Below are 41,383 nucleotides of genomic sequence, written 5' to 3' on the forward strand. Positions count from 1 at the left end.
AATGTTCAGTTAGATCATGTTCATCTGCTAGTAAAAATCCCCCCGAAATTATCGATATCACACGTAATAGGTCATTTGAAAGGAAAGACAGCGCTGAGATTGTTCAGCAAATTTCCGTACCTGAGGAAGAGCAAATTGTGGGGAAATCATTTCTGGGCGCGAGGGTATCGTGTGGATACCGTAGGTATCAATGAAGAGATGATAAGAAGGTATGTGAAATATCAGGAAAAACACGAACAAGAAGAGAGCCAGCTTCAGCTAAAAGAGATGTGAAGCGAAGGCTCTCAGAGTCAGAGCTAAGTACGCCCCTCTGGGGCGCAATCAATGCCACCTGCTATGCAGGTGGTTTTTTACTTCCACGGCAGCTTATTCACGCCACAGAATATGACAAAGTTTATGATCTTTCTCGCGGCACAGCAAAACGCGCGCGAAGATGTCATTGAGTTCGCCGCCGTCGGTGTCAGCCAGCCCGATTACTACTTCAGCGAAGAAGTCCGGGTTTAAATCGTAATCGACATGTTCCGCCCAATCCTCGCCTGGATCAAACAGCTCTGCGCCGCCACGCTCTTCAAATTGCAGGTTGAAAAGAATGATGTCCGCCGGGTCAAGATTGTCCGCCGCCAGTTCGAGAAAGATGTCATAAGCCTGTTCGAGCGTTTCGTCTTCGGTCAGGCGGTTGTTTAGATCCATTTCCATGATTTACCTCTTCATGTCTGTTGGGCACGTTTTACAGCAACGGGCTAAAGAAGTAAAACAGTCGTTCAGCGATGCGGTGCCAGAATGGTCGTTTCACCCACAAGCGCGCATCAAGCAATCGGGAACGAGAGATGTAATCGTCCTGAACCGCTGCCAGATCGCCGCCAAAACCGGCATCATCAATAACCAGTGTGATCTCAAAATTCAGCCACAAACTCCGCATATCGAGATTCACGGTGCCGATAAGGCTCAATTCGCCATCAACCAGCACGCTTTTGGTATGCAACAGACCACCTTCAAACTGATAAATCTTCACCCCGGCCGCCAGCAACTCAGTGAAGAAGGCGCGGCTGGCCCAACCGACCAGCACCGAGTCGTTTTTGCGTGGCAGAATAATACTCACATCGACGCCGCGCTGCGCTGCTGTGCAAATGGCGTGCAGCAAGTCGTCACTGGGTACGAAATAGGGCGTGGTCATGATCAGATATTCACGCGAGGCGTAGACGGCGGTTAACAATGCCTGGTGAATTAAATCCTCAGGAAAACCTGGTCCGGAGGCAATTGTGTGAATTGTATGCCCGCTGGCTTCTTCAAACGGCATGATATTGGTATCCGGCGGCGGTGGCAGAATGCGCTTGCCGGTTTCAATCTCCCAGTCGCAGGAGTAGACGATGCCCATTGCCGTGGCTACAGGGCCTTCCATACGCGCCATCAAATCGACCCACTGGCCGACACCTGCATCCTGTTTGAAGAAGCGCGGGTCGACCATATTCATACTGCCGGTGTAGGCAATATAGTTATCAATTAACACAATCTTGCGGTGCTGGCGTAAATCCATGCGACGTAAAAAAACGCGCATCAGATTCACTTTTAGCGCCTCGACTACTTCAATGCCCGCATTGCGCATCATAGCGGCCCAGGGGCTACGGAAGAATGCCACGCTACCCGCAGAGTCGAGTAACAGACGGCAATGCACGCCGCGTCGCGCCGAGGCCATCAGCGATTCCGCCACCTCATCGGCCATTCCGCCGGGTTGCCAAATGTAGAACACCATCTCAATATTGTGTCTGGCGAGCTGAATATCGCGGATCAGCGCCTGCATCACATCATCGCTGGAAGTCAGCAGTTGTAACTGGTTGCCCTTTACACCAGCGATGCCCTGGCGTCGTTCGCACAATTTAAATAATGATGAAGCAACGCTGCTGTTTTCCTGTGCGAAGATGCGTTTAAAGTTTTTTAAATCGTTGAGCCACTTGGCGGTAGAAGGCCACATGGCGCGCGCGCGTTCGGCGCGGCGTTTGCCAAGATGTAATTCGCCCAGCGAGAGATAGGCGATAATCCCTACCAGTGGCAGAATATAAATAATTAGCAGCCAGGCCATCGCCGATGTCACCGCCCGCCGTTTCATTAAAATACGTAGGGTTACACCAGCAATCAGTAGCCAGTAACCAAAGACGATCAGCCAACTCATTAGGGTGTAAAAAGCGGACATAGATAAAATTCCTTTTAAAAACCACATCTCATGAGTTTACGCATCCGCATTCATCTGGCAAATAAAAACGCGGAAAAGCACTGGTCTGGGAAAAACGACGGATTATAATAGCCTCTCTGTTTTGTTCAGAGTTGTAAAAATGAAGCGTAGTCGAACGGAAGTGGGACGCTGGCGTATGCTTCGGCAGATGAGCCGCCGTAAAGCCCGCTGGCTGGAAGCGCAATCACGCCGCAATATGCGCATCCATGCCATCAGAAAATGCGGCGTAAATCGTCATCGTAATGTGCTGTTGTTCGCCATTTACGATCTTTGATACCCGGGCACCGATAAGGTGCCCGCGGTCGTTTTAAGGCATTCTTTATCTACAGGAGAGGCAGCATGTCGGTTATTGATAGTCTTCTTGCATTTACTTTTGCGGCCACTCTTCTGACATTAACGCCCGGGCTTGATACCGCACTCATACTGCGTACGGCGGCGGTGGAAGGGCATAAGCAGGCATTCAAAGCCGCACTTGGTATCAATACCGGATGCCTGATTTGGGGCGTAATGGTCGCCTTCGGTCTTGGCGCGCTGATTGCGGTTTCCGAACTCGCTTATAACATCCTGAAATATTGTGGCGCCGCTTACCTTTGCTGGCTGGGGCTGAATATGCTTCTACACCCACGCGGTTCACTGGCTACAGACAATAAGATGCAAACCAAAGCGCAAAACTGGTTTATAAAAGGTATGCTGGGTAATGTGCTGAATCCTAAAGTCGGTATCTTTTATGTCTCTTTTTTGCCGCAATTTATTCCGCACGGACAGCCGCTGATTGCCTGGACATTCGGCCTGGTCATGATTCATGTTGTACTGGGTTCCTGCTGGTCAACGGTATTAATTTCGGCGACCCGCCCGCTGTCGTCATTCTTACGTAAAGAGAGGGTGATACGCTTGATGGATCGTAGTACCGGCATGGTGTTTCTGCTGTTTGCCACCCGTCTGGCTATTAGCAAACGTTAACGGAGATAAGTTGGACAAAATGAATAAAGAAGCGCTCATTTTTCTTGGAATCGCCATTGTTTTTGAAGTCATTGCCACCACAGCACTGAAATCGTCAGACAGCTTTGCCCGCCTGCTGCCCACCATCATTAGCATTGTGGGTTATTGCATCGCATTCTGGTGCCTGACGATTCCGATGCGCACCATCCCGACTGGCGTTATTTACGCCATCTGGTCTGGTGCCGGGATTGTATTGATTGGGATTGTTGGCTGGTTGGTTCACGGTCAGAAATTGGATCTTCCGGCAATATTGGGTATGGGGATGATTATCGCCGGCGTGATTATCATTAACCTTTTTTCCAGAAGTGTAGCCCATTAATTATCGCAGCCAGCGTGAATAAATAATTCACGCTGGTATTTTATATTCTCCGTAACCGGGTACATGCGGCATGTTTTCTGGTTCTGGGCGATTAAGATAATTCACCGCGATCTGCATAACGACATCACCAACGAACCTGACGAGGAAGTTACGCCAGGAACGACAGCGCGGTAGCTATTGACCGAAAAGCAAAAGATCTGCCATCTTTGACGAGTTTTAAAAAACCTTCTTGAACGGCTTAATAATAACGTTCTGGTACACGCCAGCGGCAACATAGGGATCGGCGTCCGCCCAGGCTTTTGCCGCTTCCAGCGATTCAAACTCTGCAATCACCGTTGAACCGGTAAAACCGGCGACACCAGGGTCGTTGCTGTCCACCGCGGGCATCGGGCCCGCCGTCAGTAAACGACCTTCGTCATGTAGTAATTGCAGTCGCGCCAGGTGGGCAGGGCGTACAGATAAACGTTTCTCAAGCGAGTCAGCAACATCTTCAGCAAAAATAACATAAAGCACGGGAAGAGCTCCTTACTTATTGGAAAGGCATACCGTATGTGAAAGGGAATGCGACTGCAATGTAAAGATGCTCTGACATTAATATCCGGGTAAAAATGCAACTTTTTTACCCGGTAATGAGAGAAAATAGACGGTGAATGCGATGGCTTGTTGAATATGATTGTCATTTGCATTTAAAATTAGCCCCTGGTTTTTTAACTGACACGATTATGACTTCAATGACCTTTGATTTACCTCGTCGCTTTCCCTGGCCGATGCTGTTGTCTGTTGGTATTCACGGCGCCGTCGTGGCGGGTCTGCTCTATACATCGGTACATCAGGTTGTTGAATTGCCCGCACCCGCACAGCCTATCACTGTGACGATGGTGACGTCGGCAGAACTCGAACCGCCGCAAGTAATGCAACCGCCACAACCTGTCGTCGAACCGGAGCCAGAGCCCGAACCGCAACCTGTGGTGGAGCCGCCAAAAGAAGCCCCGGTGGTAATTGAAAAGCCAAAGCTGAAACCTAAACCGAAGCCAAAACCGAAACCAGAGAAAAAGGTCGAGCAGCACAAGCCGGAGGAAAAACCAGCACAACCGCGTCCGGCATCACCATTTGACAACAACGCGCCAGCACGCCCGGTGACTAATCCAACACCGCCAGCGTCCTCCACGCCAGCGCCGTCCGTGCCGGCCGGTCCGCGTGCGTTGAGCCGCAACCAGCCGCAATATCCGGCGCGTGCGCAGGCGCTGCGTATTGAAGGTCGTGTGCGAGTGAAATTTGACGTTACGGCTGATGGTCGCGTCGAGAATGTTGAAGTTTTGTCTGCGCAGCCAGCAAATATGTTCGAGCGTGAGGTGAAAGCGGCCATGAGGAAATGGCGCTACGAAGCCGGTAAGCCCGGTTCAGGACTGATAGTTAATATTGTGTTCCGCCTGAATGGCGGGGCGTCGATGGAATAAGAAAAGCCTCCTGGCGGAGGCTGAGGCTTTTCTTATGACTGTGGCGGTAACGAGCGGGGTTTCCCTTCTTTATCAACTGCGACATAAATAAACAACGCTTCGGTGGCTTTGTAACGCTGGCCAATGGGCTCAGAAGAGACTTTTTTCACCCACACTTCTATATTGATGCTGACAGAAGTATTCCCGCGTTTCACACAGCGCGCATAGCAACACACCACGTCGCCGACGGCAACCGGTCGCAGGAAGGTCATGCCATCCACCCGCACAGTTACCACGCGCCCGTGCGCAATCTCTTTTGCCAGGATTGCGCCCCCCATATCCATTTGTGACATCAACCAGCCGCCGAAAATATCTCCGTTAGCATTGGTATCCGCTGGCATTGCTAATGTGCGTAAAACAAGCTCTCCCTGAGGAGTCTCCTGAATGGTGTTCATTATTATCTCTTCTGTTATGGGGGATTTCTGGCGGGATGCTACTACGAATATGGGGCGTTCGGGAAGAAAAAAGCCAGGCGCTGGCCTGGCTTCAGTTTTCAGGAGTTATCATCCTGTTGTGGCATATGGCGGTAGATGTAAATACCGCTGAGCACGGTATACACCAGCGTCAGAATCGTCAGGCCAAACACTTTGAAATTGACCCAAACATCAAACGGCAGCCAGAAAGCAATATAGATATTCGCCAGCCCACAAACGATAAAGAACAGCGCCCAGGCGATATTCAGCCGTGACCAGACGGCTGCAGGCAGCGTCAATTCTTTCCCGAGCATGCTCTGGATCAGGGTTTTCTTCATTATCCACTGGCTGAACAGCAGCGCACCGGCAAAAAGACCATAAATCACCGTTACTTTCCACTTAATAAACTCAACGTCGTGGAATTTGATGGTCAATCCGCCAAATACGGCGACCAGCACAAACGTGATTAACGCCACTTTTTCCACTTTGCGGTAACGGATCCAGCAATAAATCAGCACGATGGCCGAGGCGATAATCAATACTTTGGTCGCGGCGAAAATATCGTACAGCTTGTAAACTGCGAAAAAGAGCGCCAGCGGAAGAAAATCAAGAAACTGCTTCATTCTACGATTCCATAAACAGGGGCAACCCTGACAGGGCTGCCGAAACAATCATTAGTGCATCAGCATATAGAGGCGGAACAGATAAATAAGCAGCGCCGCCGAGATCAAATTGCTGATTGTATTCGCGATAACTGCGCCTACTTCCGGGGTGAAAACCGCGAAATTGTGCGCGAACATTAACAACACTGTTTTCGCCAGCAGCCAGCTTATGACCGCCGGGGCCACCAGCCGCATATTGCGCCAGCTCAGACGCATACTGCTGCGCATGGCGGCGAAAATCCCTGCTTTATCCTGTACCAGCATTACGGGGGCAAAAGCGAGAAGAATTGCCAGAATCACGCCCGGAACAATGATAAACATGATGCCAATCTGCACCATAAAGGTGGTCAACAGGATCAATAAAAACAGCTTTGGCAGCACCGGTGCGCTGGCACCAATCGCACGCAGCGCACTGACGCGTTGACCGGCTGAAACCATCTGGATCAGCAGCAAGACGCCGCCAGCCAGAATCGCGTTGCCAATCAGCCCGGAAAACGTCGATGCTGCCGAGGCGCGCAGCAGCACCTGCTGTTGCTCTGGCGTCATGCTTTGTACCAGCTCAAACAAGCCAACGCTGCCCGCCAGGTTATCCCCTTGCGTTAAAATGGAGAGTTGTTCGTCAGTGGGCGAAAACGCGTGCCCAATAACCGCGGTGATAAATGCGCACAGCAGTGCAATCAGCAAAATGGTAATCAACTGATTACGAAAAAAATTCCCCGTGTCACGGTAAACGGACTTCGCCGTGATAGACATGCACTCTCCTTGAGTATTGCGGTATTAAATTGTTGGCGATTGTACCCCGAATAGCGGTTCAGTGGCAGCATCATGGCTTGTATGGAAAAGCATATCTTTGTAAAGAGGCGCTAATCCGTAACGCGCGCGGGCGCGATCGCAGGCTTCATTCACTTCACCATTCTCGCCAGACATCGCAAATTCCCGGCAGGGTGACGGCCTTCCTTCATAGATGCTGCAACGGACCGATTCGCCGGGGGTACCTTCCAGCGCCACGCAGCGGCTCTGTTTCTGATTGGTGCCGCTCATACAGCGTAAAAAGGGGGTCAGTGGCTCAGTAAGTTGAGCCGGGACAGGGCCGCCAGCATCATCCGCTTCAGCCCAGTAAAAAGAGACACGAAAATACGCACAACATGCTCCGCACGACATGCACGGATTGAGATCACTCATAGCACACCTGTACTTCACTACGTATCAAGACGAATTGTCAGGCCACTAAATTATCTCTGCGTTTGCTGACGTACAAGATGGTTGAGGTGGAAAATTTTTCATGTCTGAAAAAGTGAAATTTGATTTAGATACAAAAATTAAGGGAATGGCGTGATGGTGAAAATTATCTCAGATCAACGAATGTTAAATTATGGGATTAAGTGTGACCTGGGTTGGATCACTTTATACTTAATTGTGGGTATATTCACGCCGCGATAAAAACCTTAATCATGGAGTGGATATGAAAAAATTAGCTGTGGCAGCATTAGTCCTGAGTTCGCTTTCCGGTGGTGCATATGCGCATGATGCGGGCGAATTCTTTATTCGTGCCGGTTCCGCTACTGTCCGTCCAACGGCAGGTTCGGATAATGTGCTGGGTAGTCTTGGCAGTTTTAATGTCGACAATAACACCCAGTTGGGTGTGACGATGACGTGGATGGCAACGGACAATGTGGGGATTGAACTCCTGGCTGCGACGCCGTTCCGCCACCGCGTAGGCACCGGCCCTACGGGCGATATCGCGACCGTGCATCATTTGCCGCCTACATTGATGGCGCAGTGGTACTTTGGTGATCCGAAAAGTAAATTCCGCCCGTATATCGGCGCGGGCATCAACTATACGACCTTCTTTGATGAAAAATTTAACGATACCGGTAAAGCCGCAGGCCTTTCCGATTTGAGCCTGAAAGACTCGTGGGGCGCGGCAGGGCAAGTAGGGCTGGACTATCTGATCAACCGCAACTGGTTAATCAATATGTCGGTCTGGTATATGGATATCGATACGGATGTCCGTTTCAAAGCCAATGGTGTTCAGCAGAGCGTCAGTACTCGCCTGGATCCGTGGGTATTTATGTTCTCTGCGGGGTATCGTTTCTGAGTGCGGTTGGAAACTGGCCCGTTTGCGGCCAGTTTCCCCGTTTATCTCTGCGTCAGTGACGCTTATGCGGCCAAATCCATTGGCGATAGCAGTTAGTCACCCTACTGGCAAACCGGGAGTCTGGATCTCTCTATGTAGCGGCACGTCATATACGCGCCAGCCACGCACAGGGTGAGAGGGACAAAAAAGCTGAAGTCCATGCCAGTGAACTCCATCAGCAGGACAATGGCAGTCAGCGGCATCTGCATGGATGACGCCAGAAACGCGGCGCCGCCAGTGAGAGCAAATTCCGCCATACTGCCGCCAGGGAAGAAGGGACCGACAAGCAGAAATATCAGCGCGCCCAGCAGTGCGCCAATCGCCAGGCCTGGCGTCAGCAGGCCGCCCTCTGCTCCGCTGCGTAACACCATCCAGATACTCACTACTTTCAGGACAATCAGCATGGCTGCCAGCGGCAGAGTGACGCCGCCGCCAAAACTGAGCTGCACTGGCCCGCGACCATTACCTGGCAGTTGCGGAAACCAGATGGAGAACAAGCCCAGGCAGGCAAAGGCGAGTAAACAGAGCAGCGGCATCTGCCAGTTGCTTTTCGTCTGGCCCCGCGCTTGCCGCGTCATGCGGCGGAACTGGCTGGCGGCATAGCCGAACAGCGGACCGGAGAGCGCGGCCCAAACGATTAAAGACACAGGTGCAGTAGATGCAATAAATTGATACTGACGTTCGTTGCCGAGCACCAGCGAGGTGATAAACGCCGCCAGCGCGGAGGTGATCGTTGCGGCGATCACCGCATCCCAGGCGATGGTCATCAGCAACACTTCCAGCGTGAAAATCGCACCTGCCAGCGGAACATTATAAACCGCAGCCAGCCCGGCTCCGGCGCCACAGGCGATCACCAACCGGGTTTCCTGCTCATTGAGGCCGCTACGCCTGGCAATGTTGCCGCCAAACAGTGCACCCACTTCTCGCGGCGCGCTTTCACGTCCCAGTGGCGAGCCCATCGCTACCGTCACTACCTGTAACAGAGCATGGCAGATTGTGGTGTTCGCAGGCATCTGACGACCATTTTCGCTGAGCGCCGCCGTAACGCTTACCCGGGGCTTGCCATATCGCGCCAGCAACCACCAGCCGCAGCCAGCAATTACACCGGCACCAGTCAGTGCGGCAAAACGGCGCAGGTTACTGGCATCGGTAACGCCTTGCAGAAACGGCGCGCCGCCAATCAGTGATTGTTGGCTGTAACCAAACGCCAGATGCTGGATTCCATGCAGCAGTAGCACAACCAGCATGCCTGACGCGCCGGAAAGCAGGCCAGTCAGCAGCAGCGCAATCCAGCGCCGCTGCCAGGAGGAAGGAGTGTCACTCATCGATTCAGTCTCTGTGTAACTAACGTCGCGATCATTATTCCACAGAAAATATGAAGCTTTTAACAATAGGTTACCATTAACTGATGACAAATACGGTTCTTTTCCGGCTGTTATCACGCAGCCAGGCAGTTTCAACGTAGTCCAGAGGCGCTGGCGGGGTGGCAATACACAGTTGCGCCGGTACCGCCACGCGAACATCTCAGCGGTGGTTTCCTGCAACACGGCAGAGATCGATGAGCGCGACATTCGACGGCTGGGAACCTGATGACGTTCAGGCACTGTTCCGGCGGGTCGGAAATATGCACAGACACTACTGAAGCATGAAGAGGCCGCCTGAGCGAACAGGCGGCAACAGGATTAACGCGGCAGCGTAGCGGCTTTCAGGCTCTGAACAAAAGCTTTCAGCTCAGCCAACATCGCCGTGGGGTTTTGCAGATTTTTTTCAATGATTTTGACAATCGCCGAGCCGGAAATCGCGCCTGCAGCGCCGGCATTCACGGCAGCGGCAACCTGATCCGGCGCGGAGATACCAAAGCCCTGTAACGGCGGCGCAGCGTGGTATTCCTTCAGTTTTTCCACCAGATGATGCAACGGCAGCGCCGCACGGTTTTCCGCACCGGTCACGCCAGCCCGCGACAGCAGATAGGTATAACCGCGACCATAAGAGGCAATCTGACGCAGCAGTTCATCATCGGCATTCGGCGGACAGATGAAAATAGGCGCAACATTGTGGCGCATAGCCGCTTGACGGAAAGGTGCAGACTCCTCAATAGGCACATCGGCCACCAGAACTGAATCGACACCGACTTTTTCGCATTTGGCATAAAACTCATCAATGCCACCGCTGAACACCAGGTTGGCGTACATCAGCAAGCCAATTGGAATGGTCGGATGCTTCTGGCGAATGGTTGCCAGTATTTCAAAGCACTGGGTCGGCGTAACGCCTGCGGCGAAAGCACGCAGCGTCGCACTCTGGATCGTCGGGCCATCGGCCAGTGGATCGGAGAATGGGATCCCCAGCTCCAGCGCGTCCGCCCCGGCTTCGATCAGCGTATCGATAATTTTCAGCGACTGTTCCGGAGACGGATCACCCAGCGTAACAAAGGGAACAAAAGCGCCTTCTTTCCGGTCGGCGAGCCGTTTAAACAGGTTGTCGTAGCGTTCCATCAGATTTCCCCTCGCGCTTTCAGGATGTCATGTACGGTGAAGATGTCTTTATCGCCGCGGCCGGAGAGGTTAACCACCAGCAACTGCTCTTTATCCGGGTTTTCGCGCATCATTTTCAGCGCGTGGGCGAGGGCGTGCGAAGATTCCAGCGCCGGAATAATCCCTTCATGGCGGCTCAGCATCTGGAAAGCGTCAAGCGCTTCGTCGTCGGTAATCGACACATAATCAGCGCGACCAATGCTGTTGAGATGCGCATGCTGCGGCCCGACAGACGGGAAATCCAGCCCGGCGGAGATGGAGTAAGACTCTTCAATTTGTCCTTCATCGGTCTGCATCATCGGCGATTTCATACCGAAATAGATACCCACGCGACCGTGCTTCAGCGGTGCGCCGTGTTCGCCGGTTTCAATACCGTGACCGGCCGGTTCAACGCCGATCAGGCTAACGCCGGTTTCATCGATAAAATCAGCAAACATGCCAATAGCATTAGAGCCGCCGCCGACGCAGGCAATCACGGCATCCGGCAGGCGTCCCTCTCTTTCGAGGATCTGCGCTTTGGTCTCTTCGCCGATCATGCGCTGGAATTCTCGCACTATGGTCGGGAACGGGTGTGGGCCAGCCGCAGTGCCAAGCATATAGTGCGCGGTTTCGTAGCTGCCGGACCAGTCGCGCAACGCTTCGTTACAAGCGTCTTTCAGCGTGGCGGAGCCGCTGTGTACCGGAATCACTTCTGCGCCCATCAGGCGCATACGGAAGACGTTTGGTGACTGGCGCTCAACATCTTTTGCGCCCATATAGATGCGGCACTTCAGGCCGAGCAGAGCGCTGGCAAGCGCTGATGCCACGCCATGTTGCCCCGCACCGGTTTCTGCGATGATTTCGGTTTTACCCATCCGTTTTGCCAGCAGCGCCTGACCGAGAACCTGGTTGGTTTTGTGCGCACCGCCGTGCAGCAGATCTTCACGTTTCAGGTACAATGTGGTGCGGGTACCGGCAGTCAGGTTCTGGCATTTTGTCAGCGCAGTCGGACGCCCGGCGTAGTTTTTTAGTAGATCGTTAAACTGACGCTGAAAATCTGCATCGCTCTGGGCGCTGACAAATGCTTCTTCCAGTTGACGCAGCGCAGGCATCAGGATCTGTGGAACAAACATGCCGCCAAACTCGCCAAACCATGGGTTCAATAGTGTCGTCATTCTCTTCTTTCCTTAATAAGCACGCAGCGTACGGAAAACCGAAGCCAGTTTGCTGGCATCTTTAATACCCGGTTCCGACTCCACGCCTGAATTAAAATCGAGTCCGGCACAGCCGGTTTTCGCCGCCTGCACACAATTATCTGCGCTCAGGCCGCCAGCCAGCAGCACATTATCGAGCGGTTCACCGGCCAGTAGTGACCAGTCGAAGCTTTGGCCGCTGCCGCCCTGGCCATTGTCGAAGACATATTTATCAACCTGCTGTAAGTGACGTGACGGCAAGGTGTCGCTGACACTCAGCGCTTTCCAGATTTGCGTTCGGGCAGGCAATACCGCACGCAAAGCGTCAATATAGGCTTGATCTTCGTCGCCGTGTAACTGCACCGCAGAGAGTGCCAGCATTTTCGCTTTCGCCACCACATCTTCAACCGGGGTATTACGGAACACGCCAACATAATGCAGCGGTGCGCCCTGCATTACCGCCTGCGCCTGTTCATCGGAGACAGCGCGTGGCGAGGAGGCGACAAAAATCAATCCACCATAAATTGCGCCTGCTTCATGGGCGGCGCGCGCATCTTCGGCGCGAGTCAATCCGCATACCTTGTTCTCGCCGAGTAGCACACGTTTCACGGCGGCATCAAGATCATCATGAGACATCAGTGCTGAACCAATCAGGAAGCCATTGGCAAAGTGGCTTAGTTCACGAACCTGGGCATAGGTATTAATGCCGGACTCGCTGATCACCGTGACGCCATTACCCAGACGCGGCGCAAGCTGGCGGGTACGGTTGAGATCAATCGAGAGGTCGCGCAGATTGCGGTTATTAATGCCGACCACTTTCGCTTTCAGCGCAATAGCGCGTTGCAGTTCTTCTTCGTTGCTCACTTCAGTCAGCACACCCATCTTCAGGCTATGCGCCACGGCGGCAAGCTGGCGGTACTGCTCGTCATCCAGCACTGACAGCATCAACAGGCAAGCATCGGCCTGGTAGTAACGAGCCAGATAGATCTGATACGGATCGATAATAAAATCTTTGCACAGAATCGGCTGTGGCGCGATGGCGCTGACGATGGGCAGAAAATCGAAACTGCCCTGGAAATATTTCTCATCGGTCAGTACGGAAATCGCTGAAGCGTGATGTTTATAAATGTCGGCGATGCGCGCCGGATCGAAATCGTCACGGATAACACCTTTAGAGGGCGATGCTTTTTTGCATTCCAGAATAAAGGCGGTACGTGTTCCTTGCAGAGCATTGTAGAAGCTGCGTGTACTCGGCACGACATCGTTCTGGAAACTGGCCAGCGGTTGCTGCTCCTTGCGCGCCGCAACCCATATGGCTTTGTCGGCGACGATTTTCGCTAAAACGGTTTGCATCTTTTATCCTCTTGCCGCAAGTGCGGTGACTTTGTCGTAGGCTGCTCCGCTGTGCAGCACATCCAGTACTTTCTGCGTGTTGGCCCGTAAATCTTCGTTGCCGTGCAGACGCATCAGCATCGCGACGTTGGCGGCCACCGCAGCTTCATGAGCAGTTTCGCCTTTACCTTGTAATAAGCGCGTCAGAATGTCACGGTTTTCTTCCGGCGTGCCGCCCGCAAGCTGCTCCTGATGATAAGGCGTCAGGCCGAAGTCTTCGGCAGTCAACTGGTAACTTTTAATTTCGCCGTTGTTTAGCTCCGCAACCAGCGTCGGCGCATGTAATGACACTTCATCCATACCGCCGCTATGCACTACGGCTGCTCGTTGATAACCGAGAACGCGCAGGGTTTCCGCAATAGGCAACACCAGCTCCGGGCTGTAAACGCCAATCAACGCCAGCGGCGGATGTGCCGGGTTGATGAGCGGCCCCAGCACGTTAAACAGGGTGCGGGTTTTTAGCTGCTGACGTACCGGCATCGCGTGGCGGAAGCCCGTGTGATATTTCGGTGCAAACAGGAAGCAGACACCAAGTTCATCCAGCGCACTGCGCGATTTGTCGGCATTCATGTCCAGATTAATACCAAATGCGGCCAGTAGGTCGGATGAACCTGAGCGGCTGGAAACGCTGCGGTTACCGTGTTTAGCGACCTTCAGCCCGCACGCAGCAGCGACAAACGCGCTGGCGGTGGAAATATTGATACTGTTGCTGCCATCGCCGCCAGTGCCGACGATATCCGCAAACGGATAATCCGGTCGCGGGAAGGGCGCGGCATTTTCCAGCAACGCCGTAGCAGCACCGGCAATCTCATTCGGATGCTCGCCGCGGATCTTCATGCTGACCAGTGCTGCGGCCAGTTGTTCCGGCTTCAGCTCACCACGAACCACCGACGAGAAAAGCTGGTGGCTCTCTTGCTGGCTGAGGGTTTGCGCCTGGTAAAGTTTCTCCAGAATTGGTTGCAGTGTGTTGCTTTGCTCCAGCTTCTGCAACGCCCAGGCCAGCGTCTGATCCAGCAGACGTGCGCCCTGCGTGGTGAGGATCGATTCCGGGTGGAACTGGAAGCCACAGACACGATCCGCATCATGACGTACCGCCATCACCATGCCGTTGAAATGCGCATTGATAGTCAACCCGGCGGGGATATTGCTGCCAACCAGCGAATGGTAACGCGCCACCGGCAGCGGATTGCTTAAACCGGCAAACATTGCCTGGCCATCATGTTCAATACTGGAAGCTTTGCCGTGCAGAATTTCACCGGCCTGGCCGACGTAACCGCCGTAGGCTTCGACAATCGCCTGATGCCCAAGACAGATACCAATAATCGGCAACTTACCGCGCAGACGCGTTAACAGTTCCGGCATGCAGCCAGCCTCCGACGGTGCGCCAGGACCAGGTGACAGCATCAGTACCGGGTTTTGCATCGTAGCCAGGCGGTCAATTAAGGTTTGTGCGGGTACATGGTTACGATAAATCACCACATTATGTCCGCTTGCACGCAGCTGATCCGCCAGGTTGTAAGTAAAAGAGTCGATATTATCGAGCAGCAGAATGTCAGCCATCAGAACGTCTCCTGTGCGTGGTGTGCGGTGGCAATGGCGCGCAGAACCGCGCGAGCTTTATTACGGGTTTCATCGGCTTCAGACTGCGGTACAGAATCCAGTACCACTCCGGCTCCGGCCTGAACGGTGGCAATACCGTCTTCAACCCACGCGGAACGAATGACAATACAGGTATCCAGATCGCCGTGAGCGGTGAAGTAACCGACAGCGCCGCCATAGCTGCCGCGTCGCGCGCCTTCGGCATGGGCAATCAGTTGCATGGCGCGGACTTTCGGCGCGCCACTAAGCGTTCCCATATTCATGCAGGCGCGGTAAGCGTGCAGCACATCCAGATCCTGACGCAGTTCGCCAACCACGCGGGAAACCAGGTGCATAACGTAGGAGTAACGATCCACTTTTGTCAGGTCGGCAACATAACGACTGCCCGGCGTACAGATGCGTGCCAGATCGTTACGCGCCAGATCGACCAGCATCAGGTGCTCAGAAAGTTCTTTGTGGTCGGTACGCATGTCAAGTTCGATACGGCTGTCGAGATCGCGATCCAGCGAACCGTCCGGGCGACGACCGCGCGGGCGTGTTCCGGCGATGGGGTAGATCTCAATCTGACGGTTGCTGGCGTCATACTTCAGTGAGCTTTCCGGTGATGCGCCGAACAGGGCGAAATCATCGTCCTGCATGAAAAACATATACGGGCTGGGGTTGCTCTTTTTCAGCACTTCATAAGCGGCCAGCGGCGAGGGGCAGGGCAGCGTAAAGCGGCGCGACGGGACAACCTGGAAAATTTCACCGCTGCGAATCGCTTTCTGCATCTCCCGTACAACGGTGCCGTACTCTTCATCGCTCTGGTTGGTTTCGCAACGCATATGCGCAACGGTTTGTACCGGCAGCGGCTCTGCGGGGAGATCCAGTTGCTGGCGCAGGACATTAATACGCTCAAGCAGGCGTGCTTTTTCGTCGGCATCCTGGCTGAACACGCTCGCCTGGATACGCGTCTGCTGTTTCTGGTGGTCGATCACCAGTAATGTTTCCGCCAGGTAGAAGCAGTAATCCGGGCAGCGACGGTCGTGGGCAAGCTGCGGTAAATCTTCAAAACCAGCGACCAGGTCATAGGCAAACAATCCGCCAAAAAACATCGCTTCGCGTTCGTCAGCCGGGACATCGACCAGTGTTTGCAGCAGGCGGAAAGCGTCAAACACCGAGAGCGAACACAGGCGGGCGTCTTCATCCAGCAGCGTGCTGACCGACGGAAAACGCAATTCGCGGCCATCCATCAGCACGGTGTTTTCAACCCCGGCAGGCAGCGCCGCATCAAGCAGGTTCAACAGGGAAGCGCCATTGGCCGTTAGTGCCTTAATAGTGACAGTGTCACCCAGCGCAGTAATGCGCAGCGCGCTATCAACCAGTAGCAGGCTTTTTAGATCATTCTTACTGTCAATATCGGCGGATTCCAGCAGCAGTGTGGCCGGCCGATCGCCGCATAATTGGTGGAACAGCGCAGTCGGATTGTCACGGTATGCGGCGTTGCTGGTCAGAAGTTCGAGTGCTGGTTTTTGCGTTTGCATAGTCGCTCTCATAAATTTGTTCAAAAAAAAGCCCGCTGAGTGAGCGGGCCGGGTATCGGTATGCTGAATGCGCACGTGATCTCACAGCCCTGTTCAGGGAGTGCGCCACCAGCGAGTAACAGAGAAATGTGCATTCATTGTTGCGATACCTTGTCGTGTGAACTTGCGTACTAGTTAACTGGTTCATGAAAAGAAAGTCAACCCTGATTTCAGAAAAAGTTGGCTAACCGTTATGATAGGGCGCAAACAGATGTCCTGATAAATCTACGGAGCCGCTTTGAGCGACACGAATTACGCCATTATTTATGACCTGCATAGCCACACCATCGCCTCTGACGGCCGGCTTTCCCCGGAACAACTGGTACATCGCGCGGTAGAAATGCGAGTGGGCACGTTGGCTATTACCGATCACGATACCACAGCTGCTATCCCTGCGGCACGTGCTGAAATTGCCAGTGCCGGGCTGGCGCTGGAATTAATTAGCGGTGTGGAAATCTCCACCGTCTGGGAAAATCATGAAATCCATATTGTGGGTCTGAATATTGATATCGACCACCCGGCGATGTGCGAATTTTTGCAACAGCAGTCCACGCGTCGTGCCCTGCGTGCGCAACTTATTGCCGAGCGTCTGGAAAAAGCGCATATCCCCGGCGCGTGGGAGGGCGCACAGCAACTGGCTCAGGGCGCAAGCGTGACGCGTGGTCATTTTGCCCGCTTTCTGGTTGAACAGGGAAAGGCCAGTAACATCGGCGATGTTTTTAAAAAATATCTTGCGCGCGGGAAAACCGGATATGTTCCGCCGCAGTGGTGTACAATAGAACAAGCTATTGAAGTGATTCATCATTCTGGCGGAACGGCGGTGCTGGCCCATCCTGGTCGTTATAACCTTTCCGCTAAATGGCTGAAAAGACTGCTGGCGCATTTTGCTGACAGCGGCGGAGAGGCGATGGAAGTCGCCCAATGCCAGCAGGCTCCCAATGAACGAGCGCAGCTCGCCGTGTATGCCCGCCAGTATGGTTTGCTGGCGTCGCAAGGATCGGATTTCCATCAGCCCTGCCCGTGGATTGAACTGGGGCGCAAACTCTGGCTACCGGCCGGTGTTGAAGGCGTCTGGCTGAAATGGGAGCAGCCGCAGTAAAACGTAAGAGAGGGAAGTATGAGTCAGTTTTTTTATATTCATCCGGAAAACCCACAACCACGATTAATTAATCAGGCGGTGGAGATCGTGCGTAAGGGCGGTGTGATTGTTTATCCCACCGACTCCGGGTATGCGCTGGGGTGTAAAATCGAAGATAAAGGCGCGATGGAACGGATTTGCCGCATCCGTCATCTGCCGGATGGTCACAACTTCACACTGATGTGCCGCGATCTGTCAGAGCTGTCGACTTATTCATTCGTTGATAACGTGGCGTTTCGTCTGATTAAAAATAACACGCCCGGTAATTACACTTTTATCCTGAAAGGGACAAAAGAGGTACCGCGTCGTTTATTGCAGGAAAAACGCAAAACCATCGGGCTACGCGTACCGTCGAATCCGATTGCGCTGGCGCTACTGGAAACGCTCAATGAGCCGATGCTCTCAACGTCATTAATGCTGCCGGGCAGCGATTTTACCGAATCTGACCCTGATGAAATCAAAGATCGCCTGGAAAAAGTCGTTGACCTGATCATCCACGGCGGCTATCTCGGGCAGCAACCAACGACCGTGATAGACTTAACCAATGATACTCCGGTGGTGCTCCGCGAAGGCGTCGGCGACGTTAAGCCTTTCTTATAGTGAACAAGCCGCTATACTACGCGCCCATTTCAGCAGCGGCTTCGCCGGACTGGTGACCCTATTCGACGCCTGTGAAGGCGCACAAGATAAATATTAAATCATTTATAATCAATGATTTAACGTTTTTCGGTTAATGGTTGTTACTAACTTGTGTGACAGCCATTAGCCACATCGCGACTCTCATCATGTATGTACACCTTTCCCTGCTGTTAATGTCTTCCTTGGTGTAGTCCCATATTCGGTATTACCACCAACGGGCTTATTGGCTACTATTCCCTTAATTTAGGTATGGTATCATGTAGAGAAAATCTTAAAAGAAGGGTAGTTTATGGGCTGGTCTTCGTTGGTTAGGATAACCATTGGTGCATTTCTATTGGCTGGGTTGTCATTCTCTGCACACGCTAAGAACTGCAAGAAAGGTATTCCATGCGGTAATTCGTGCATTGCGGTTGGAAAAACGTGCCGGATTGGATCAGGCACATCATCTACGTATAAAAATTATTCATACTCTTACCCGTCATCTTCTCTTCATAGTTCAATCCCTAAATCCTCTCCCCCTTCCTCATCAGCTAAGGTTGACGGAAAAAATACGTCTTCAACTGCTAAAACGTATCTCTGTCAGTATGCTATTGCAGCGATACAGAATGGAAGAATCGGTGCTTTACGTGTGTTGGGTAGTGCCGAGGTAACATTGTATGTCGATAGCTTCAAAGCTAACCGTTTAAACGGTACATACCTGCTCTCGCCAAAGCTGAAAACTAACGGTAAGTTGATGATGGCAGATGATAAAAGCAAAGTGTACGCCTATGATCCGTCGCTGGGAAACTTTGCAATTAGTGACCGCATCGCAAGAAGCACTGAGCAATGGGATCATTGTAAACTGGTTCACAATTAATAAACTCAATTCGTGGGGATGTAATGAAAAAATTACTAATGGCTTTCGTGATTCTAACTTTACCTCTGCTCTCATTCGCCAAGGGCACAGGGTATGGAAATACTACATGGGGCATGAATCCGTCAGAAGTTGTTGCTGCTCAGGGCAATGGTGCACATCTCATCTCACCAGAAAAGTATAAGGATAACTTTGGAAAAGTGCGGATTGATAATGTATCGATTGGTAGCGGTCTGTATACAGTGACATTTTTGTTCGACGGCGCTGATCGGCTTGTTCAAACGAACGTAGCCAGCAATGAAAAGAAAAATGAAGGCATCGCTGCACATCAATTTGGCACATTAAATCAATTACTAACTCAGAAGTATGGAAAGCCTGAGTTTTCTGATCCAAGTAAAGTAACCTGGAAACTTCCTGACACAACGGTTGAGTTAAGTCAGATGGTCATTTCTGGGGTTATGGCACAGACAATCGTTCGGTACATTCCAAACAGTAGGGTGGCAAGCGATACTTCAAACCTTTAGCCAAAGATTCTTTTTTAGCGGATGTGAGATTGTTTCCATATAACCAGCCCAGCCAATACGAGAGCGCTGATAGTTAACTACCCTTGTCCAGGAACAATCTGACCGCTAAGATGGCTTGAAAAACAAACTATTGTCGGTGGATCATGTGTATTAAGGGATTATCTCTGTTCTTCTGTGCCGTTTGCGTTGGTTGTAGTGGATACTCGCAGCGGCAAGTGCACTTAGATGTGCCTACCTACTCGGAGAGCTACGATCAAGCCCTTGGGTGGTTAGTGACTGCTCGTTACCGGGATTCAGAAAATGCAGAAATCGTTATGTCACTGGTTGGAGACTTTTGCAGGAGCAAAGGGAAGGAGGCGACTCTCTATAAGACGACTGCTGGCAACACATCCACTATTCAAGAAGTTTGGGCTTGTCAGACTCCCCCAATGCTAAATGATACTGACATACTTAGCGCGGTTTATTGCCATTTTATTGCTAACGCGCCTCGCTACTCTGTGGATTTTTCAAACCGTCAGAAGGAAGTAGCTGAGCAAAAATTTGTAACGGCTTTCTTGAATAAAAGGATCGAATACCCTGTCGGCGGTTTTTACGATAAGTACCAGAGTAACTTTGCTTCTTGGGCTGTGGCCAGACATGATGAAAGCATCAGCACTGATAAAGTCCGCCAGTGGTTTGACAAGCATTGCCAGTAGGCAAAACGCTGATGCTGTTGCACCACCCATTGTCATATCATCAATGGGCAATAAGGCTTTATTGTCCAAAATCTGTTAGTTGCGCATTTTCTGCACCCTGAATACTCTGCGATTAATCCTAATAACTCAAGGGTGAGTATGGCTATCGGGAACAGACAGATTCAAAATGAATCACCTGAGGAAGAGTTAGAGCGCTTGCTGGAAGAACTTGCACTGACGCATGAGCAACGAGAGTTTATTGAGTCCATGCTACAAGAGGACGGGGATAGTACCAATGGGGAGTAACGCTTGCACCGTCACTGTATTTGATGAATGGCTAATGTTCGTGTATAGACTATTTCGACTTATGATTTTACGATTTAGATAAATCATACAAGGAGGACGGTTTATGAGCGCACAGGCAGAAGAAGGAACATTACGCCGGATGACTTTAGGCGAGATAGCAATGGCTCGTAGGGTGTTCGGTGATTCGATAGTGTATAGCCGTGTCTGGATTCATTGCGACAGCTATTTACCATTCGGACTACAAAAACAGAACTACGCGATGACTCCAAACGGGGAGTTATGGTACAGAAAGTCGATGTACAGGGAAGATTTTTCCGCAAACTCGGTTTTCATCGAAGATAAATATGTTTTCATCCATGAGCTGGGGCATGTCTGGCAACACCAACACGGGCAATGGGTGAGAATGCGGGGAGCTTTTAGCTGGGCTGCTGAATATACCTACAGGCTGGATAAAGAAAAGCTCACTGATTACTCTCTTGAACAGCAAGCCTCTATTTTAGCTGATTACTGGTTACTGCTGGTTTATGGGATCAGTAAGTGGTCATACTATCAGAGACCAGGGCGCATGGGGATGTACAGAGGCGTAGATTTGTTGCAGGATGTCCCTTCGCTTTACCAGAAAATCGTAACAGGGAAGGGGCGTTAAACATGAAAAACAAAATGTTGCTGGGTGTTGTATTCCTCTTAACGGGATGCCCTGGGCCAGGTGATCGAATGGTAGATCGTGAATCTACAACGGCATTGATCAAAGATAATCAAGTTTGTGTGTTGTCACCACTGGAGCCGCAGGAACGGATCACTGCTATTCAAATCAAAAGCGATAATAGCGACTCTCTTCACAAGATTTTCGATGACAAGCCTGTTTATGTACCGAAGGGGGAGTGTCTTCCTGTATTTGGATTTAAGTTTACGTCTGGGGAGCGGTATAACTTCGCGTATGACGTCCAATCTGATAAGTCAGAATCACATTTAGTCACCGCTGAACTTTCTTACCCTTAAGAATAGGGGGCAAACTGCCCCTTTATATTCATTTCAACGCACGTACGTGATCAAGTAAGCGTTAATGCGCGTATATATCTCTTAATGCATATAGTCTATCACGCTTGCTGAAGCCGCTTAACAACCTGATCGAAGGCTCCCGCTTGTAACTGGCAGAATCCTCAAATATCAGTAAGATGGGTCAGAAGGTCTTTAGTCGGTAGAAGGTGGCTTTGCTGATAGCCAGCCTATCTTGAACCATTGCAGGAGAGCAACCTTGAACTAATAACTCTCTCACCTGTTCAGCGGTTGCTTTAATCGGTCTGCCGCAATGTTTTCCTTCAGACTGAGCACGCTTGATACCTGCCGTTCTGCGCTCTGCTATCAGGTCTTTTTCCAGGCTGGCAAGTCCTGCCATCATGGTAAGCATTGCTTTGCCAACTGGTGTTGATAGGTCAAATCCTTCTCGCAAGCTGACAATCTTCACGCCCTTCGTTTGCAACATTTCAACTGTGGAAAGTACATCAATGGTGTTACGTCCCAGGCGGTCTATAGCAATCACAATCAGCGTATCGCCTTCTCGTACATAGCTGAGTAACTCACCGAACCCTGGACGATCTGATGCCTTTACTGCACCACTCACAGCTTCATCACTGAACCAGCGGTTAACACTATATCCAGCTTCGGTTATCTGCTGCTTCTGGTTTTCAACGTTCTGGTCGCTGGTGGAAACTCGCACATATCCGATCACAGTTGTCATGATGTTCTCGAAATCTCAAAAGATAGTATCAAAATGATAGCTGTCTCAAAATAAAAGATCAACCTTTTGAGACAAGGCGAAGCCGCATTCTGTCATTGCGTCGGTGTGGTCTTAAAAGGAGATGGTTATGAGAATGGATAATAGAGGTTTAGGACTCGGGACTGAGAGCAAATGTAAGTGGAAATGATAATCGCGAAGGTGGTGATTGGCTCAAATGCTCGTTGCGGTTTGATTGTTGGGGTCGAGCAAATATATAGGGCGTGATTACTCACGCCTTTGTTTACATCTCAGAGCACAGGCTGAGCGTGTAGACAGCAGTCTGTCCATCATTGTTTGTGGGGCGCATAACGAAAATAGGCTCACTCCCATTGTCGATGTATGTGACGGCAATCCCTCCGTCTGGCGTGGCGTACATCTTCGCAATACTTTTCTCACCCAAGAAACCGAGCCGCCAGGTTTTACCACCCATGCTCACCTTCATACTTTTGTCCTGCACATCAAGGCGAGTTTCGACAGAAGATTTTTGGCTACCAGAATCGATCTGCCCTTCCTGGATCGCCTTACAGCTGAATGTGGTTGCACTTGAGGCGAAGGGGAGAACGATCAGTGACGCGACAATCAATCTTTTCATGGTCTTCCTTTTCTTGTTTGATTTGGTGGCAAGGCGCTGTTAGCGCATTACCTTATCTTACCACTTTCATTAATTAAATCGATCTTATAGATCAGTAAAATCGATCGATATGGGTGATACAATGCTATTGTACAAATACTGAGCACTGTGACATTCGGCGATAACAGTCAACTGGAGTGAGGCTTATGAAGAAATCAATATTGGTGATATCGGGACTACTGATTTCACAGTTGGTGATGGCAGGGCAAATCACAATGACAGATCCGCAGCAGGAAAAAACGGAGAATGGTAAGACGCTTTGCACCTACGAGAACAGCCAGTATGTTTTTACCTACGTCACTAAAGGGCAGTGCCCGTATGCAAAGACTTTCGACACCCAGGATTCAGAATAGAGGCCGTATAAAATAGGAAGTGTTGTTTAAAATCACGTAAAGACAGGTGTGCTTAACACCAGCCTACAACGGTTTGATTATTATTTCTGCTGATAACGGCACAGCGCAAGGCTTTATGCTAAGAGAGTGATAGTTACTATCTCGATGACTATGGCAACTTTCCCCCTGTAACAACGGCATTCATTACCTGCTAATTACCAGCGGATTACGCGCCAGTTTGATGGGAATTAACTCAGGGTTATTGCATGGGGTAGTGTGGAGTGAGCAGGGTGACAGGCTACCGTTGGGTGAAGGGCTGATAGGTAATCGACGCGAAGCGCCGGAACCATACTGTTATGCGCTGGCCTTGGTGCCAGGCTCACGCCGCGCATGAAAGATAGCCATTACAGGAGAGATCATTTTTGACAAGTTACCTTCATCAAAGGTGCTTCTCCTGTATAAATGCTTGTTATGCTCGCTATGCTCCCAAACACAAATCCATTAAACCCAACTAACTTAAGGTTAGTTAATTGGTTTTCTCTCTCTTGGGCTACTACCGCCCAAACTTTGCTTAATGCCATACAGCGACTACCCCGCCATTAACAACACTCCACAATGATCCAATGGCATTCCTGCTTAATGTCATCCACCGATCTTGATTAGCCACCAACCAAACAACCACCCTAAATCCTTTAGGCTGTCTGTTTATCTGGTGCAAGGTAGCTATGACATTACCATACGTGCAAACATCCCAATCCAATCATCACTGATTGTCTCGTGCTGATGCACTTCAGTGCAGAGAGAGAATCTCTCTATTATTATAGCGGATTTGGTAGGTGTCTGTATTTAAAGGGAAAAGTAGAGTGAAAGTCGCCATTTTTCACTTTTTTCCTCAAGAAATGGCGAGATGGTGTTTGTGAATGGGAGGCATGGCTATCTTCTCAGGTGGCAAGCTCTACCACAGATTTTGATTGACAGCAACCATCCATTCCTGGCATAAAGAGCACCAATCGCAAAGCAAAGATGCAACGCGTTGAAAATAATCAAAAATATTTCACGAAATCACCGTTTGGGTATTGACAAACGTTAGTGAGCTATGGTATTCTCAATACTATGAAGGGGAGAAACCTTCTGAAACTTTTCAGCCCTGGGCGGGGTAACTGCCTGGGGCTTTTTGCATCCAAAATCCGAAGGAGGCCATTATTGAAGTATTACAGCAGTGACCAGGTGTTTAATGACCTGGTGAGCGGCGAGGTGAAACGCCATGTTATTTACGCATCAATGCAAGCAGCAAAATCGAGAGGGTATACAGACCGAATGGAAATGTTTCAATCTGCACTTATCCGTTATGACCAATACCGAAAGGAGAACACCAACTAAGGAGGAACATTGATTCAAGCATACGAAGACGGTTATTTTTTCAGAGATACCCCGCAACACGATCACCCGCTTTCAGCATTTTCCAGACCAACCCAACAACTCGTTTCTTTAGATAATGTTCTGTACGTTGTCGAAGTGGAAAGTGGTGAAATTCTTCACTACGACTCGACAGAGTATTTGCTTGATGGTGGCATCGTTCAGGATCTGCATTTGAGCTATTCGACAGCAGACACCGCCAAATCAAAACAGGCTCACCGTGAATACGCTAATAAGTTGGGCGACCTTCCAGGGAATGCAACCTATAACGGGATTAAGGAATACGCAGACGTATTAACCAAGCCAGATTTCACGAAAGTATTTGCATTGTGTAACGAAGTTGACAGGAGAAACTTAGCATTTATAACACGTGCGGATCTGTGCGCAATACTGAACACCACGCCGGATCATCTCAACCGTGTTTTATCGGGTCTTGAGCGTAAAAAGTACATCAAGGTTGATAAAGCTGAACACCAGAAAGGCGTATTAAAGGTATGGGTTAATCCTTCGTTTGTCTGGAAAGGCGATTTAGCAAACCGCTACTTATCTGGTCATATGCAGGGATTTCCGATTCTGGAGCGTAAACGCCCCGTAGAACGCTCTGACGTGCTCGATACGCTCACGGCGGCTGCAATGGTTGCTTATGATGCCTGGTACATTGAACACGGTTATAAGGCCAACCAGCCTCATTCTAATGAATGGTATGCAGAGATCACGCTTTACGACAACGCCCACGGCGAAGGGGTGAGGCTTGCAGCAGAAAATCCGACATTAAGCAGATTGTTGAATCCGGCAAAGTCTGAGAGTGATTTCATTCGTGAGCTATTCACTCCGGCTCAATACCAAGCCTTACTAAGAGAAACCACGAAGAAAACGAGGAGAGTCCATTGATCCAATACGTAGTGAAATACGGCATTGACCATATTCAGATTGCTGACTGCTGGAAGTGGGAAAGAAATGCTCTTGGCAGCGCTTGAACATCCAGCGCACGGGCTAACTCAGAAAAAGGCTGCGGAAGAAATGGCGGTATCTCTGAGGACGGTAGCAACCTACTGGAACCAGGAGCCTCGCGTATGATCACCGCACTTTACTGGTATCTGCTGTTCCTGTTTATCTGGGATGTAATCCGCACTTTTGAAAAACGTAGAAAAACAGAACGCAAAACTGAATCTCAGGATGTTTGAGGTGGTGATTGATAAAGAAAAGGGGCTAATGCCCCTTTTCTCGTTTCTTACTTTGTCGATTGAGCTAATACCGTTGCTGCAAGCTGTTTGGTTTTTTCGTTTGAGTGTGGATTGTCGAGCGCTTTAGCCACAACTGTCTCCATTCTTTTTCGATGGTATAACGGAAAGTATCATGTCGTGTAAGCGGCGAAGGTGTAGTTTTGATGAGTTTTAAAGTTTGTCCGGCAGCAGAAGCGAATCTACTGGGCATTTACCATCGCCACATACCTATCTAACTCTTCCATACTTCCAGACGGCATGCTTACCACTGTTTTTTGGCTGCTTTCTATACAGCTGATGATGTCTTCGCGTGGGCCGCTGCGCCAGTCAGTGCTTGCATAAAAAGCATCAAGGACAACAACCATGCTCTCGTGGCTATCAAAAGCGCGTATCAAATAGTAGCAATCCGGGTTATGCATGGAGTGTCCGAACGAAATAACCTCGATCCCGTGGCGTTGGTGTAGGGGAATGCTGATTTCCCGCATGATATTGTGAAAAGTGACTCCGGTGCCTTTGCGTAATGTGTATTGCAATATTTCGATGATTCGTTCCATTAATGCGATCCCCAAATGAGCGCCATCCCTTCGCTTTCAGGACGGACGGTTTTAAAACCGAATTTTTCATATAGCTCTGGAACATCTGCGATCAAGGTAATGTATGCTCCAACTGGTGCTTGTTGCCCGAGCCAGGACATTAATGCCTCCATGACTTTCCGGCCCAGCCCTTTACCTTGATGTTCTGGATCGACCGCAACATCTACGATTTCGAAGTTGAGTGCTCCATCTCCGACAATCCGCCCCATGCCGACAATAAGATCAGAATATTCAATGTATACGCCATGACAGCTTCTTGGGAGGGCTTGTTTTGCGGCCTCAAGAGGGCGGGGGGTTAAACCGGATATGATGCGCAAGCGGCAAAAATCCTCTGCGGGTGGAACTGCATCAACCAGAGTGTATCGTGATCCCATATTCAGCCTCAGTGCCATGAATGATCTTTTGTTTAGCATTAACAATAGCATCTATGCAATCTTCACGGTCTATTATAAAGACCGCCTCGTCACTGTCGAAAATGTTTGAGGGCTGTGACTGAGTGGGGGACTGTCATCGACTGGGGGATGATATAGAGTACCACTCCGCTATATGTTGTATGGTATTTTGTGAACTATTTACATATATTGTGTTTTTGCTTTGACACCGCTTCGCTTATTACCTACTCTTAAAAAGGTTAAGTTGTTCTTTCCTTCATTCCAGATGAGGTGTTTTCATGCCTAAACAAAAGGTAGTTCGTGATGCGGGTACTGGTCAGTTTGTTAAGCCGGAAGAGGCTAAGAAACGTCCAGGGACAACTGTTACGGAAACTGTAAAAATCCCCCCTAAAAAAGGGAAAAAGTAAAAACATCTCGAAACATTACAGCGATATTGGAAGAAAGGGGCTTACGCCCCTTTTCTCATTTCTGAAAGTCAACGACACATAACAGGTCTTTAAGCGGTGGGCGGTGCGTGTAAATGGACGTTACACCTAAACTTTGAGTTCGAGAGTGTCCAACTACAAACTGCATCAAAGGTAAAGAGACGCCACCAGATGCAAGGCAATGACTTACGAAGGTGTGGCGAAGACTATGTATGCGCCTTTTTAGCCCAAACTCATCATAATCAGGGACACCTGTTTCATTCATCAATTTAGCCCATTCGGCTGTTGCTGTGGTGTAGTTAGGTAAGTCACTGAAAATCAGATCACCATCGTTAAGAGCATCGGCAAGACTGAGTAAACCTGACTCTAAAACCTTATTGAGTGGTATCTGGCGTTGGGCATGCTCGGTTTTCCCGTCTTCTATATAAATGTACCAGCGTGAAGTTTCTTCATCTAAACGGATGTCCCGCTTTCTGATAGAGGCAATCTCGCCACGTCGAGCACCAGTATAAATGAGGGTGAGGAAGTACCATTTGCGCCAATCGTTATCTTCCAGTGAGAACAGCTTGGTTTTAAGCTTACTCAACTCAGCGTTGCTGAAATGACCTCTCCGATTGGGCTTCACCTCATATGTGATTCCATCGGTAGGGGATTTCTCTAACTGGTCTTTGGTGTCAACGAGGTAAGTTTTAAAAAGCGAGCGCCAGATTTTGAGATGTTTTTCAACATGCTGACTACTGATCAGATCTTCCTCTGGTACGTCATAATCAATGCATTCAGGCAAAGATAGGCGCTTGTATGGCAGCTTAGTCCGAGTCGGTAAGTTTTCGGTCACTTTCAGCGCTTCACGAATATCTTGCTTAGTAACCCGATCAATCGGTTTATCACCAATAACGTAAATCAGCACATCAAAGAAACGCTGGTTCTCGTTAGCGATGCTTGCACGCCATTTTTGACCTTTTTCTTCAACATACTGCGTCCATGCTTCGGAAAGTTTGATTGCCTGGCTTGCGGTATCTTTAACTTCCGTTGAAAAAGCCTGGTTTGTTTCAACACTACTTTGGGGTGAAGATTTCAGTTTCTGCTTTTCTAACTGATTTTGCAGTGTTGCAATGAGTTGGCGATATCGCAGCAAATCTTTCGAATAGAATGCTTCATAGGCTTGCGCGACGGTCGCGCGGCTCATATCAAGTGCAGCACCTACTTGATTCGCAAGGGGCAAATCACCCTTGGAAAGTTCAAGTTTCTTCATGTGAAAACTTGCAAGCACTTCGTTTGCTGTCTGATCGCTACCATTAACCATGCGTTGGAAGTGAGCTTCCGAATAGCCTTGTGCGGCTTCAACCGTATCAGAAGCAGATAATGGAGAATCAGGATTTATGTTTCTGTGCCACTGTCCTAACTCCGGCAGACGCTCCACCTCTGCAATATCTCTTTCGAGTGCATGTAGAAGATAGTTGTCAAAGTCCTGTTTAGTGGCGGCTCGGTAGCCTTGCATTTTGCGTTTGAACTCGTCGAGGCTCATCGTTCCATTCTGCACAAGGGGAATGAAAGGGCGGATCTGATTCATGATCACTTCTGCTTGCTTTCGGCTATCAGTACCGAGACTCAGACGCACAAAACTTGTTGAATCATTTAGTCTAAAGTTAGTGTAGTATGTGCGCCCACGAATCATTGTGTGTGACAGCTTGTGTGACACGTTGTTTGCCATGCTGTGTACCATGAAATAGTTACAGATCAGTGAGTTAAGTCGATTTATTAGCTAACTCGTTGTTTTAGAAAGTATACCAGACGCCTGTGAAGGCGACACGTAAGGATGCTCTATGAGCGAAAAACTACAGAAAGTGCTGGCGAGAGCTGGCCACGGCTCCCGCCGTGAGATCGAATCTATTATTGAAGCTGGCCGCGTCAGCGTGGACGGTAAAATCGCGACCCTGGGTGACCGCGTTGAGGTGACGCCGGGGCTGAAAATTCGTATCGATGGTCATCTCATTTCGGTGAAAGAGTCCGTTGAGCAAATTTGTCGTGTGCTGGCGTACTACAAACCAGAAGGTGAGCTCTGTACCCGCAATGATCCGGAAGGCCGTCCGACAGTCTTCGACCGTCTGCCGAAATTGCGTGGTGCACGCTGGATTGCAGTTGGTCGTCTCGACGTCAATACCTGCGGTCTGTTGCTGTTCACCACCGACGGCGAGCTGGCGAACCGCCTGATGCACCCGAGCCGCGAAGTCGAACGCGAATACGCCGTGCGTGTATTTGGTGAAGTAGATGATGCGAAACTGCGCGATCTCGCGCGTGGTGTGCAACTGGAAGACGGCCCGGCGGCGTTTAAAACCATCAAATTCAGCGGTGGTGAAGGTATTAACCAGTGGTACAACGTGACCCTGACCGAAGGACGTAACCGCGAAGTGCGTCGCCTTTGGGAAGCGGTGGGTGTCCAGGTTAGCCGCCTGATCCGCGTACGTTACGGTGATATCCCACTGCCAAAAGGCCTGCCGCGCGGCGGCTGGACGGAACTGGATCTCGCTCAGACCAACTATCTACGTGAGCTGGTTGGCCTGGAAGCTGAAACGCAATCAAAAGTGGCGGTAGAGAAAGATCGTCGCCGCATGAAAGCAAATCAGATCCGTCGTGCCGTGAAGCGCCACAGCCAACCTGGCGGCACTCGCCGTCCCGGCAGTGCGCGTAACAAAAACGATTAACAGAAAGGGGCGAAAGCCCCTTTTTATCGCCTGACCTGGCGTTACTCGTCAACTGGTCTGCATCATCGCCAGGCCAGATTTACCATTAATAATCAATACCGATCTGCGCTTTAATACCTGCTTCGAAAGCATGTTTAACCGGACGTAGTTCGCTGACTGTATCCGCCAGCTCCAGAATATCCCGGTGACAACCGCGTCCCGTAATGATCACAGTTTGCATCGGTGGACGGTTGCGCAGGGCGTTCAGCACCGTTTCCAGCGGCAAATAATCATACGCAACCATATAGGTCAGCTCATCGAGCAGCACCATGTCCAGAGAAGCGTCTGCCAGCATTCTCTCCGCGTGTTGCCACACCGCCAGACAAGCCGCTGTGTCGCTTTCGCGGTTTTGTGTGTCCCAGGTAAAACCGGTCGCCATGACCTGAAATTCCACTCCCAATGGCTCCAGCAGGTTACGTTCGCCATTTGGCCAGGTACCTTTAATAAACTGGATCACACCGACCTTTTTCCCATGTCCGATAGCGCGCGTAGCGGTGCCGAACGCCGCGGTAGTTTTGCCTTTGCCGTTGCCGGTGAAGACAATAATAATTCCACGTTCGTTTTGTGCGGCGGCCACGCGAGCATCAACGCGTTCTTTTACGCGCTGCTGGCGTTGCTGATAACGTTCTTCACTCATTGTGTAATCCCTGGTTTACGACCGGGTTGCGCATCGAAGCTCATCCCGGTTTTGCGTCGGCTGTCATCGCCCATCAGCCACAAATAGAGCGGCATAATATCGGCGGGGGTTTTCAGTTTTTGCGGATCTTCTGTAGGGAAGGCGCTGGCACGCATTTTGGTGCGCGTGCCGCCCGGGTTGATACAGTTGACCCGCAGGCGGTTCTGGTACTCTTCGGCCAGCACCTGCATCATTCCCTCGGTGGCGAATTTTGACGCTGCGTAAGCGCCCCAGTTGGCGCGTCCCTGACGGCCAACGCTGGAAGAGGTGAACACCAGCGAACCGCTATCTGATTTGAGTAATAAAGGAAGAAGCGCCTGCGTAAGGTAGAACGTTGCGTTGACATTGACCCGCATAACGGCATCCCAGGTCGCTGGATCCTGTTCGCTCATCGGGCAGATATCTCCCAGTAAACCGGCGTTGTGCAGCACACCATCAAGGTGTGGCGTGGCGGCTGCGATCGTTGCCGCCAACTGCTGGCACTCTTCTGGCGTACAGGTTGCCATATCCAGAGTAAACCACTGCGCCTGCTGACCTTCATCCTTTATGGCCTGAGCAACCTGGCGTAATTTCGCTTCCTGGCGTCCGAGCAAAATCAGGCTTGCGCCATGGCGAGCGTAAGTCAGAGCGGCTTCTTTACCGATGCCATCACTGGCACCGGTAACAAGAATAATGCGGTCGTTTAGCAGATCGCGTTGCGGCTGATAATGCACACTGCCTCCTCAGGCCGGGCCAGTAATCACTTTATATGTTGGCTTTATGCCTTAAATGACAGGCTATTTCAATCGGCCACACGGAGAGTTGCGCAACCTTTAAGCCAGAGAGTGTTAAAAAATTCAGCAACATGGCACATTTGATGCCAGGCTTGCGCGAGACGCGCCCGGCCGGCTCATGTACACTGCAGTCATTATTATTGGTGTAACCGAGGTGGTACGCGTGGAATTACTGTCTGAATATGGTCTGTTTTTGGCCAAGATCGCGACCGTGGTAGTGGCGATTGCGGTGATAGCGGTGCTTATTGTCAATCTGACGCAGCGCAAGCGTCAGCGGGGCGAGCTGAAAATTACCCGTTTGAGCGAGCAGTATAAAGAGATGCAAGAGGAAATGTCCGCTTCATTGCTGGACGATCATCAGCAGAAACAGTGGCATAAGGCGCAGAAGAAAAAGCTGAAGCAGGAGGCAAAAGAAGCCAAAGCGAAAGCAAAAGCAGGGAAAAGCGGTGACCCAGAAAAATCGCGCGTTTATGTGCTGGATTTCAAAGGCAGTATGGATGCCGGAGAAGTCAGCGGGTTGCGCGAAGAAATTACCGCCGTGCTGACCGTGGCAAAACCGCAGGATCAGGTCATTCTACGACTTGAAAGCCCTGGCGGCGTGGTGCACGGCTACGGTCTTGCGGCTTCCCAATTGCAGCGCCTGCGCGACAGACATATTCCTCTGACCATCGCCGTTGATAAAGTGGCAGCCAGCGGCGGTTATATGATGGCCTGCGTGGCGGACAAAATTGTTGCTGCACCCTTCGCCATTATTGGCTCTATCGGCGTGGTAGCGCAGATCCCTAACTTCAATCGTTTCCTGAAAGGCAAAGAGATCGATATTGAACTGCATACTGCCGGACAGTTCAAACGTACGCTAACGCTATTGGGTGAGAATACCGAAGAAGGGCGACAGAAATTCCGCGAAAGCCTGAATGAAACCCATGACTTGTTTAAAGATTTTGTTCATCAGATGCGCCCGTCGCTGGATATTGAAAGCGTGGCGACCGGAGAGCACTGGTACGGCTCCCAGGCGCTGGAGAAGGGCTTGATTGACCAGATTGGCACCAGCGACGAATTGCTGCTCAGCCTGTATGCGGATCACGAAGTTATCGGTGTCCGATACCAGCAACGCAAGAAAATGATGGCGCGGTTTACTGGCAGTGTGACAGAGAGTATTGACCATTTGCTGATGCGCTGGTGGCAGCGCGGACAAAAACCCCTGATGTAAACAAAACGCGAGGCTCCTGGCCTCGCGTTTTTAGTTAGTCAATAAGATGATACTTTTCAGAAAGTTCATGTGCTAAGTATTTGAACATATTGAACACCGCCGTGCTTTTCGGCGTCGGCAGACCTTGCTCATCCAGGTAGTACTCGCCGCTGAATACCAACACGCCATTGCGCTGGGTAACATCGGTGGCGGCAATACCTGCCAGCGTATCTTCATGGTCACGGATCAGCTTGTTAGCCAGCTCCAGCAATGTCTGGCGATCGATAGGTTGAGATGTACCGGTCATTTTTCTACTCCTCAAAATTTTCTGAAGTTTACCGCTGGCCCGGACAGGGAGCAAATTTTCCCTGTTTTTGCAAAGGGTTTGACCTGCTGTTGTGCTGGCGCGTTTCGTTTTTGCGTGCTAATAAAGTTGCGTAACAAATTTTATCAGGTACAGTGTGACGCTTTCGTCAACCTGGCAACAGAATTGCTTGACATTCGACCATAACACCGTCGTACAACATCACCCTGACGCGAATAAGCTTGTAAACTCAGCCACCTGAATGCTTCGTTTGACGCGCCTGGCCAGATATGGGGTTGATATCCCTGGTTGTTGCCACAATAGTGAAGGTTCGTCGTGGGTGGCGTTAAGAAATGTCGACGTATTCCTGGAAGAATTAAATTAGGTAAAGGTGAATATGGGTAAAGCTCTCGTTATCGTTGAGTCCCCGGCAAAAGCCAAAACGATCAATAAATATCTGGGTAATGACTATGTGGTTAAATCCAGTGTTGGTCATATCCGTGATTTGCCGACCAGCGGCTCAGCACCCAAAAAGAGTGCAGACTCAGCCTCCACCAAAACGGCTAAGAAGCCTAAAAAGGATGAACGCGGCGCTCTTGTCAATCGCATGGGGATCGACCCATGGCACAACTGGGATGCACATTACGAAGTGCTGCCAGGCAAAGAGAAGGTGGTTTCTGAACTGAAATCGCTGGCTGAAAAAGCCGACCACATCTATCTCGCAACCGACCTTGACCGCGAAGGGGAAGCCATTGCATGGCACCTGCGGGAAGTGATCGGCGGTGATGAAAAACGCTACAGCCGGGTGGTGTTTAACGAAATCACTAAGAATGCCATTCGGCAGGCTTTTGAAAAGCCGGGTGAACTGAATATTGACCGTGTGAATGCCCAGCAGGCGCGCCGCTTTATGGATCGCGTGGTGGGTTACATGGTTTCCCCTCTGCTGTGGAAGAAAATTGCCCGTGGCCTTTCTGCTGGCCGCGTACAGTCTGTTGCTGTCCGTCTGGTGGTTGAACGCGAACGCGAAATCAAAGCCTTTGTTCCGGAAGAGTTCTGGGAAATTGATGCTGCTACCGCGACGCCTGGCGGTGACGCATTGCCGCTGCAGGTGACGCATCATGGTGACAAAGCGTTCCGTCCGGTCAACCGCGAACAGACAATGGCCGCCGTTAGCCTGCTGGAGAAAGCGCGTTACACCGTACTGGAGCGGGAAGATAAACCGACCAGCAGCAAGCCTGGCGCGCCGTTTATCACTTCAACATTGCAGCAGGCTGCCAGTACGCGCCTCGGTTTTGGCGTGAAGAAAACCATGATGATGGCGCAGCGTCTGTACGAAGCCGGTTACATCACCTACATGCGTACAGACTCAACCAACCTGAGCCAGGACGCAGTCAGCATGGTTCGCGGCTATATCGCCGACAATTTCGGTAAGAAATACCTGCCGGAGTCTGCTAACCAGTACGCCAGTAAAGAGAACTCCCAGGAAGCGCACGAAGCGATTCGTCCTTCCGATGTTGCGGTGCAGGCTGAGTCGCTGAAGGATATGGAAACCGACGCACAGAAGCTGTATCAGCTTATCTGGCGTCAGTTTGTCGCCTGTCAGATGACGCCTGCGCAGTACGATTCCACAACGCTGACTGTGGGCGCGGGCGATTTCCGCCTTAAAGCACGCGGGCGTATTTTGCGCTTTGATGGCTGGACAAAAGTGATGCCTGCACTGCGCAAAGGCGATGAAGATCGCACTCTGCCGTCGGTGAATAAAGGTGATGTGCTGTCGCTCGTCGAGCTGACCCCGGCACAACACTTTACCAAGCCGCCAGCACGTTTCAGCGAAGCTTCGCTGGTTAAAGAGCTGGAAAAACGCGGCATTGGCCGTCCGTCTACCTATGCGTCGATCATTTCAACCATTCAGGACAGAGGCTATGTGCGCGTGGAAAACCGTCGTTTCTACGCGGAAAAAATGGGTGAAATCGTCACCGATCGCCTGGAAGAGAACTTCCGCGAGCTGATGAATTACGACTTTACCGCGCAGATGGAAGACAGCCTTGACCGCGTTGCAAACCATGAAGCCGAGTGGCGTAAGGTGTTGGACAGCTTCTTTGGCGATTTTTCTCGCCAGCTTGAGCAAGCTGAACAGGATCCGGAAGTTGGCGGGATGCGGCCGAACCAGATGGTTCTGACCAGCATTGACTGCCCGACCTGTGGCCGTAAAATGGGGATCCGTACCGCCAGTACTGGCGTATTTCTCGGTTGTTCCGGCTATGCACTACCGCCAAAAGAGCGCTGCAAAACCACCATTAACCTGGTGCCGGAAAACGAAGTGCTTAATGTGCTGGAAGGCGATGACGCGGAAACCAACGCGCTGCGCGCCAAACGTCGTTGCCAGAAGTGCGGTACGGCGATGGACAGTTACCTCATTGATCCGAAACGCAAATTGCATGTCTGCGGTAATAACCCCACCTGTGATGGCTACGAAATTGAAGAGGGCGAGTTCCGCATCAAAGGGTATGACGGCCCGATCGTCGAATGTGAGAAATGCGGTTCTGAAATGCACCTGAAAATGGGGCGTTTTGGTAAGTACATGGCATGTACCAACGACGATTGCAAAAACACACGTAAAATCCTGCGTAACGGTGAAGTTGCGCCGCCGAAGGAAGATCCGGTACCTTTGCCGGAGCTGCCTTGTGAGAAGTCCGACGCTTATTTCGTTCTGCGTGATGGTGCTGCCGGAGTGTTCCTTGCAGCCAATACCTTTCCGAAATCGCGTGAAACACGTGCGCCGCTGGTGGAGGAATTGTATCGCTTCCGCGAGCGTCTGCCGGAAAAACTGCGTTATCTGGCCGCTGCTCCACAACAGGATCCGGAAGGTAATAAAACGATCGTCCGCTTTAGCCGTAAAACCAAACAGCAGTATGTGGCATCGGAAAAAGAGGGAAAAGCAACCGGGTGGTCGGCTTTCTATATCGAGAATAAATGGACTGAAGCTAAAAAATAAGTAACTTCAGTGAGTTATCTTGAAAGGGCCGCTTTGTCGGCTCTTTTTTATGCCTGTATTATTATTCTTTGTTCGCTGCTATACACAGAAGCTATAAATGATATAGTTGTTATAGCAATACGATTTTTTATTATGAAATCGTCTTAAGCGATTACCCGTTTGCGTACTTGGGATGGTCTGTTATGAAACTACAGCAGCTTCGTTATATCGTCGAGGTGGTTAATCACAACCTCAATGTCTCCTCGACGGCGGAAGGGCTTTATACTTCCCAGCCTGGTATCAGTAAGCAAGTTCGCATGCTGGAAGATGAACTGGGGATCCAAATTTTTGCCCGCAGCGGCAAGCATCTTACCCAGGTAACGCCTGCCGGGCAGGAAATTATTCGTATTGCGCGTGAAGTCCTGTCGAAAGTGGACGCGATTAAATCGGTGGCAGGGGAACACACCTGGCCCGATAAAGGCTCGCTGTATGTCGCCACAACACATACCCAGGCACGTTACGCGTTACCTAATGTCATCAAAGGTTTTATTGAGCGTTACCCGCGTGTCTCGTTACATATGCACCAGGGTTCGCCCACGCAAATTGCTGAAGCGGTGTCGAAAGGCAATGCCGATTTCGCCATTGCCACCGAGGCGTTACATCTGTATGACGATCTGGTGATGTTGCCGTGCTATCACTGGAATCGTTCAATCGTGGTCACGCCTGATCATCCACTGGCTTCAAAGCAGTCCGTTACGATTGACGAGTTGGCGCAGTATCCGCTGGTAACGTACACCTTTGGTTTTACGGGCCGTTCTGAACTGGATACCGCGTTTAATCGTGCAGGGTTAACGCCGCGCATTGTCTTTACCGCCACCGATGCAGACGTTATTAAAACTTATGTGAGGCTTGGTCTGGGAGTAGGTGTTATTGCCAGTATGGCGGTAGATCCGGTCTCCGATCCGGACCTGGTTAAGCTGGATGCACATGAGATTTTCAGCCACAGTACAACCAAAATTGGCTTTCGTCGCAGTACTTTCTTACGTAGCTATATGTATGATTTTATTCAACGATTTGCGCCGCATTTAACTCGTGATGTGGTCGATACTGCCGTGGCATTGCGTTCTAATGAAGATATAGAAGCGATGTTTAAAGATATTAAGTTGCCGCAAAAATAATGTTGGAGGGTATCTTTTTGACTGAAAAGGTGCCCCTAAATCTGCCTAAAGTTAAATCACTATTATCATCATCTGACTTATCCCGAATCTTCCACAGTGATTGAAATCACACCCTCAAAGCGGACACTGTCACTCATTAGCGACAAAAATAGAAACTAAATTGCTGGTCTGCAAATTTATTACTTCAATAATTTATTTGTGGTCAAAAGATTAAATATTTCTTTGAAAATGGTGAGTAAATTAACTGGATTTTCGGCTAAAGTTCTTTTAGGATTTGTCTCATCTCATGATTAATCGTACCTATTGTTGGTGCCGAAAATGATAAGTGATGTCGATTGTGCGAGGTTAGCAATGCCATCAGGAAGTGAAGAGCCAAAAAGGGATCCTGAGCTCAAGCGTAAAGCCTGGGTGGCTGTATTTCTTGGTTCTGCCTTATTTTGGGCGGTTGTTGTGTTATTGATCTGGAAATTCTGGGGTTAAAATGGCTATAGCGGGTCGATTAGAACCAGTTAAGCAAGTATGTCAGCTTCGTGACACACCACAGAACGCGAAAACCAAAACGGTGACCTCTATTCCGACATGCTGGAAACTGACGCCACAGCAGCAAGCTTTTATTGATGCTTTCGCGGAAGACGATACCAAAAAACAATAATTATATCATCAGAATAATTGTGGGGAATTATCCGCGCTATTCATTGATATGTTCTTATGTACTCTTTAATTAATACACAGCATAAATAGATTGAGTAAAGACTCAGTTTTAATGAATAGTTTTTCTGGTAATCAGTTGATGAATAATGATTGTCGAATGAAATACTGGTCGTGGATCACCGTGTTTTCTGTTTCCATCCTCTTTTGGGCTCAGATTGTCTGGATGCTCTGCCGATAATAGTCCGGTAACGTATTGAAAAGCCTCGCAAACTGCGGGGCTTTTTTAATTTCCTCGCCTACAAATTTACCCGTTTGTAGCAATTTGGGTTGTTATCAAATCGTTACGATATGTTTGTGTTATCTTTAATACAGACCCTGAAGACTCTCAGGGTATCGCAATCCCTGTAAGTAAGGAGGAGCACATGTCGTTGACCCTACGCGAAGCCAGTAAGGACACGTTGCAGGCAGAGAATAAAACTTACCACTACTACAGCTTGCCGCTGGCCGCCAGACAACTTGGGGATATTGCGCGTCTACCCAAGTCACTCAAAGTACTACTCGAAAACCTTCTGCGCTGGCAGGATGAAGAATCCGTCACTGAAGAGGATATCCGTGCGCTGGCGGGCTGGCTAAGCACTGCTCACGCCGACAGAGAAATTGCCTATCGCCCGGCCAGGGTTCTGATGCAGGATTTCACTGGCGTTCCCGCAGTCGTTGATCTTGCCGCCATGCGCGAAGCGGTAAAACGTCTCGGTGGTGATACCGCCAAAGTAAACCCGCTGTCATCGGTTGATTTAGTTATCGACCACTCTGTCACCGTTGATCACTTTGGTGATGATGACGCGTTCGAAGAGAACGTACGGCTGGAGATGGAACGTAACCATGAGCGCTACGTCTTCTTGCGCTGGGGACAGCAAGCCTTCAGCCGCTTCAGCGTCGTACCGCCTGGCACCGGTATTTGTCACCAGGTCAACCTTGAATACCTCGGTAAAGCCGTATGGAGCGAATTACAGGACAAAGTGTGGGTTGCCTATCCGGACACGTTGGTTGGTACCGATTCTCACACCACGATGATCAATGGCCTGGGCGTGCTGGGCTGGGGCGTTGGGGGTATTGAAGCGGAAGCCGCCATGCTCGGCCAGCCAGTTTCAATGCTCATTCCTGACGTCGTTGGTTTTAAACTGATCGGTAAACTGCGCGAAGGCATTACCGCCACCGACCTGGTGCTGACGGTGACGCAGATGCTGCGTAAACACGGTGTGGTGGGGAAATTCGTCGAATTCTATGGTGATGGACTCGATTCGCTGCCGCTTGCCGATCGCGCCACTATCGCCAATATGGCGCCGGAGTATGGTGCCACGTGTGGTTTTTTTCCTATTGATGCCGTAACGCTTGAATATATGCGCCTGAGCGGGCGTAGCGAAGAACAGGTCACGCTGGTTGAAGCCTATGTAAAAGCGCAGGGAATGTGGCGTAACCCGGGTGATGAGCCGGTATTTACCAGTACACTTGAACTGAATATGCATGATGTCGAGGCAAGTCTTGCTGGCCCAAAACGTCCACAGGATCGTGTAGCGCTTAGTGATGTGCCTAAAGCCTTTGCCGCTAGCTCTGAACTGGAACTGAATACGGCACAGAAGGATCGCAAACCGGTTGACTATGTGCTCAATGGACATTCATATCAGCTGCCGGATGGTGCGGTGGTCATTGCGGCCATTACTTCCTGTACGAATACCTCAAACCCCAGCGTGCTGATGGCTGCCGGGTTATTGGCGAAGAAAGCTGTCACACTTGGGTTGAAACGTCAGCCGTGGGTAAAAGCTTCACTGGCACCGGGTTCGAAAGTGGTTTCTGATTACCTGGCACAGGCGCGTCTGACGCCTTACCTTGATGAGTTGGGTTTTAACCTGGTCGGTTACGGTTGTACGACCTGTATCGGTAACTCCGGCCCGTTGCCGGAACCGATTGAGCAGGCGATCCGCAAGGGCGATCTGACGGTTGGTGCGGTGCTTTCGGGCAATCGTAACTTTGAGGGCCGCATTCATCCACTGGTGAAAACCAACTGGCTGGCGTCTCCGCCGCTGGTGGTGGCTTACGCGCTAGCAGGGAACATGAATATCAACCTCGCAACCGATCCGCTGGGCTACGATCGGAAAGGCGATCCGGTGTACCTGAAAGATATATGGCCCTCCGGCAACGAAATTGCGCGTGCCGTTGAGCTGGTTTCGACAGAAATGTTCCGCAAAGAGTATGCCGAGGTGTTTGAAGGTACCCCGGAATGGAAAGCCATCCAGGTTGAGCGTTCGGACACTTACGACTGGCAGAACGATTCTACCTATATCCGGTTGTCCCCATTCTTTGATGATATGCCGGTGCAACCGAAGCCGGTGGAGGATATTCACGGTGCGCGGATCCTGGCCATGCTGGGTGATTCTGTCACCACCGACCATATTTCGCCTGCGGGCAGTATCAAAGCGGACAGCCCGGCGGGACGTTATCTGCAAAGTCACGGTGTTGAGCGCCGTGATTTTAACTCGTATGGATCGCGGCGCGGCAACCATGAAGTCATGATGCGTGGCACGTTTGCCAATATTCGTATCCGTAATGAAATGGTGCCAGGCGTGGAAGGGGGAATGACACGCCATTTACCGGGCAGTGAAGTGATCTCCATCTATGATGCCGCGATGCGCTATCAGCAGGAGAAAACGCCATTAGCGGTGATTGCCGGTAAAGAATATGGCTCAGGCTCAAGCCGCGACTGGGCCGCCAAGGGGCCGCGTTTGCTGGGGATTCGCGTGGTGATCGCCGAATCGTTTGAGCGTATTCACCGCTCGAATCTGATTGGTATGGGGATCCTGCCGCTGGAATTCCCGCAAGGCGTTGCGCGCAAAACGCTGGGACTCACCGGCGAGGAAAAACTGGACATTGTGGATCTGGAGCATATCAAACCGGGCGGAACATTAGCGGTAACGCTAACTCGCGCTGATGGTAAGCAGGAAGTGCTGGAATGCCGCTGCCGCATTGATACGTCTACAGAGCTGACTTACTACCGCAATGACGGCATTTTGCACTATGTGATACGCAACATGCTGAACTAAACAAACAGGCCTGCATTTGCAGTAATGCCGATCAGTTAAGGATCAGTTGACCGATCCAGTGGCTGTGTAAGAATCCGGAAACGCTCACTCGTTTCCGGATTTTTTTATGTACATTGGACAGGCCCTTGATTTGGTATCCCGTTACGATTCTCTGCGTAACCCACTGACTTCTCTGGGGGATTACCTCGACCCCGAACTCATCTCTCGTTGCCTTGCCGAATCAGGTACAGTAACGCTACGCAAGCGCCGTCTTCCCCTCGAAATGATGGTCTGGTGTATTGTTGGCATGGCGCTTGAGCGTAAAGAACCTCTTCACCAGATTGTGAATCGCCTGGACATCATGCTGCCGGGCAATCGCCCCTTCGTT

The 41,383-nt window shown here is 50.6% G+C and carries 46 protein-coding genes and 1 other annotated feature; of the genes, 25 read left to right on the forward strand and 21 right to left on the reverse strand.

What is annotated here, in order from left to right; genetic code table 11:
• A partial coding sequence (tnpA, locus tag GA0061070_RS18235) for an IS200/IS605 family transposase (RefSeq protein ID WP_139109789.1) occupies positions 1-273 on the forward strand: 273 nt, incomplete at its 5' end.
• 93 nt (positions 274-366) lie between these two features.
• Here tnpA and GA0061070_RS18240 read toward each other — a convergent pair.
• Positions 367-696 (reverse strand): HI1450 family dsDNA-mimic protein, encoded by a 330-nt coding sequence (locus GA0061070_RS18240; RefSeq protein WP_007371902.1) that lies wholly within the window; start codon positions 694-696, stop codon positions 367-369.
• Positions 697-727: 31 nt separating this feature from the next.
• Positions 728-2,188, reverse strand: coding sequence for a cardiolipin synthase (gene cls, locus GA0061070_RS18245; protein WP_090137433.1), 1,461 nt, complete (start codon positions 2,186-2,188; stop codon positions 728-730).
• Positions 2,189-2,327: 139 nt separating this feature from the next.
• Between cls and GA0061070_RS18250 the strand changes: the two genes are divergently transcribed.
• The 3 genes from GA0061070_RS18250 (at position 2,328) to GA0061070_RS18260 (ending at position 3,545) form a co-directional block, all read left to right on the forward strand.
• The gene (locus GA0061070_RS18250) at positions 2,328-2,501 is read left to right on the forward strand and encodes a YciY family protein (protein ID WP_017457170.1); all 174 of its coding nucleotides are present in this window, start codon (positions 2,328-2,330) and stop codon (positions 2,499-2,501) included.
• Positions 2,502-2,566: 65 nt separating this feature from the next.
• Complete coding sequence (locus GA0061070_RS18255; protein ID WP_090137434.1) at positions 2,567-3,187, forward strand: LysE family translocator; 621 nt, start codon at positions 2,567-2,569, stop codon at positions 3,185-3,187.
• A 19-nt stretch (positions 3,188-3,206) separates the two neighbouring features.
• On the forward strand, positions 3,207-3,545 hold the full coding sequence (locus GA0061070_RS18260) for an SMR family transporter (protein WP_090137463.1): 339 nt from the start codon (positions 3,207-3,209) through the stop codon (positions 3,543-3,545).
• A 216-nt stretch (positions 3,546-3,761) separates the two neighbouring features.
• Here GA0061070_RS18260 and GA0061070_RS18265 read toward each other — a convergent pair whose 3' ends face one another.
• Positions 3,762-4,058, reverse strand: coding sequence for a YciI family protein (locus tag GA0061070_RS18265; RefSeq protein ID WP_090137435.1), 297 nt, complete (start codon positions 4,056-4,058; stop codon positions 3,762-3,764).
• A gap of 218 nt (positions 4,059-4,276) precedes the next feature.
• Between GA0061070_RS18265 and tonB the strand changes: the two genes are divergently transcribed.
• Positions 4,277-5,002, forward strand: coding sequence for a TonB system transport protein TonB (tonB, locus tag GA0061070_RS18270; protein WP_167353596.1), 726 nt, complete (start codon positions 4,277-4,279; stop codon positions 5,000-5,002).
• Between the two features lie 32 nt (positions 5,003-5,034).
• Here tonB and yciA read toward each other — a convergent pair whose 3' ends face one another.
• From yciA to GA0061070_RS18290, 4 genes are all read right to left on the reverse strand, one after another.
• Complete coding sequence (yciA, locus tag GA0061070_RS18275; RefSeq protein WP_090137437.1) at positions 5,035-5,436, reverse strand: acyl-CoA thioester hydrolase YciA; 402 nt, start codon at positions 5,434-5,436, stop codon at positions 5,035-5,037.
• Between the two features lie 98 nt (positions 5,437-5,534).
• Entirely contained in the window at positions 5,535-6,077 is a 543-nt protein-coding gene (locus GA0061070_RS18280; RefSeq protein ID WP_090137438.1) for a septation protein A, read from the reverse strand.
• A gap of 51 nt (positions 6,078-6,128) precedes the next feature.
• Positions 6,129-6,869, reverse strand: a complete 741-nt coding sequence (locus tag GA0061070_RS18285; protein WP_090137439.1) for a YciC family protein — start codon at positions 6,867-6,869, stop codon at positions 6,129-6,131.
• 24 nt (positions 6,870-6,893) lie between these two features.
• Positions 6,894-7,298, reverse strand: coding sequence for a YkgJ family cysteine cluster protein (locus GA0061070_RS18290; protein WP_090137440.1), 405 nt, complete (start codon positions 7,296-7,298; stop codon positions 6,894-6,896).
• 280 nt (positions 7,299-7,578) lie between these two features.
• Between GA0061070_RS18290 and ompW the strand changes: the two genes are divergently transcribed.
• Positions 7,579-8,214 carry an outer membrane protein OmpW gene (ompW, locus tag GA0061070_RS18295; protein WP_090137441.1) on the forward strand — a complete coding sequence of 212 codons (636 nt, stop codon included), beginning with the start codon at positions 7,579-7,581 and terminating at the stop codon, positions 8,212-8,214.
• A 101-nt stretch (positions 8,215-8,315) separates the two neighbouring features.
• Here ompW and GA0061070_RS18300 read toward each other — a convergent pair whose 3' ends face one another.
• The 6 genes from GA0061070_RS18300 to GA0061070_RS18330 all read right to left on the reverse strand — a co-directional run bounded on the left by GA0061070_RS18300 (position 8,316) and on the right by GA0061070_RS18330 (position 16,470).
• Positions 8,316-9,644, reverse strand: a complete 1,329-nt coding sequence (locus tag GA0061070_RS18300) for a chloride channel protein (protein WP_090137442.1) — start codon at positions 9,642-9,644, stop codon at positions 8,316-8,318.
• Positions 9,645-9,935: 291 nt separating this feature from the next.
• Positions 9,936-10,745: a tryptophan synthase subunit alpha gene (gene trpA / locus GA0061070_RS18310; protein WP_090137443.1), complete on the reverse strand. Its 810-nt coding sequence runs from the start codon at positions 10,743-10,745 to the stop codon at positions 9,936-9,938.
• Positions 10,745-11,938, reverse strand: coding sequence for a tryptophan synthase subunit beta (trpB, locus tag GA0061070_RS18315; protein ID WP_090137444.1), 1,194 nt, complete (start codon positions 11,936-11,938; stop codon positions 10,745-10,747). The genes trpA and trpB overlap by 1 nt, the downstream gene beginning before the upstream one ends.
• Positions 11,939-11,950: 12 nt before the next feature.
• Positions 11,951-13,309: a bifunctional indole-3-glycerol-phosphate synthase TrpC/phosphoribosylanthranilate isomerase TrpF gene (gene trpCF / locus GA0061070_RS18320; RefSeq protein WP_090137445.1), complete on the reverse strand. Its 1,359-nt coding sequence runs from the start codon at positions 13,307-13,309 to the stop codon at positions 11,951-11,953.
• Positions 13,310-13,312: 3 nt separating this feature from the next.
• The gene (gene trpD / locus GA0061070_RS18325; RefSeq protein WP_090137446.1) at positions 13,313-14,908 is read right to left on the reverse strand and encodes a bifunctional anthranilate synthase glutamate amidotransferase component TrpG/anthranilate phosphoribosyltransferase TrpD; all 1,596 of its coding nucleotides are present in this window, start codon (positions 14,906-14,908) and stop codon (positions 13,313-13,315) included.
• On the reverse strand, positions 14,908-16,470 hold the full coding sequence (locus tag GA0061070_RS18330; RefSeq protein WP_090137447.1) for an anthranilate synthase component 1: 1,563 nt from the start codon (positions 16,468-16,470) through the stop codon (positions 14,908-14,910). Before GA0061070_RS18330 ends, trpD begins: the two co-directional genes overlap by 1 nt.
• Before the next feature lie 22 nt (positions 16,471-16,492).
• Positions 16,493-16,587 (reverse strand) — a sequence feature (Trp leader region).
• 160 nt (positions 16,588-16,747) lie between these two features.
• Between GA0061070_RS18330 and rnm the strand changes: the two genes are divergently transcribed.
• The 7 genes from rnm (at position 16,748) to GA0061070_RS18365 (ending at position 21,642) form a co-directional block, all read left to right on the forward strand.
• Positions 16,748-17,608: an RNase RNM gene (rnm, locus tag GA0061070_RS18335; protein ID WP_090137448.1), complete on the forward strand. Its 861-nt coding sequence runs from the start codon at positions 16,748-16,750 to the stop codon at positions 17,606-17,608.
• An 18-nt stretch (positions 17,609-17,626) separates the two neighbouring features.
• Positions 17,627-18,247 carry an L-threonylcarbamoyladenylate synthase gene (locus GA0061070_RS18340; protein WP_090137449.1) on the forward strand — a complete coding sequence of 207 codons (621 nt, stop codon included), beginning with the start codon at positions 17,627-17,629 and terminating at the stop codon, positions 18,245-18,247.
• 328 nt (positions 18,248-18,575) lie between these two features.
• Positions 18,576-19,142, forward strand: a complete 567-nt coding sequence (locus GA0061070_RS18345; RefSeq protein ID WP_090137450.1) for a hypothetical protein — start codon at positions 18,576-18,578, stop codon at positions 19,140-19,142.
• 23 nt (positions 19,143-19,165) lie between these two features.
• Positions 19,166-19,663, forward strand: a complete 498-nt coding sequence (locus tag GA0061070_RS18350) for a hypothetical protein (protein WP_090137451.1) — start codon at positions 19,166-19,168, stop codon at positions 19,661-19,663.
• A 314-nt stretch (positions 19,664-19,977) separates the two neighbouring features.
• Complete coding sequence (locus GA0061070_RS18355; protein ID WP_046889832.1) at positions 19,978-20,358, forward strand: hypothetical protein; 381 nt, start codon at positions 19,978-19,980, stop codon at positions 20,356-20,358.
• A gap of 388 nt (positions 20,359-20,746) precedes the next feature.
• A complete protein-coding gene (locus GA0061070_RS18360; protein WP_023294875.1) occupies positions 20,747-21,289 on the forward strand; it encodes a hypothetical protein in 543 nt (180 codons plus the stop codon).
• Positions 21,290-21,291: 2 nt separating this feature from the next.
• Positions 21,292-21,642, forward strand: a complete 351-nt coding sequence (locus tag GA0061070_RS18365) for a putative T6SS immunity periplasmic lipoprotein (protein ID WP_063149425.1) — start codon at positions 21,292-21,294, stop codon at positions 21,640-21,642.
• A 181-nt stretch (positions 21,643-21,823) separates the two neighbouring features.
• Here GA0061070_RS18365 and GA0061070_RS18370 read toward each other — a convergent pair whose 3' ends face one another.
• Positions 21,824-22,381: a recombinase family protein gene (locus tag GA0061070_RS18370; protein ID WP_090137452.1), complete on the reverse strand. Its 558-nt coding sequence runs from the start codon at positions 22,379-22,381 to the stop codon at positions 21,824-21,826.
• Positions 22,382-22,661: 280 nt separating this feature from the next.
• Positions 22,662-23,012 carry a hypothetical protein gene (locus GA0061070_RS18375; protein ID WP_032986243.1) on the reverse strand — a complete coding sequence of 117 codons (351 nt, stop codon included), beginning with the start codon at positions 23,010-23,012 and terminating at the stop codon, positions 22,662-22,664.
• A 185-nt stretch (positions 23,013-23,197) separates the two neighbouring features.
• On the opposite strand from GA0061070_RS18375, the gene GA0061070_RS18380 reads away from it, so the two are divergent.
• Together GA0061070_RS18380 and GA0061070_RS18385 are read left to right on the forward strand one after the other, a co-directional pair.
• Positions 23,198-23,404, forward strand: a complete 207-nt coding sequence (locus tag GA0061070_RS18380) for a hypothetical protein (RefSeq protein WP_090137453.1) — start codon at positions 23,198-23,200, stop codon at positions 23,402-23,404.
• A 1,368-nt stretch (positions 23,405-24,772) separates the two neighbouring features.
• A complete protein-coding gene (locus GA0061070_RS18385; protein WP_090137454.1) occupies positions 24,773-25,690 on the forward strand; it encodes a helix-turn-helix domain-containing protein in 918 nt (305 codons plus the stop codon).
• Positions 25,691-26,222: 532 nt separating this feature from the next.
• Here the strand turns inward: GA0061070_RS18385 and GA0061070_RS18390 are convergent.
• Together GA0061070_RS18390 and GA0061070_RS18395 are read right to left on the reverse strand one after the other, a co-directional pair.
• A complete protein-coding gene (locus tag GA0061070_RS18390; protein WP_063158032.1) occupies positions 26,223-26,576 on the reverse strand; it encodes an NIPSNAP family protein in 354 nt (117 codons plus the stop codon).
• On the reverse strand, positions 26,576-26,989 hold the full coding sequence (locus GA0061070_RS18395) for a GNAT family N-acetyltransferase (RefSeq protein ID WP_090137464.1): 414 nt from the start codon (positions 26,987-26,989) through the stop codon (positions 26,576-26,578). The genes GA0061070_RS18390 and GA0061070_RS18395 overlap by 1 nt, the downstream gene beginning before the upstream one ends.
• 296 nt (positions 26,990-27,285) lie before the next feature.
• Between GA0061070_RS18395 and GA0061070_RS25805 the strand changes: the two genes are divergently transcribed.
• Positions 27,286-27,414 (forward strand): hypothetical protein, encoded by a 129-nt coding sequence (locus GA0061070_RS25805; protein ID WP_023294885.1) that lies wholly within the window; start codon positions 27,286-27,288, stop codon positions 27,412-27,414.
• A 55-nt stretch (positions 27,415-27,469) separates the two neighbouring features.
• Here GA0061070_RS25805 and GA0061070_RS18400 read toward each other — a convergent pair whose 3' ends face one another.
• Positions 27,470-29,002, reverse strand: a complete 1,533-nt coding sequence (locus tag GA0061070_RS18400) for a tyrosine-type recombinase/integrase (RefSeq protein ID WP_080345976.1) — start codon at positions 29,000-29,002, stop codon at positions 27,470-27,472.
• 253 nt (positions 29,003-29,255) lie between these two features.
• On the opposite strand from GA0061070_RS18400, the gene rluB reads away from it, so the two are divergent.
• A complete protein-coding gene (gene rluB, locus GA0061070_RS18405) occupies positions 29,256-30,134 on the forward strand; it encodes a 23S rRNA pseudouridine(2605) synthase RluB (protein WP_090137455.1) in 879 nt (292 codons plus the stop codon).
• Positions 30,135-30,219: 85 nt separating this feature from the next.
• Here the strand turns inward: rluB and cobO are convergent, their stop codons facing one another.
• Both cobO and GA0061070_RS18415 read right to left on the reverse strand, forming a co-directional pair.
• Entirely contained in the window at positions 30,220-30,810 is a 591-nt protein-coding gene (cobO, locus tag GA0061070_RS18410) for a cob(I)yrinic acid a,c-diamide adenosyltransferase (protein WP_090137456.1), read from the reverse strand.
• A complete protein-coding gene (locus GA0061070_RS18415) occupies positions 30,807-31,562 on the reverse strand; it encodes a YciK family oxidoreductase (RefSeq protein WP_090137457.1) in 756 nt (251 codons plus the stop codon). The genes cobO and GA0061070_RS18415 overlap by 4 nt, the downstream gene beginning before the upstream one ends.
• 223 nt (positions 31,563-31,785) lie before the next feature.
• Between GA0061070_RS18415 and sohB the strand changes: the two genes are divergently transcribed.
• A complete protein-coding gene (gene sohB / locus GA0061070_RS18420) occupies positions 31,786-32,832 on the forward strand; it encodes a protease SohB (protein WP_090137465.1) in 1,047 nt (348 codons plus the stop codon).
• 34 nt (positions 32,833-32,866) lie between these two features.
• Here the strand turns inward: sohB and GA0061070_RS18425 are convergent, their stop codons facing one another.
• Entirely contained in the window at positions 32,867-33,118 is a 252-nt protein-coding gene (locus GA0061070_RS18425) for a YciN family protein (protein ID WP_090137458.1), read from the reverse strand.
• Positions 33,119-33,512: 394 nt separating this feature from the next.
• On the opposite strand from GA0061070_RS18425, the gene topA reads away from it, so the two are divergent.
• The 7 genes from topA to GA0061070_RS18455 form a co-directional block, all read left to right on the forward strand.
• Positions 33,513-36,110: a type I DNA topoisomerase gene (topA, locus tag GA0061070_RS18430; RefSeq protein WP_090137459.1), complete on the forward strand. Its 2,598-nt coding sequence runs from the start codon at positions 33,513-33,515 to the stop codon at positions 36,108-36,110.
• A 182-nt stretch (positions 36,111-36,292) separates the two neighbouring features.
• Positions 36,293-37,267 carry an HTH-type transcriptional regulator CysB gene (gene cysB, locus GA0061070_RS18435; RefSeq protein WP_007371933.1) on the forward strand — a complete coding sequence of 325 codons (975 nt, stop codon included), beginning with the start codon at positions 36,293-36,295 and terminating at the stop codon, positions 37,265-37,267.
• 318 nt (positions 37,268-37,585) lie between these two features.
• Positions 37,586-37,747 carry a YmiA family putative membrane protein gene (locus tag GA0061070_RS18440; RefSeq protein ID WP_090137460.1) on the forward strand — a complete coding sequence of 54 codons (162 nt, stop codon included), beginning with the start codon at positions 37,586-37,588 and terminating at the stop codon, positions 37,745-37,747.
• 1 nt (position 37,748) lies between these two features.
• A complete protein-coding gene (locus GA0061070_RS25220) occupies positions 37,749-37,919 on the forward strand; it encodes a hypothetical protein (RefSeq protein ID WP_090137461.1) in 171 nt (56 codons plus the stop codon).
• 138 nt (positions 37,920-38,057) lie between these two features.
• Positions 38,058-38,156, forward strand: a complete 99-nt coding sequence (gene ymiC / locus GA0061070_RS25605; RefSeq protein WP_244153170.1) for a small membrane protein YmiC — start codon at positions 38,058-38,060, stop codon at positions 38,154-38,156.
• Positions 38,157-38,340: 184 nt separating this feature from the next.
• The gene (acnA, locus tag GA0061070_RS18450) at positions 38,341-41,016 is read left to right on the forward strand and encodes an aconitate hydratase AcnA (RefSeq protein WP_090137462.1); all 2,676 of its coding nucleotides are present in this window, start codon (positions 38,341-38,343) and stop codon (positions 41,014-41,016) included.
• Positions 41,017-41,122: 106 nt separating this feature from the next.
• A partial coding sequence (locus GA0061070_RS18455; RefSeq protein WP_208598149.1) for a transposase domain-containing protein occupies positions 41,123-41,383 on the forward strand: 261 nt, incomplete at its 3' end.

The sequence above is a fragment of the Kosakonia oryziphila genome (assembly GCF_900094795.1).
GTDB lineage: Bacteria > Pseudomonadota > Gammaproteobacteria > Enterobacterales > Enterobacteriaceae > Kosakonia > Kosakonia oryziphila.

What these genes read in the sequence shown, in the direction of transcription:
- GA0061070_RS18400 (WP_080345976.1), bottom strand. Translation starts at nt 29,002, where the DNA reads ATGAATCAGATCCGCCCTTTCATTCCCCTTGTGCAGAATGGAACGATG.
- topA (WP_090137459.1), top strand. Translation starts at nt 33,513, where the DNA reads ATGGGTAAAGCTCTCGTTATCGTTGAGTCCCCGGCAAAAGCCAAAACG.
- GA0061070_RS18340 (WP_090137449.1), top strand. Translation starts at nt 17,627, where the DNA reads ATGAGTCAGTTTTTTTATATTCATCCGGAAAACCCACAACCACGATTA.
- trpD (WP_090137446.1), bottom strand. Translation starts at nt 14,908, where the DNA reads ATGGCTGACATTCTGCTGCTCGATAATATCGACTCTTTTACTTACAAC.
- yciA (WP_090137437.1), bottom strand. Translation starts at nt 5,436, where the DNA reads ATGAACACCATTCAGGAGACTCCTCAGGGAGAGCTTGTTTTACGCACA.
- rluB (WP_090137455.1), top strand. Translation starts at nt 29,256, where the DNA reads ATGAGCGAAAAACTACAGAAAGTGCTGGCGAGAGCTGGCCACGGCTCC.
- GA0061070_RS18370 (WP_090137452.1), bottom strand. Translation starts at nt 22,381, where the DNA reads ATGACAACTGTGATCGGATATGTGCGAGTTTCCACCAGCGACCAGAAC.
- GA0061070_RS18260 (WP_090137463.1), top strand. Translation starts at nt 3,207, where the DNA reads ATGAATAAAGAAGCGCTCATTTTTCTTGGAATCGCCATTGTTTTTGAA.
- GA0061070_RS18285 (WP_090137439.1), bottom strand. Translation starts at nt 6,869, where the DNA reads ATGTCTATCACGGCGAAGTCCGTTTACCGTGACACGGGGAATTTTTTT.
- GA0061070_RS18280 (WP_090137438.1), bottom strand. Translation starts at nt 6,077, where the DNA reads ATGAAGCAGTTTCTTGATTTTCTTCCGCTGGCGCTCTTTTTCGCAGTT.
- GA0061070_RS18375 (WP_032986243.1), bottom strand. Translation starts at nt 23,012, where the DNA reads ATGAAAAGATTGATTGTCGCGTCACTGATCGTTCTCCCCTTCGCCTCA.
- GA0061070_RS18425 (WP_090137458.1), bottom strand. Translation starts at nt 33,118, where the DNA reads ATGACCGGTACATCTCAACCTATCGATCGCCAGACATTGCTGGAGCTG.
- trpA (WP_090137443.1), bottom strand. Translation starts at nt 10,745, where the DNA reads ATGGAACGCTACGACAACCTGTTTAAACGGCTCGCCGACCGGAAAGAA.
- ymiC (WP_244153170.1), top strand. Translation starts at nt 38,058, where the DNA reads ATGAATAATGATTGTCGAATGAAATACTGGTCGTGGATCACCGTGTTT.
- cobO (WP_090137456.1), bottom strand. Translation starts at nt 30,810, where the DNA reads ATGAGTGAAGAACGTTATCAGCAACGCCAGCAGCGCGTAAAAGAACGC.
- GA0061070_RS18290 (WP_090137440.1), bottom strand. Translation starts at nt 7,298, where the DNA reads ATGAGTGATCTCAATCCGTGCATGTCGTGCGGAGCATGTTGTGCGTAT.
- GA0061070_RS18255 (WP_090137434.1), top strand. Translation starts at nt 2,567, where the DNA reads ATGTCGGTTATTGATAGTCTTCTTGCATTTACTTTTGCGGCCACTCTT.
- GA0061070_RS18355 (WP_046889832.1), top strand. Translation starts at nt 19,978, where the DNA reads ATGTCACTGGTTGGAGACTTTTGCAGGAGCAAAGGGAAGGAGGCGACT.
- GA0061070_RS18360 (WP_023294875.1), top strand. Translation starts at nt 20,747, where the DNA reads ATGAGCGCACAGGCAGAAGAAGGAACATTACGCCGGATGACTTTAGGC.
- GA0061070_RS18380 (WP_090137453.1), top strand. Translation starts at nt 23,198, where the DNA reads ATGAAGAAATCAATATTGGTGATATCGGGACTACTGATTTCACAGTTG.
- GA0061070_RS18330 (WP_090137447.1), bottom strand. Translation starts at nt 16,470, where the DNA reads ATGCAAACGCAAAAACCAGCACTCGAACTTCTGACCAGCAACGCCGCA.
- trpCF (WP_090137445.1), bottom strand. Translation starts at nt 13,309, where the DNA reads ATGCAAACCGTTTTAGCGAAAATCGTCGCCGACAAAGCCATATGGGTT.
- GA0061070_RS18345 (WP_090137450.1), top strand. Translation starts at nt 18,576, where the DNA reads ATGGGCTGGTCTTCGTTGGTTAGGATAACCATTGGTGCATTTCTATTG.
- GA0061070_RS18350 (WP_090137451.1), top strand. Translation starts at nt 19,166, where the DNA reads ATGAAAAAATTACTAATGGCTTTCGTGATTCTAACTTTACCTCTGCTC.
- GA0061070_RS25220 (WP_090137461.1), top strand. Translation starts at nt 37,749, where the DNA reads ATGGCTATAGCGGGTCGATTAGAACCAGTTAAGCAAGTATGTCAGCTT.
- trpB (WP_090137444.1), bottom strand. Translation starts at nt 11,938, where the DNA reads ATGACGACACTATTGAACCCATGGTTTGGCGAGTTTGGCGGCATGTTT.
- cysB (WP_007371933.1), top strand. Translation starts at nt 36,293, where the DNA reads ATGAAACTACAGCAGCTTCGTTATATCGTCGAGGTGGTTAATCACAAC.
- acnA (WP_090137462.1), top strand. Translation starts at nt 38,341, where the DNA reads ATGTCGTTGACCCTACGCGAAGCCAGTAAGGACACGTTGCAGGCAGAG.
- GA0061070_RS18390 (WP_063158032.1), bottom strand. Translation starts at nt 26,576, where the DNA reads ATGGAACGAATCATCGAAATATTGCAATACACATTACGCAAAGGCACC.
- cls (WP_090137433.1), bottom strand. Translation starts at nt 2,188, where the DNA reads ATGTCCGCTTTTTACACCCTAATGAGTTGGCTGATCGTCTTTGGTTAC.
- GA0061070_RS18240 (WP_007371902.1), bottom strand. Translation starts at nt 696, where the DNA reads ATGGAAATGGATCTAAACAACCGCCTGACCGAAGACGAAACGCTCGAA.
- GA0061070_RS18250 (WP_017457170.1), top strand. Translation starts at nt 2,328, where the DNA reads ATGAAGCGTAGTCGAACGGAAGTGGGACGCTGGCGTATGCTTCGGCAG.
- ompW (WP_090137441.1), top strand. Translation starts at nt 7,579, where the DNA reads ATGAAAAAATTAGCTGTGGCAGCATTAGTCCTGAGTTCGCTTTCCGGT.
- GA0061070_RS25805 (WP_023294885.1), top strand. Translation starts at nt 27,286, where the DNA reads ATGCCTAAACAAAAGGTAGTTCGTGATGCGGGTACTGGTCAGTTTGTT.
- tonB (WP_167353596.1), top strand. Translation starts at nt 4,277, where the DNA reads ATGACCTTTGATTTACCTCGTCGCTTTCCCTGGCCGATGCTGTTGTCT.
- GA0061070_RS18440 (WP_090137460.1), top strand. Translation starts at nt 37,586, where the DNA reads ATGATAAGTGATGTCGATTGTGCGAGGTTAGCAATGCCATCAGGAAGT.
- GA0061070_RS18395 (WP_090137464.1), bottom strand. Translation starts at nt 26,989, where the DNA reads ATGGGATCACGATACACTCTGGTTGATGCAGTTCCACCCGCAGAGGAT.
- GA0061070_RS18365 (WP_063149425.1), top strand. Translation starts at nt 21,292, where the DNA reads ATGAAAAACAAAATGTTGCTGGGTGTTGTATTCCTCTTAACGGGATGC.